This is a genomic window from Cupriavidus sp. CP313 (genome assembly GCF_054072015.1).
In genome coordinates, this window is sequence record NZ_JBSVZB010000051.1 from 1 (window position 1) to 41,998 (window position 41,998).

Here is a 41,998-nt window from a genome sequence, read left to right on the forward strand (position 1 = left end):
CGGATATAAGACCGCAGCCGATACCTAACACGCCAAAACGCTTAAACCAAACCTTGGCATCCGGGGCGGTGTTCATATAAGGGGAGCAAACAATCGGGCTTGGTAGAACAACCTTACTGCATCTTGTCCAGGTTCCCGATCCGCACCAGCATTTCGGTGAACATCTGCATGTCCAGGTTCAGGTCGGCAACTTCCTTGTACTCGCGCGCATTGTGCGGGGTGTACTTCTTGCCCGGCATCGCCGGCCCGAAGTTGATGGCATTGGGCATCAGCTTGGCGGTGGTGCTGCCGGCGGTGGAAACCGGCTTGGCTTCCAGCCCGGTGGTATCGCCAAAGATGTTCAGCAGCGTGGACAGCCACGCGCCCTTGGGATCGCGCGCCATCCAGTTGCCCTGGTCGTACTTGATCTCGACCGGGCCATGGGTGGCGGCCCAGCCGAAAATACGCTTGGTGATCTTGCCGCCCAGCTCGTCCGGGGTGCGGCCGCGCGGCATGCGCACGTTGGTGACCACGTCGACATATTCGCCGCGCTCGCGCACCAGCGTGGGCGACATGGTCAGCGGGCCCATGAACGGGTCGCGGTAGGCCACCTCCATCCTGGTGCCGAGGTAGTCCAGCCCGTACAGGTCGTTCAGGTAGCGGACCGCGTTCAGGTAGTGGTTCTCGGCAAATTGCACGCCGCTGGCCTGCAGGAACAGCGCCAGCCGCGGCAATGGGTTGACCCCTTCCTCCGGCCGCGATCCGTGCGCCGAGGCGCCGGTGACCTTGACTTCCACGTCGTTGCCGGCGCGCTTCACGTCGATGGAGAACTTGCCGCGCGGGGTGTGGCGCTGCAGGAATTCAGCGCGCGCCTGTTCCAGCGTGGCAGCCACGGCGGCAGCATCGCCGCCGGCAATCCGCGCGGTGGCGGTCTCGGGGATGGCGTTGGCCGAGGCCGCGCCGCGCATGGCAACGATGGCCGGTCCCTTGTAGTCGGGCTTGCCCTGCGCGCTCTTGCCGTCCGCCGCCTTGATGCCGAAGGAGACGGTCAGCGTGCCCGCGCCTTTTTCCGCCACCACCGCGGGGTATTTGCTGTCGAGCACGACGTTGTACTCGGGCAGGGTGGTGTGCTGGCGGTAGTACTTCATGCCGTCGCCGCCGGTTTCCTCGGTGGTCTCGATCATCAGGCGGATGGTGCGCTCCAGCGGCACGCCGCTTTCCTTGACGGTCTTCATGGCATACATGACCGCGGCGATCGAGCCCTTGTCGTCGATGGTGCCGCGCCCGTACAGCGTGTCGCCCACGCGCGTCATGCGGAACGGATCCAGTTTGGTGCCGTCCTCCAGCACCCATTCCTCGGCCACCGCAGGCACCACGTCGGCGTGGGTCAGGATGCCGAAGGTGTCCTTGCCGCCGGGCAGCGTGACCTCGAAGACCCGGTTGTCGACATTGCGGTAGGCCAGCCCGAAGTCACGCGCCATGGCCTCGATCATCTTGCCAAACTCGATGATGGCGGGGTTCTCGTGCTGCGGGATCTTCTCGTCGCGCACGGTACGCAGCGCCACCATCCTGCCGATGGCGTCGATCACCGCGGCCTCGTTGTGGACGCGGTTGTAGACGCCCAGCAGGCGGCCGATGTTGGCCAGGTTGTCGCCGGCCAGCGGCGACCTGGCTTGCCACGCCGCCACGGCCGGCGCCACGGAGGGCTCGGCCTTGGCCGCGGCGGCCATGAATGCCTGCAGGTCGGCCTGGGCTGCCGTTCGGGTGCCCGAGACCAGCGCATCCAGGGCCGGTTTCTTCAGGGTTTGCGCCTGCGCGGGGTGCGCCAGCATCAGCGACAGCGCGAGCATCGGGGCCCATCGGCAGAGGGACGGCAGGCGGCAAGGTCGGGTCATTGCGGACAAAACGGGAGTCAGAGTGGATGCCGCATGATAGGGCACTCGCCGGTATTTACCGAAAAAATATGCTCTTGCGTGCGCGCGGATGAGGTGCCATTGCCGGCGCAATAGGGAGCGGCTATGCCGGATCGATAGCGTAAGGCAATCGTCGTGGTTAAAACGATGAATTGTACAAATCACATCCCGGTCGACAGAATGGGGCCTTCGCTGCAACCCGCAGCCGAAACCAACCCGATCCAGACCAAGGAGTGAACTGATGCTGCAATCCCGTGAAGGCCAACGCGTTCCCAATGTCGCTTTCCGCATGCGTGAAGACAACGAGTGGAAGACCGTCACCACCGGCGAGCTGTTCAACGGCAAGACCGTGGTCGTGTTCTCGCTGCCGGGCGCCTTCACGCCGACCTGCTCGTCGACCCACCTGCCGCGCTACAACGAGCTGGCGCCGGTGTTCGCCAGGCACGGCGTCGACGACATCCTGTGCGTGTCGGTCAACGACACCTTCGTGATGAACGAATGGGCCAAGGACCAGGAGTCCGAGAACATCACCATGATCCCCGACGGCAACGGTGAATTCACCGAAGGCATGGGCATGCTGGTGGACAAGGCCGACCTGGGCTTCGGCAAGCGCAGCTGGCGCTATGCGATGCTGGTCAAGGACGGCGTGGTGCAGAAGATGTTCATCGAGCCGGAAGAGCCGGGCGACCCGTTCAAGGTGTCCGACGCCGACACCATGCTGGCACATATCGCCCCGAATGCGCGCAAGCCGGACCAGGTGGTGGTGTTCTCCAAGGTCGGCTGTTCGTTCTGCGCCAAGGCCAAGCAACTGCTGGACGACAACGGCTTCGACTACATCGACGTGCCGCTGGACAACAAGGTGCGCGGCAAGGTGCTGGGCGCCGTGTCGGGCGAGATGACCGCTCCGCAGGTCTTTATCAACGGCAAGCTCATCGGCGGCGCCGAGGCGCTGCAGCAGTACCTGGGCAAGTAAGCCGATTCCCCTTTCCTCCCCCATCCGGGGACCGGCAGTCGCCGGACCCGATGGGGTCGCCTTGCCCGGCGGCATGGCGGCCCCATCCAGCCCGCTGATTGACACCAGTTTGACGCCATCAAGACAAAGGAAACGACCGCCATGACCACCATCCAGACCGACGTCGCCGTTATCGGCGCAGGCACCGCCGGCCTTGCCGCCTACCGTGCCGCGATTGCCGCGGGCAAGCGCGCCGTGATCATCGAAGGCGGCCTTTACGGCACCACCTGCGCCCGTGTGGGCTGCATGCCCTCCAAGCTGTTGATCGCTGCCGCCGAGGCCGCGCACGAACTGCGCCACACCGCGCCGTTCGGCGTGCACGTGGATGGCCAGGTCCGCATCGACGGCCGCGAGGTGATGGCCCGCGTGCGCAGCGAACGCGATCGCTTTGTCGGCTTTGTGGTTCGCGGCGTGGAGAACATCCCCGAAGCCGACCGCATTCGCGGCTATGCCCGCTTTATCGACAACACCACGCTGGAAGTGGATGGGCACACCACCGTGCGTGCCAGCCGCGTAGTCATCGCCACCGGCTCCACGCCGATGCTGCCGGCGCCGTTCCACGTGTTCGGCGACCGCCTGATCGTCAATGACGATGTGTTCGCCTGGGACGACCTGCCCGCCAGCGTGGTGGTGTTCGGCCCCGGCGTGATCGGGCTGGAACTGGGCCAGGCCTTGTCGCGCCTCGGCGTGCGGGTGCGCGTGTTCGGCGTCAGCGGCTCGCTCGGCCCGCTGACTGATCCCGTGATCCGCGCCTACGCGGCGAAGACCTTCAACGGCGAGTTCTATCTCGATCCGGACGCCAAGGTGACCGACATGGCCCGCGACGGCGACCAGGTGGTGGTGACCTACCTGGACCGCGAAGGCCGCAGCGTGACTGAGCGCTTCGACTATGCGCTGGTCGCCACCGGCCGCGTGCCCAATGTGCGCGGCCTGGGCCTGGAGAATGCCGGCCTGGCGCTGGATGCGCGCGGCGTGCCGCTGTTCGATGCGCGCACGCTCCAGTGCGGCAATGCGCCCGTGTTCATTGCCGGCGACGCCAACAACATCCTGCCGCTGCTGCATGAGGCCGCGGACGAGGGCAAGGCCGCGGGCGAGAACGCCGCCAGCTACCCGGAGGTGAAGCCGCTGGCCCGCCGAGCGCCGATCGCGGTGGTGTTCACGGACCCGCAGATCGCGATGGTCGGCCAGCGTTACGCCGACTTGGCCGAAGGCACGTTCGTGACCGGCGAGGTCAGCTTCGAGGACCAGGGACGCAGCCGCGTGATGCTGAAGAACCGCGGCCTGATGCACGTCTATGCCGACAAGGCCACGGGCCGCTTCCTGGGCGCGGAATGGACCGGCCCGCGTGCCGAGAACATCGCCCACCTGCTGGCGTGGTCCTATCAGCAAGGCCTGACCATCGGGCAGATGCTGGGCATGCCGTTCTACCACCCGGTGGTGGAAGAGGGCCTACGTACGGCGCTGCGCGATGCGGCGGCAAAGCTCGAAGTCTGAGTAGGCCAGGTTTGCTAGACAGGTCTGTCTGTCATAGTATCGACCTATAGAGGCCGGGCGGCGCAGGGCGCTGTCCGGCCGCTCCCATTACCGACTCCGCCGCCACCATGGCCACGCCTTCCGCCCGCGACCGCATCCTCGACACCGCTGCCCGCCTGTTCTACCAGGAGGGCTACCGCGCCACCGGCATCGACAAGATCATTGCCGAATCCGGCGTCGCCAAGATGTCGCTCTACCGCCATTTCGCCTCCAAGAACGAGCTGATCTCGGCGTTCCTGGCGCGCCGGCATGACGAGTGGATGACGTGGTTCCGGCAGGACGTGGAAGCCCGGCTGGCCATGCGCCCGCACCTGGACGTGATTGCCGACGCGCTGGCGGACTGGTTCAGCCGCGACTTCCGTGGCTGTGCCTTTATCAACGTGGTGGCCGAGGCGGGCGGCGACGCGCGCGCGGCCGAACAGGCCGCGGCGCACAAGGCCGAGCTGGCCGCATTCGTTGCCGACATTGCCGCGCGCCTGGGCCTGGACCAGCCGCAAGCGGTGGCCGAGGAAGCCATGCTGTGCATCGAAGGGATGATCGTGCGCTACCAGATGCAGCCGGATGCGGCGGTGATCGAGGCTGGGCGGCGATTGCTGGGCCGGCTGCAGGCCGGCTGATTGGCTTGGGGGCTGGTCACTGAGGCTGAGGACTGCCCAACGCTTCCTTCGTCTGGCTTAGCGCCGAGGCAGCATCCGGTGCGATTTCGCGTAATCGCGCAATGCGTCGTTCATCAGCGTTTGCCAGCCGCTGCCGGTTGCCTTGTAGGCCTCCAGTACATCGGGATCGATCCGCAAGGTCTGGTTGACCTTGCGCTCGCCAGCCGGCTTGGCCGGCCTGCCACGGCGTTTCACCAGCGCATCGGCATTTTCTTTTCCCACGAGCTGCTCGAGTACGTCGCGCGCCGGGCGCATCCGTCTGATTTGCTCTGTCGGCAACGACACCGCATCGGGGTCTCCGGCAATGCCACGCGCAATTGCGGCGTCCTCCGCGGGCGTCGGCATGGTGAGGTCAGGTTTCCTGTTCATAGTCTCGCACCTCTCGGGAGTTGGCTTTACGCAGGCTGATTGCCCGTAGCGTGTCGCCGCGTATGGTGAATACCAGGCAATACAGGCGCCGGCCAATCGGCCCATATGCGATGTAGCGGGTTTCGCCATATGGCTTGCGGCCATCGATCTCCAGCAAGGCGCTACCAAAGTCCATCAACCCCGCGGCGGCCAGTGACAACCCGTGTTGACTTTGGTTGATAGCGTCCTTCGCCAAGTCAAACTCGATTTCCATTCGGATTTACTGTAGCAGCAAGAAATATGGTGGGGCAACATTTTTATGCTACAGCGTTAAAACTAAACCTGGCATCGTAGCAAAGCGGAAAACCGATCACTCTGCAGCAGACAGTCCAGACGCCCGCAAAAAATGTCTCGCTTCGCCGCTCGGTCTACCTGAACCAGCCCACGCTGAACTCGTTCGCGGTCGATACCCAGGCGCAGACCAACTTCCGCACCGGCCCGGTCCAGCACACGCTGCTGACCGGCGTCGACTACAGCACGCCGAGATCACCGGCCGCGCCGGAGTGGGGGGCACAGCCGCGCCGCTCAATGTGTTCAACCCGGTCTACGGCAATTTCACCCTGCCGGGTACGCGCGACCTGAACCCCGCCACGCAGGCGCAGACCGGCCTGTACGTGCAGGACCAGCTGTCGTGGAACAAGTGGCTGCTGATGCTGGGGCTGCGCTATGACTGGTCGCGCGCCGCGCAGGACAACACGCCTTCGGCCAGCCGCGACGACAGCGAGCTGACCAAGCGTGCCGGCCTGATGTACCGCTCGGACATTGGCCTCAACCCGTACGTCAGCTATTCCGAATCGTTCCAGGGGCTGGCCGGCTTCAACAAGGCCAACCAGGCCTTCAAGCCGCTGCGCGGTTCGCAGTGGGAGGCGGGGATCAAGTACCAGCCGCCAGGCAAGAACGCCACGCTGACCATCGCCGCATTCGATATGCGCGAGAAGAACCGCAAGACCGCCGGCGTGGTCAACGGCATTCCCGATTCGGTCCAGGTGGGCGAGGCGCGTACGCGCGGCATCGAGGTGGAGGCACTGGCCTCGCTGTCCAGGCGGCTGGACCTGATTGCAACCTATACCTACCTGGATGCGCGCGTGATCGACGGCACGCCGGCCGAGGTGGGCAGGAAGCTGGCGAGCACGCCGTCGAACATGGCGTCGCTATGGGCCAACTATCGCTTCAAGCTGTTTGGCGTGCCGGGTTTTGTCGCCGGCGGCGGGATGCGCTATGTCGGTCCCAGCTATGACGGTGCCGACCGGAACCGGGTGGGCGGCGTGACGCTCTACGACGCGATGATCGCCTATGACCACGGCCCGCTGCGCGTCTCGCTGAATGCCAACAACCTGTTCGACAAGCAATTCCTGACCACCTGCCTGGCGCGCGGTGACTGCTACTTCGGTGCGCGCCGCACGGTGGTGGGCAGCGTTACCTACCGCTTCTGAGCCGCCTTGCATGGAAGCGAGCCCGCGGCCAGGGTGGTCGGGGGCTCGGCAAATATGGCAGCGATAGCGGCGCGCTTACTCCGAGTCGGGGATTGGCGCTCCCTGCACTTTGGGCGCCGGTTCGGCCTGCATGGCGGCCGTGGGCAAGAGCGTCAGGAAGCTGCGCGCCACCTCGGGATCGCGGCAGGCGAGCCAGTCGTCCCACTGTTCACGCGGCACGATCACCACTGACCGCTTTTCATCGCCTGGCTTGTGGAAGCGCTGCATCACCGGGTGCTGAGCCGAGTTGATGGTCAGCATGGTGAAGGACAGCGACTGGTCCGGCCAGCTGCGCCACAGGCCCGCAATGCCGAAGGCCGGCTCGCCGGTCATCCAGACGCGCCAGCGTACCGGCTTGCCGGGCGGGCCGTCGGGTACTGCATCTTCGGGATACGCAAACTCATAGAACGCCGTGGCCGGCACCAGGCACAACTGGCCCTGGCGCCAGTAGCGCGCAAAGGCGGGGCGCTCGCCCACGGTTTCGCTGCGGGCATTGGTGGTGTCAAAGCGCCGTGCGCCGGGCGGGATGCGCGGGCGCGGCACCATGCCGAACGAGGCCAGTGCGCCACTGCGCGCGCCATCGTCCGCGGCGCGCACGATCGGTGCCGCGTAGTCCGGATAGGTTTCAGCCTTGTACAGTCCCGGCGGCGGTTCCACGCCGAAGATTTCGCGCAGGATGCGACGCTGGACCGGGGCGTAGTTGGTGCACATGCGCTGTCTCCTGGCGGTGATGCCCGTATCGTCGGCGCCGGGCGGTGCCGCGTCAAGGGTGCCTCAGGAGTGCCTCAGGGCTCACGGCAGGGATGGCAAAAACCGTCAGCCGCGCTGGCGGAATCGGTTATTGCCTGCTCCCCTGGGGCTCGCGCACACTCTGGCGGCAGCCGCTGCGCGCCGCCACGCCGCGCGCAGCGGCCACCTACCAAATGGCACAAGCCGGAATACAGGAGACACCATGCGCGAATACGCCCAAGCCTTCGACGGATTTTCTTATGACGACGCCGTGGCACGGCAGCTGCACGGCAGCCTCGACGCAATCAATGCCTGCGTCGAATGCTGCGACCGGCACGCGCTGCCGGGCCGTATCGCGCTGTTCTGGGAAGGGCGCGACGGCAATTCGCGCAGCTGGACCTTTACCGAGCTGCAGGCACTGTCCGCGCAGTTTGCCGGCTTCCTGAAGGCGCAGGGCGTGCAGCCGGGCGACCGCGTGGCGGGCCTGCTGCCGCGCAATGCGGAACTGCTGGTGACGATTCTTGGCACCTGGCGCGCCGGCGCGGTGTACCAGCCGCTGTTCACGGCCTTCGGCCCCAAGGCCATCGAGCACCGGCTCAATGCGTCCGGCGCCAAGGTGGTGGTCACCGATGGCGTCAACCGCCCCAAGCTGGATGACGTGGATGGCTGTCCCGCCATCGTCACCGTGGCCGGTGACAAAGGCCGCGGCCTCGTGCGCGGCGACTTCAGCTTCTGGGCCGAGCTGGAACGCCAGCCGGCGTCGTTCGAGCCGGTGCCGCGCCGGGGCGACGACCCCTTCCTGATGATGTTCACCTCCGGCACCACCGGCCCGGCCAAGCCGCTGCTGGTGCCGCTCAAGGCCATCGCCGCGTTTGCCGGCTATATGCGCGACGCGGTCGACCTGCGCCCGGAAGACGCTTTCTGGAACCTGGCCGATCCGGGCTGGGCCTACGGCCTGTACTACGCGGTCACGGGCCCGCTGGCGCTGGGCCATCCCACCACCTTCTACGATGGCCCGTTCACCGTGGAGAGCACATGCCGTGTGATCCGCAAGTACGGCATCACCAACCTGGCCGGCTCGCCCACGGCATACCGGCTGCTGATCGCCGCGGGCGAGGCCGTGTCAGGCCCGCTGCGCGGGCGGCTGCGCGCGGTCAGCAGCGCGGGCGAACCGCTCAACCCGGAAGTGATCCGCTGGTTCGCCAGCGAGCTGGGCGTGACCATCCACGATCACTACGGCCAGACCGAGCTGGGCATGGTGCTGTGCAACCACCATGCGCTGGCGCATCCGGTGCGCATGGGCGCGGCCGGCTTTGCCAGCCCGGGGCACCGCGTGGTGGTGGTGGACGATGAACAGCGCGAACTGCCGCCGGGCCAGCCGGGCACGCTGGCGCTGGACCTGAAGCGCTCACCGATGTGCTGGTTCGGCGGCTATCACGGCACGCCCACCAGCGGGTTTGCCGGCGGCTACTACCTGACCGGCGATTCCGCCGAGCTGAATGACGACGGCAGCATCAGCTTCATCGGCCGGGCCGACGACGTCATCACCACCTCGGGCTACCGCGTGGGCCCGTTCGACGTGGAAAGCGCGCTGATCGAACACCCGGCCGTGGTCGAGGCCGCGGTGATCGGCAAGCCCGATCCGGAGCGCACTGAGCTGATCAAGGCCTTTGTCGTGCTGGACCCGCAACATCGCGCCGCGCCGGAACTGGCCGAGGCGCTGCGCCAGCACGTGCGCAAGCGCCTGGCCGCCCATGCCTACCCGCGCGAGATCGAGTTCGTCGCCGAACTGCCCAAGACCCCCAGCGGCAAGGTCCAGCGCTTTATCCTGCGCAACCAGGAAGTGGCCCGCGCGCGCGAGGCAGCCGCTGCCTGAGACCTGAGCCGTTCCCGGACCGCTTCCTATAATGAGGGAGCGGTTGCCAGGGCCCCGGGGGTGAAGGAGCCTGCGGCGCCGCGCCAGGCGCGCCTGCAGGCAGGGGCGCGCGTCTTCCATCTCCAGACCAATCGGGCGAGGCGAACAAAATGCAGAGTAGCGAAGCGGTGCTGACGCAGGCGCGCGCAGCCTTGGCGCATGTGCCTTATCAGGGTCATGTCCTCCATCCCATCATCCAGTTGCGGCTTTCTGACGGCGCGCTGATCCTGGAAGGCGAGGTGGCCGATATCGTCGACAAGACCCGGGCCGCGGCGACGGTGCGGCGCGTGGACGGCGTAACCAGCGTGATTGATCACCTGCGCGTGGCCGACGGCGGCATGCAGGTAGGCGACGGCGAACTGCGCGACGCGGTGTGCGAGCGCCTGCTCAATGCCATCGATTTCCGCAATTGCAAGATCTGCGCGCGCGTCAAGGGCAAGCCCGAGGCCATGCGCGAAGCCGTGGGCGAACGCAGCGGCTGGATTGAAGTGGAAGTGCACGACGGCGTGGTCACGCTGTGGGGGCAGGTGATCAGCCTGTCGCACATGCGCCTGGCAGGTGTGCTGGCCTGGTGGTCGCGCGGTTGCCGCTGCGTGGTCAATGAACTGGTGGTAGCGCCCGCCGAAGCCGACCGCGACGATGAAATCACCGAGGCACTGATGCTGGTGCTGGAGACCGATCCCTTCGTCGATGCCGCCCAGGTCAGCGTGCATACCGAGAACCGCGTGGTGACGCTGGAAGGCTGCGTCACCAGCGAGGACACGCGGCGCCAGGCCGAGCGCGACGCGTGGTACGTGCAGGGCGTGGAGAACGTGGTCAACCACATCGCGTTGCGCACCTGAGCGCTGCCTTGGGCGCGGTCACTCCGCGGTGCCGCGCCGTACCGCCGCATCTTCCATGCGCCAGTAGCGCCGCCGCGCCCGCAGCGCAAAGCGGGCGCGATAGTCTGACATCGACATGCCCGTGGTGCGCTGGAACAGCCGCCGGAACGCGGCGGCGTCGCTGTAGCCGCAGGCTTCTGCAATGCCCTGCGTGCCGTGCAGCGTGACTTCCAGCAGCATGCGCGCGCGCTCCACGCGCAGGGTGTGCAGGTAGTCCAGCGGGCTCAGCCCGGTGACCTGGCGGAAATGGCGCAGCAGCGTGCGTTCGCTGACCGCCGCCGCCTGGGCCACCGCCGCCAGCTTGTAGGGCTCGGACACATGGTCCTGCAGCCATTGGATGGCGCGATACACCGGGCTGTCGGCGGTGCGGCTGAGCCAGCGTTGCGACACCAGCGCCGGCACGCTGCGCTGGCGCTCGGGCTGGAACAGCATCAGCCGCGACGCCGCCTGTGCCAGGTCCGGGTCGTGCAGGTGGCCCAGCACGCGCAGCATGAATTCCACCTGCAGCGCCGGCGCAACGCATGAGAACACACGCTGGTGCACGCTCATGGCCTGGTCGCTGCCCAGGTCGCAATGCGGATACTGGCGCATCATCCAGCTCTGGAACATCCACGGCGCGCCGGTCCTGGCGCCGTCGAGCAGCCCCAGCTGCAGCGGAAAGACCATCCCCGACGAACAGGCCGCGATCCACCCGCCGGCCTGCGCATGGCGCTCCACCAGGCGCAGCGCCGCGGCATCGCGCTGCACGATCTCCCCCAGCTGCAGCGCGTTGCTGGCCAGCAGGGCGGGGATCACCAGCAGCGTGCGGCTGTCCGCGGCGCGTGCGCGCCGGGTGGAGGACACCAGTCCCGGCAGGTCCGCCGCCAGCGTGCGCCCGTTGCTGCCGCACAGCTGCCAGCTCAGCGTGGGCGCGGCGTCGGGCCGCTGCAGGCTGGCTACGCCGGCCACGGTGCGGAGCACGTCGAGCGTGGTGAACAGGCTGCCCGGCATGGCTTCCGGCAGCCATAGCAGGCGGACATGCAGCGGGATGTTCTGTGACGGCGGCTCGATGGTGGCGGGCATGCCTGGGGGCTTGGTCGGGTGCATGGCGCGATGAGTGGGGCAGGATGCTGTGGCGGGATCGGCATCCGGATTGGCGATATTGATCCTCCCCTAAGGTTCTGGCAAGGGCTAGCATCGTGCAGTTGTGCCGCGGCGCCGCCCGTGCGCCGAGGCACGGCACCAACAAGACCAATCCGAGGAGATTCCATGCCGTTTTCCGTTCGCCACGTTGCCGTTGCCGCCGCCCTGACGCTTGCCGGGGCCGGCACCCTGGCCAGTGCCGCCCAGCCCGATGCCGCGCTGCTGTCCGCCGCGCAGGCGGCCCAGCCCGCGCTGGTGCAGTCGCTCAAGGAGATGGTGTCGATCGAATCCGGCAGCGCCAACGCGAAGGGGCTGGCGCAGATGGCCGGCTACACCGAGAAGCGCCTGCAGGCGCTGGGCGCGAAGGTTGAACGCATGCCCGTCACCAAGGGCCCGGGCATCATGGTCAAGGCCACCTTCACCGGTACCGGCAAGCGCCGCATCATGCTGATCGCCCACATGGACACGGTGTACCCGGACAACACCCTGGCCACGCAGCCCATCCGCGAGGAAGGCAACCGGCTCTACGGGCCGGGCATTGCCGACGACAAGGGCGGCATCGCCGTCATCCTGCATTCGCTGGAGATCCTGAAGCACCAGGGCTGGCGCGACTACGCGCAGATCACGGTGCTGTTCAATCCTGACGAAGAGGTCGGCTCGGTCGGCTCCGGCGAAGCCATTGCCGCGCTGGCCGCGCAGCACGACGTGGTGCTGTCGTGCGAGCCCACCGCGGCCAAGGATGTGGTCAAGGCCGAGTCGCTGCTGCTGGGCGCCTCTGGCACCGCCACTGCCACCATGCAGGTCAAGGGCCGCGCATCCCACGCCGGCGCCGCGCCGGAGCGCGGCCGCAATGCGCTGATCGAACTCGCCCACCAGCTGCAGCAGACGCGCGACACCGCCAGCCAGGTGCCGGGCTCGCAGCTGAACTGGACCCAGGCGCAGGCCGGCACGGTGCGCAACCAGATCCCGGAAAGCGCGGTCGCCTACGGCGATGTGCGCACCACGGCGGCCGGCGCCGCCGAGAAGCTGAGGGTGGCGCTGCAGGACAAGGCCAAGTCCAGCCAGCTGGTGCCGGAGACGCAGACCACGGTGACGATGGAAGAGGGCCGCCCGCCGTTCGTGGCCGACGCGCGTGGCCGCGCGCTGGCCAAGCGCGCGCAGGAGATCTACGCCGAGCTGGACGGCCGCACGCTGGCCCTGGCCGAAGGCACCGGCGGCGCCACTGACGCCAGCTATGCCGCGCGCTCGGGCAAGCCCGCGGTGGTGGAAAGCTTCGGGCTGGCCGGCTTCGGCTATCACGCCCGCGACGAGTACATCGAACTGGACTCGATCGTGCCGCGCCTGTACCTGATGACCCGCATCCTGCAGGATATCGGGCGCAACTGAGGCGGCGCCGCCTGCCCTGCGTTTGCCCCTCCCGGCAAGCCTGCTACAGTGTCATGGCTGCCCGCATGCGGCGGCCATGACAAAAGAGACATTGCAGGGGGAGACGGAGATGAACCGCAAAGGCTTGCTGGACGCGGCCACGGCACTGGAAGACCTGGCCGCCGGCCGCCCGCCCGCACCCGCGCAGGTGGCCGCCGGCGCCGCCGCGCTGGAAAAAATCCATGCCGATTACCCGGCCTGGCGCGACGTGGGCGATGCCTTGTTTGGCCTGAAAGCGCTGGCCGGCGGCAGCGGCATGGCGCTGGACACCAAGGGGCGCCAGCGCGCCGGCCGGCTGGCCGATGTCGTGCGCAGCCTGCTCGACCAGATCTGAAGAGGCTGCGCCTTAAAGCATCGACTCGATCGGCAGGATGGAGAGGAACCAGATGCCAAGCCGGCGCCACCAGCTGGTGTTCGGCTCGGTATCGTGGCGGATGACTTCGTCATCCCGCCGTTCCAGCCAGTACAGCTTGCCGGTTTCATCGAGCTTGACCTGGTAGGCCGCGCGCGGCACCACGCTGGCGAAGGTGGATTCGATCCGGCCAGCCAGCTCCGGGCTGTCGATGACGAAGCCCAGTTCGGTGTTGATCGTGGCCGAGCGCGGGTCGAAATTGAACGAGCCCACGAAGATGCGGGTGCCGTCGACGGCAAAGGTCTTGGCGTGCAGGCTGGAGCCCGAGCTGCCGAAGGGGCCGGCGCGCTCTTCCTTCTTGCCGGGCGCGGCCGAGCGCCGCAGCTCATACAGGTCCACGCCGGCTTCCAGCAGCGCCTTGCGCCGCTTGGCATAGCCCGAATGCACGGCGGCCACATCGGTGGCTTCCAGCGCATTGGTCAGCACGCGCACGGCCACGCCGCGCCTGGCCATGTCGGCGAAATAGGACGTGCCGCCCGTCGATGGCACGAAGTAGGGCGAGACCAGGTCAAGCTCGCGCTGCGGGTCGCCCAGGATTTCACGCAGCTGGTGCGCCACCAGGGTGTTGCGCGACGCCTCGCCGAGCGCCTTGGCGGGGTTGTCGCTGACCATGCGCGTTTTTGCCCACTGGAACTGCAGCGTGCCGGCCAGCATCCGCTGCACGTCAGGCAGGTCACGCACCGCGGCAAGGTAGGCGGCGGCAGCCGGGTTGTGCTCGACGGCGCGGGCATTGCTGGCCAGCGCCTGCAGCCGTTCGACGCTGACCGGCGGCACCAGCCGGTCCACCGGGTAGGCCGACGCACTGGACCAGTAGCGGTCGAAATCGTGCGCCACGTCGCCCGCGGCGGGCCCGACGGCGATCACATCGAGGTCGGCAAACAGCACGCCATCGGTGGCGCCGAAGTATTCGTCGCCAACATTGCGCCCGCCGATGATGGTGGCGACGCCGTCGGCGGTGAAGGACTTGTTGTGCATGCGCCGGTTCAGGCGCCGGAAATCCGTCAGGAAATTGAGCGTCTTGGGGTGGCGGATCACGAACGGGTTGAAGATCCGCACCTCGACCTGCGGATGCGCGTCCATGGCCGCCAGCAATTCGTCCATGCCGGCGATGCCGTTATCGTCCAGCAGCAGGCGCACGCGCACGCCGCGGTCGGCGGCTTCATGCAAGGCTTCCAGCAACAGGGTGCCGGTCAGGTCGTCGCGCCAGATGTAGTACTGCACGTCGAGCGTGCGCTGCGCGGTGCGCGCCAGCTGCACGCGCGCGGCAAAGGCGGCGTAGGCATTCTCGAGCGGATGGATGCCGCTCAGGCCCGGATGACGCACCACTTCGCCGGCCACTGCCTGGCCCAGCGGCGTGGCCTGGGATTCGGCGGGCGTCAGCGCAGAGGATTCGGTGCGGTGATCCAGCGGCGGCAAGGCGCAGCCGCCGAGCAGGGCGGCGCAGCACAGCAGCAGCGAATTGGCGCGCAGGCGGCGGTGGGGGACGAACGCAGCGTCTGTCGGCGATGGCATGGCGGTCTTGGCGAACCCCTCGCGGGGCCCGGTCGTTACGGCAATGCCGTCATGTTGCCATGCCGCGGAGGCAGCGAGTGATTGTCGCTGCCGAGGGAGAACACCGGCGGGTTTGTCGAAGTCCGCCGGTCGTTTGTGACGCGATCACGAAGCCGCCACCACCCCGCAAGCAATCCGCCCGCCCGCATTCCCGGTCGGCTGCGTCTTGTAGTCGTCCGGGTCCTTGTGCACCACCACCGCGCGCCCGATCACACTGTTGGCTCCGGTGCCAACGGTCAGGTCCGGCAGCAGCATGCTGACGCGCACGTTGCCGCTGGCGTCCGCGGTGACGTTGTTCATGTCGCCGGCGTGGTGGTCGGGCATGGTCATCTGGCCGTGGGGCTTGCCGGTCGGGTTGAAGTGGCCGCCCGCGCTCATCGCGTCAGGCGCGGAGCAGTCGCCCTTCTCATGGACGTGGAAGCCGTGCACCGAGCTGGGCGGCAGGCCGGTGATCGCCGCGGTCATCATCACGCCGCCCGGCTGCTGCTGGAAGGTCACGGTGCCACCGGTATTGGTGCCGCTCTTGGGCTGGAGCGTGGCCGTCGCCCTGGCGCTGCCGCTGCCGCTGGCGCTGGTGCCGGACGCGCTGGCTGCAGACGAGGAGGTCTTGCCGGAGCCGGCGCAGCCCGCCAGTGCAATGGTCGCGGCGATGCAGGCTGCCAGGGGGGTAAGCACTTGTTTCATCGGACTCCTCTTCTTGTCGTGATTTCGGAAGAAACAGTATAGGCTGGCCGGCGCCAGGCCGATTTCCGGTTTTGTCCTACATGCCGCACTAGACTGCGGCCACTAGCCTATCACGGCATCAGGCCGCGACCGGCAGCCGCTGCTGTGCCGCACCAAAGTGCGGGTGGCGCGAGAACAGGTCCGCCGCCCAGTTGACGAACACCCGCACCTTGGCCGACAGGTGCCGGTTCTGCGGATACATCGCCGAGATCGGCAGTTCTTCAGTCTGCCAGTCGGTCATGATCTCCACCAGCCGGCCACTGGCCACATAGGGCTCGGCCATGGCGCGCGAGACCCGTGCCACGCCGTGGCCTTCCAGCGCGCAGCCCATGTAGACATCGGCATCGTTGGTGGAAATGGCCGATGGCAGCAGCACCTCGCTGCGCTCCATGCCGCACGCCATGGGCCACGGCATCTCACGGCCGGTGCGGTTGGACAGGAAATTGACCGCCTTGTGCTGGGCCAGCTCGGCCAGGTCGTGCGGGGTGCCAAAGCGGTTCAGGTAGATCGGCGAGGCGTAGAACGCCAGTTGCACATGGCCGATGCGGCGGGCCACCATGGATTCTTCCACCGGCGTGCCCACGCGCAGCACCACGTCCACGCCTTCCTGCAGCAGGTCGATCGGCTTGCCGTTGATGGTCAGTTCCAGCTTCAGGTCCGGGTAGGCCTGGAAGAATTCGTGCAGGTGGGGCACCAGCACCAGCTGCGCCAGCCCCGCGGTGGTATCCACCGACAGCGTGCCGCGCGGCGAGTTGTTGTGGCGCGTCAGCGACTGCTCGGCCTCCTCGACATCGGCCAGGATGCGCACGCAACGTTCGTAATAGGCCGCGCCGTCGTTGGTCACGCTGATGCGGCGGGTGGTCCGGTGCAGCAGCTTGACGCCCAGGTGGGTTTCCAGGTTCTGGATCAGGCGGGTCAGCGTGGCCTTGGGCAAGTCCATCGATTCCGCGGCGCGCGCAAAGCTGCCGACGTCCACGACCCGGGTGAATGCCTGCATTGATACAAGACGGTCCATGATGAGGTTCCGACGATAGATCCGAACGGCGTGCCGCGCGCGCTTGTGACGCACGTGGCCATGCTGGTTGTTGTTGTGGGGAGTCTGCCGGCTGGCTGGCACTGGGACTGCGCGCTGGCTGGGCGCGGGTTCCGGCATGGATTCTGATCGGGCGCGCACCGGCCTGGCAGACCGCCGCGCGTGCCGAGAGCCGGAGTGAATCACAAAATCCAAGACCTTGTCATGCGTGGGGATATGCAGTTTCAGTGGCATGACGAGGCGGTTTGCGATTATTCCAATCCCGGAACAGTGCATTGGCGATCTCTCGCTTTATCCCATCCTCGTCAATCACCATAATCCGTTGCATCGCAACACTCAAGCGCATTGTTTCTTTCGTGCGCCAATGCCATGTCCCAGAAGCCAGGCCAACGCCCTGATGCAGCCAGCGCCGCCACTGCCCCTACGGCAGCCGGGCAGGGGCAGGCGCGCGTGGCTGAGCATACGGTGACCAGCGACGGGCGCGAGATCCTGGTGCGGGTGTGCTACCCGGCGGGCTATCCGGCGCCGGGCGCCGAGGGCGCGGCCCTGCTGCCCTGGCTGGTGTACCTGCATGCCGGCGGCTTCGTCGAAGGCGGCCTGGAACACGCATGCAAGCTGGTGCAGGACCTGGCCACCACGGTGCCGGCGGTGGTGGTAACGCCGGCGTATTCGCTGGCGCCGGACCATCCGTTCCCGGCGGCGCCGGAGGACGCGCACAGCACGGTGCAGTGGGTGCTGCGCAATGCCCGGCGCCTGAAGCTGGACAAGACCCGCTTTGCGCTGGTGGGCGAGGAAGCCGGGGGCAACCTGGCGATCGCGCTGGCGCAGATGCTGCGCGACCGCGGCACCGCGCAACCGCGCGGGCAATGGCTGATCCGCCCGGTGACGGACCCGTGCCTGCAGCACGCCTCTTGCGCGGGGTTCGACGGCGGGCAGGTGCCGATGGACACCCTGCGGCGCCTGGCCGACAACTATCGCGACTACCTGCCGACGCCGGCGGATACGGTGCATCCGTATGCCGCCCCGGCGCTGGCCTCGCGCCTGGCCGGGCTGCCGCCCACGCTGGTCCAGGTGGCTGAATACGACGCGCTGCGTGCCGAAGGCGAAGCCTTCGCCGGGCGCCTGGCCAAGGCCGGTGTGCCGGCCCAGGCCATGATCATGCCCGGCGCCTGCGGCGACGGCGTGGAAGAGGCCCATGACAGCTGTCAGGCATGGGTCGACGAAGGTGCGCGGTTTCTGCGGCGATGTCTGGCCGCGGCCGACGATACCTCATCCCTGACTGAACGCCGCGCTGACGCCAACGCCAGCCGGCCTGGAGCCAAGCCCGCCGGCTGAGCCGCTCCAGACAACCGCCAGCCGGCTCTGTTTCGGCCAGAGCCAGGACCGCCGCAACACGCAAGCGGTCCTAAGTCCGACCATCAGTTTGGCCATGGTTCCGGTCCGCCCACGCGGACCGGCAGGCGGCGTTCGGCCATTTGCTTTTCCGGTTGAAGAAAACCCGATCCAGGAGTTTGAGAAATGCAGCAGCAGAAACGACGTACCCTGATTGCCCTCGCCATCGTCGTGGTGCTGGGCGCCGGCGTGGCCGGTTCGATCTTGCGCCCGTGGCATAGCAGTGAAGCCCATGCCAACACCCCGCCGCCCGCGCCGGCGATTGAAGTGGCCGCTGTGGTCGGCCAGACCATCACCGAGTGGGACGAGTTCTCCGGACGGGTCGAGGCCGTGGAGCGCGTCGAGATCCGCCCGCGCGTCGGCGGCACCATTGACGCCGTGCACTTCCGCGAAGGCGCGCTGGTGAAGAAGGGCGATCCGCTCTTCACCATCGACCCGCGTCCTTATGCCGCGGAAGTCGCCCGTGCCGATGCCGCGCTGGCCGCGGCGCAGGTGCGCGCCGCCCACGCCCAGAGCGAACAGGCGCGCGCCCAGCGGCTGCTGGACGACAACGCGATCTCGCGCCGCGAATTCGACGAGCGCATCAACGCCGCCCGCGAAACCGGCGCCAACGTCCGCGGCGCGCAGGCACAGCTGGAAACCGCACGCCTGAACCTGGCCTACACCCGCATCACCGCGCCGGTGGCCGGGCGCGTATCGCGCGCCGAGATCACCGTCGGCAACCTGGTGGCGGCGGGCACGGCCTCGCCGGCACTGACCACGGTGGTGTCGGTGTCGCCGGTCTATGCCAGCTTCGAGATCGACGAGCAGAGCTACCTGCGCTACACCGCGCCGGGTGCCGGCGGTGGCCAGCCCAACCTGCCGGTCTACCTGGGCCTGGCCAACGAGGACGGCAATCCGCATGAGGGCAAGATCCAGTCGGTCGACAATCGCCTGGACCCGCGCAGCGGCACCATCCGCGTACGTGCGGTGTTCCAGAACGAAGATGGGCGCCTGCTGCCGGGCCTGTACGCCAAGGTCAAGCTGGGCGGCGGCGCGCCGCATGCGGCGGTGCTGGTCAATGACCGCGCCATCGGCACCGACCAGGGCAAGAAGTTCGTGCTGGTGCTCGATAAGACCAACAAGCTGGTCTACCGCGAAGTGGAACTGGGGCCCAACCATGACGGCCTGCGCGTGGTCCGCAAGGGCCTGAAGCCGGGCGAGACCATCGTCGTCAATGGCCTGCAGCGCGTGCGCCCGGGCGACACGGTCCAGCCCAAGCCGGTGGAGATGGCCTTCCGCAGCGAACTGGAGCGGCGCGGCACCACGCCCGACCGCAAGCAGGCCGCCAGCGAGAAAGGCGAAGCTGACGTGAAGCCGGTGAGCTGAGTCATGCGAGCCGATGGTTTGCTCCCCTCTCCCGCTGAGGGGAGAGGGAGCCGGCCTGAGCGATGTTTGATTTCGTCGCTGATGGCAATCACGTGAGCCCGCACACCCAGCGCCCCTAGTTTTTATCGCTCCCAAAGCAGTTGATGGTGCCCGCCATGGCGGGCCGCCAGGGGAGCGTTTTTGCAGAGACCAAGATGAATCTCTCTAAATTCTTTATCGACCGCCCCATCTTCGCGGGGGTGCTGTCGGTGCTGATCTTCCTGATTGGCGCCATATCGATGTTCAAGTTACCGATCTCGGAGTACCCGGAAGTGGTGCCGCCGTCGGTGGTGGTGCGCGCGCAGTTTCCGGGCGCCAACCCCAAGGTGATTGCCGAGACGGTGGCTTCGCCGCTGGAAGAGCAGATCAACGGCGTCGAGGACATGCTGTACATGTCGTCGCAGTCCAACAGCGACGGCCTGCTCACGCTGACCGTGACCTTCAAGCTGGGCACCGACCCGGACAAGGCCCAGCAGCTGGTGCAGAACCGCGTCTCGCAGGCCGAGCCGCGCCTGCCGGAAGACGTGCGCCGACTGGGCATCACCACGGTCAAGAGCTCGCCGGACCTGACCATGGTGGTCCACCTGGTCTCGCCCAACGACCGCTATGACATGACCTACCTGCGCAACTACGCGGTGATCAACGTCAAGGACCGGCTGGCGCGCCTGCAGGGCGTGGGCCAGGTGCAGCTGTTCGGCTCGGGCGACTACGCCATGCGCGTCTGGCTGAACCCCGAGAAGATGGCCGAGCGCCAGCTTGCCACCAGCGACGTGGTCAAGGCCATCCGCGAGCAGAACGTGCAGGTGGCGGCCGGCGTGATCGGCCAGTCGCCGGCGCTGCCGGGCGCGGACCTGCAGCTGTCGGTCAATGCGCAGGGCCGCCTGAGCACGGTGGAGGAGTTCGGCGATATCGTCGTGCGCACTTCCGCCGACGGTGCCGTCACCTACCTGAAGGACGTTGCCCGCATCGAACTGGGTGCGTCGGAATACGCGCTGCGCTCGCTGCTGGACAACAAGCCGGCGGTGGCCATCCCCATCTTCCAGGCGCCGGGCTCCAACGCCATCCAGATCTCGGATGACGTGCGCAAGACCATGGAAGAGCTGAAGCAGAACTTCCCGGATGGGATCGACTACAGCATCGTCTATGACCCCACGCAGTTCGTGCGCCACTCGATCGAGGCAGTGACGCATACGCTGTTCGAGGCCATCGCGCTGGTGGTGCTGGTGGTGATCCTGTTCCTGCAGACCTGGCGCGCATCGATCATCCCGCTGCTGGCGGTGCCGGTGTCGATCGTCGGTACCTTCGGGCTGATGCATGCGTTCGGCTTCTCGATCAACGCGCTGTCGCTGTTCGGGCTGGTGCTGGCGATCGGCATCGTGGTCGATGATGCGATCGTGGTGGTGGAAAACGTCGAGCGCAATATCGAAGAGGGGCTGACGCCGAAGGAGGCCACCTACAAGGCCATGCGCGAAGTCAGCGGCCCCATCATCGCCATCGCGCTGACGCTGATCGCCGTGTTCGTGCCGCTGGCCTTCATGACGGGCCTGACCGGCCAGTTCTACAAGCAGTTCGCGCTGACGATCTCGATCTCGACCATCATCTCGGCGTTCAACTCGCTGACGCTGTCGCCGGCGCTGTCGGCACTGCTGCTCAAGAGCCATGACGCGCCCAAGGACTGGCTGTCGCGCTGGATGGACCGCGTATTCGGCGGCTTCTTCAAGCGCTTCAACCGCTTCTTCGGCCGCAGCGCTGAAAGCTATGGCCGTGGCGTGAAGGGCGTGATCCGCCGCAAGGGCTCGGTATTCGGGGTCTACGCGGTGATGCTGGTGCTGACCTGGGGCGTGTTCCAGCTGGTGCCCAAGGGCTTTGTGCCGGCGCAGGACAAGCAGTACCTGGTGGGCTTTGCCAAGCTGCCGGAGGGCGCCACGCTGGACCGCACCGAGGACGTGATCCGCAAGATGAGCGACATCGCGCTCAAGCATCCGGGCGTGGAATCGGCGGTGGCCTTCCCGGGCCTGTCGATCAACGGCTTCACCAACAGCCCGAGCGCCGGCATCGTGTTCGCCACGCTCAAGCCGTTCGAGGAGCGCAAGACCAAGGAACTGTCCGGCGCGGCGATTGCGGCCGACCTGAACCAGAAGTATGCGGCCGTCCAGGATGCCTTTATCGCGGTGTTCCCGCCGCCGCCCGTGCAGGGCCTGGGCACCATCGGCGGCTTCAAGCTGATGATCGAGGACCGCGCCGCGCTGGGCTATGACGCGCTGTTCGAGGCCACCAACGCGTTTGCCAACAAGGCGCGCGCCACGCCCGAGCTGACTGGCATCTTCAGCAACTACCAGGTCAACGTGCCGCAACTCGACGTCAAGCTGGACCGCGTCAAGGCCAAGCAGCTGGGCGTGCCGGTGACCGAGGTGTTCGATACGCTGCAGACCTACCTGGGCTCGGCCTATGTCAACGACTTCAACAAGTTCGGCCGGACCTACCAGGTCAAGGTGCAGGCAGACGCGCCGTTCCGCGCCCATGCCGAGGACATCCTGCAACTGAAGACGCGCAACGCCGCCGGCGACATGGTGCCGCTGTCGTCGCTGGTGCAGGTCAAGCAAGGCTTTGGTCCAGACAGCGTGGTGCGCTACAACGGCTTTACCGCCGCCGACATGAACGGCGGGCCCGCGCCCGGGTTCTCGTCGGGCCAGGCCCAGGCCGCGGCTGAGCGCATTGCCGCCGAGACGCTGCCCAAGGGCATGAAGTTCGAATGGACCGAGCTGACTTACCAGGACATCCTGGCCGGCAATGCGGGTGTGTGGATCTTCCCGCTGTGCGTGCTGCTGGTGTTCCTGGTGCTGGCTGCCCAGTATGAAAGCCTGACGCTGCCGCTGGCGGTGATCCTGATCGTGCCGATGAGCCTGCTGGCGGCGATGACCGGGGTGTGGCTGACGCAGGGCGACAACAACATCTTCACGCAGATCGGCTTCATTGTGCTGGTGGGGTTGTCAGCGAAGAACGCGATCCTGATCGTGGAGTTTGCACGCGAGCTGGAGCATCACGGCCGCACCGTGGTACAGGCCGCGATCGAAGCCAGCCGCCTGCGCCTGCGCCCGATCCTGATGACCTCGTTCGCTTTCATCATGGGCGTGGTGCCGCTGGTGATCTCCACCGGCGCCGGCTCCGAGATGCGCCATGCCATGGGCGTGGCAGTGTTCGCGGGCATGCTCGGCGTGACCTTCTTCGGGCTGTTCCTGACGCCGGTGTTCTATGTGGCGCTGCGCCTGCTGGCCACGCGCGGCCAGCGCCGCGCGGCCAGGCAAGAGCAGGGCGCGCAACTGACTGCATCGGCTGAATAATGGTGATCAACATGAATGCCCCTGCATTTTCGACAACAAATTGGCTGCATAAGCTGCCTAAGCTGGCGACGCTGGCCGCAGCGCTAGTCCTTGCGGGTTGCTCGCTGGCCCCGACTTACAAGGTGCCCGAAACCGCCACCGTGCCGGCCTTCAAGGAGGCCGAGGCCGCCCAGGCCGAAGGCGCGCAATGGAAGACCGCGACGCCGGCCGAAGGCCAGCATCGCGGTGACTGGTGGAAGATCTTCGGCGATGCCGAACTGGATCGCCTGATCGGCGCGGCTGGCAGCTCCAACCAGGATCTGGCGATTGCCGCTGCCCGCCTGAAGCAGGCACGGGCCTTCACGGGTGCCACTGAGGCGGATCTCTACCCGCAACTGAGCGTTGGGCTGGACCCGACGCGCAGCCAGCCGTCGGCGGCCTCGCAGGGTCTGCCCGACGGCACGCGGGTCTCGCCGCAGACGGTGCTGAAGGCGCGCGCCTTCGCTAGCTATGAGCTCGACCTGTTCGGCCGCGTCGCGTCCAGCGTCAACGCCGCCCGGGCTGAAGGCGAGGCCGCGGAGGACCTGTATCGCTCGGTGCAGCTGGCGCTGCAGGCCGACGTGGCGCAGGCGTACTTTGCACTGCGCACGCTGGACAGCGAGCGCGACCTGCTCAATGCCACCATCAAGCTGCGCGAGGATGCGCTGTCGCTGCTGAAGAAGCGCTATGACGCCGGTGAAACCACCGACCTCGATCCCGCCCGTGCCGAAGCTGAACTCGGCACCGCGCGCGCGGACCTGGCCGGCATCGAGCGCCGCCGCGCCAACCAGGAGCATGCGCTGGCGGTGCTGACCGGCGTGCCGCCGGCGGCATTCTCGCTGCCGGCGCGTCCGTTCGACGCCGCGCCGATCGCGGTTCCCGCCGGGCTGCCGTCCGAACTGCTGGAGCGCCGCCCCGACATCGCCGCGGCGGAACGCCAGATGGCCGCGGCCAACGCGCGCATCGGCGTAGCCAAGGCGGCGTTCTTCCCGCGCATTACGCTGACCGGGCTGTTCGGCTTTGAATCGGCGGACCTGTCGAACCTGTTCAAGTGGTCGTCGCGCACCTGGGCGCTGGGGCCGCTGATTGGCTCCACCATCGCACAGACCGTGTTCGATGGCGGGCGCAACAGCGCCAACCTCGCCGGTGCCCGTGCCGCGCACGAGGAAAGCGTGGCCGGCTACCGGCAGACCGTGCTGGTGGCGTTCCGCGAGGTGGAAGACAGCCTGGCGGACGTGCGCTGGCTCAGCCAGCAGGCCGGCGCGCTGGACGGCGCACTCGGCGGCGCCCGGCGCGCGGCGCGGATCTCGCGCAGCCGCTATGACGCCGGCGCGGTCGACTACCTGACGGTGATCGATGCCGACCGCACCGTGCTGCAGTCGCAGCGCGAGGCCAACCAGGTGGCCGGCCTGCGGGCTGCCGCAACGGTGTCGCTGATCCGCCGGCTGGGCGGCGGCTGGGGCCCGCTGCCGGAAACGGTGGCGGCTGTGCCGGCGCCGGCGGCCGAGGGTACGCCGGCCTCCCAGGCCCGCTAAGCCCGGGCGGGACTGGCGCGATGCTTCCCAGTCACTACACTGGAAGCATCGCGCCATGCGTACGGGATGCACGGGTGCACCCCGGATGCGTCCTGTCCCGCCGCCATGCTTGTTCGACACAGGAAACCGTTCTGGGGATTGATCTTCGCCGCGATCACCGTGGGCACGCTGTTGGCGCCGCTGCCCTGGTCCGACCGCACCGCCATCCATGACGAGGTGGTGATCGCCCGCCCGCCAGCCCAGGTCTTCGACTACGTGTCCACGCCGCTGCACTGGCCCGAATGGCATCCGGCCTCGCTCGGCGTGGCGGGTGCGACCGACCATCCGCTGGGGCAGGGCGAGCGCGTGACCGAGACCTTCATGGTCGCCCAGCGCGGTGGCGCGGTAGTCTGGACCGTCATCGAAAGCCAGCGGCCGCGCACATGGTCGATCGAAGGCGTGGCCGAAGGGCGCAGGGTCGGCACCATCACCTACCGGCTTACGCCTGCCATGACGCCGTCGCTGACCCCGGCGGCCGAACGCACGCGCATTGAGCGGGAATTCCGCTACCGGTCGCCTACGCTGCTCTTTGCGCTGATCAACCGCCTGATGCTGCGCGAGCGCGTCCAGGCCGAGTCCACCGAAGCCGTGCGCCGGCTCAAGGCGCTGCTGGAGACGCCCGCTGCCGCCATCGCCTTGCGCGGGGCAGCGATCCGGCCTAAGTTGGAGCCATCCCTCAGTGCGTCCAGCGAGGCCCATATGCCGTTCCAGCTGCAATCGACCGCATTCACCCCGGGTGGCGAGATCCCCGCAGAGCACACCTGCGAAGGCGCCGATATTTCCCCGCCGCTTGCCTGGACCGGCCTGCCGCCCGGCACGGCCAGCCTGGCGCTGATCGTCGACGATCCCGATGCACCCGACCCCGCCGCGCCGAAAATGACCTGGGTCCACTGGCTGGTCTACAACCTGCCGGCCCATGCCGAGGCGCTGCCGGCGGACATCGGCAAGGCCGGACTGCCCGCCGGCACGCGCGACGGGCTGAACGACTGGCACCGCGCCGGCTATGGCGGGCCATGCCCCCCGATCGGCCGGCACCGCTACTTCTTCAAGCTCTATGCGCTGAATGCGGCGTTGCCGGACCTGGGGATGCCTGACAAGGCAGCGCTGGAGCGGGCAATGCGGGGCCATATCCTGGCCACCGCAGAGTTGATCGGCACTTACCAGAAGCTGCAGCGCTAGGCGCGGTGCGGCCGGAGGCTACATCATGTCGCACCGAATGCTTCGCCGTGATGTCCGAGGGCCGTGGTGGTGGCTGGCGGCGGCCGGGGCGCTGGCACTGCTGGCCGTGGCCGGCCCGCTGCGCGCCCAGCCGCATGAATCCGGCCCTATCACCATCGGCGGTTCGGCGCAGGTGCAGGGGCCGCTGACCGTGCACGGCAAGCTGGTTGTCGCCGGACACGTCTATGCCAGCGGCCCGCTCACCGCGGCGTACTTCACCGGACCAGCCAGCGCGCGGGGGCTGCCGTACGGCGGCGGCTATCTCAAGGTCTTCAACGGCCCGGTGACAGTGCATGGCGACATGGTGGTCAGGGGCGACCTGAGCGTGGCCGGCCCGCTGACCGTGGACGGCCCCATTGCCGCCAGCGGCGGCATCGATGCCGACGGGCCGATGCGCGAGCGCGAATACGGGCGTTGAAAGCGCGCACCGGCGCTACGCAAGCTGCGGCATTGCCTGCGGGTGTTGCACAATACCGGCTTTGCAATTCTTGCATCGACCGGGGACACCGCATGGCAAAGCAGGGCGCACTGGGCCTGAGGGGCATCGCATTGTTTGAAGCCGCCAAGGGCTTGCTGGTGATCGTGGCCGGCCTGGGCCTGGCCGCACTGCTGCACCGCGACGCCCAGGCGCTGGCGGAAGCCATCATCCAGCGCATTCACGTCAACCCGGCCAGCCGCTATCCCACCATCTTCCTGTCCTTGCTTGCGCATCCCGACAACGCGCGCCTGTGGGCCATCGGCGGCTCTGCCGCGGTCTATGCGCTGATGCGCTTTGCCGAAGCGTACGGGCTCTGGCGCGGTCTTGCATGGGGCAACTGGATCGGGGTGTGGTCCGGCGGCATCTACATTCCGCTGGAACTGTACGAGGCCCTGGTCCACCCCAGCTGGCTGCATGGCACGCTGGCGGCAGCCAACCTGCTGGTGGTGCTTTACCTGGCGCGGGGGCTGCTGGCGAAGTCGACCACCAAGGGGTCGTGATCTGACGAACGGTAGGGGTCGGGCGCATAGTGGCCCGGCACCGCAGGCGCACCCGGCGCCGGGGCGTAGGAGAAGGCGGGGGGCTCGTCGGCATTGATATGCCAGGCATGCACGGCCATGACATGCCGGGCCGCGATGGCATCGGCAAGCACATGATCGAGATAGCCGGCCTGGCCATTGTAGACGTAGCTGTAGGCCGGCTTGCGGGCGAATTCCGCGACCATGTCGGCGTAGCCGTGGCGCGCCAGCACGCGCATGGGGTCTTCCATCGCATAGCTGTTCAGGTCGCCGATCACCAGCACGCCCGCGCCGGACGCGCCCGTCGGCGTTGCGCCCAGCCATTCGGCCAGTGCCTCGGCGGCCTGCACGCGCGCGGGATTCCAGCAACCCTGGCCATCGCCCTGGTCGGCCTGCGCGCCGGTGGCTTCAGTGCACGTCTTGGATTTGAAATGATTGACCACGACCGTGACCGGCGCGCCGCCAGCCGTCGCGCGGAAGGTGCCGGCCAGCGGCTGGCGGCTGCGCTCGCCCAGCCAGGTGGTGGCCGCGCGCCCGGCAGGCACGGCGGTGCGGGCGTTGTACAGCAGCCCGACCGCAATGGCATCGCTGCCAAGCGCCGGCGTGCCGGGGTCGAGCACGCGCCAGTCCGGCCCGAGCCGCGCGGCCAGCTGGCGGATCGCGCTGTACTGGCCGTAGCCGTCGTTTTCTGCCTCCATCACGCCGATCACGTCCGCATCCAGCCCCCGCAGCGCGGCGAGCAGCTTGGCTTGCTGGCGCGCCAGCGCCTCGGCGCCCTGCGCGCCGCGGTTGCCGGGGGCATCGAAGCCGCCGCCCTGGCCGTCACCGTTGAAGTAGTTCTGCAGATTGAAGGCGGCCACGCGCAGCGTGGTGGCCGGATGCCGTGGCGGCGCGCCGCGGCGCGGGTTGGTGGCCTGGAACACCGGCGCGCTGGCACCAGGCACCGGCTGCAGGCGCCACTGCCCGTGGCGTTTTTCCAGCACTCCCTGGACGCCGCTGACCGTGTCCCCGGCACGCACCGGATGGTCCGCGGCCAGGCGCGGTGGCGGGTAGGGCACCGCGGCGGGATACTGGCGCGTCGAGCCATCGTCAAGCAACAGCCGGTTGCGGGCGTTGGCGGCGGCGGCTTGCCGCGCGGCCGTGCCCGGCAGTGCCTGTTGCGTCGGTGCGATGGGCCGGCCGTCGCTCAGCGCCAAGGTGCCATAGCGACCAAGTTCATGGGTGTCGGCAACCGTTAGCGTCTGCGGCAGGCGCACCAGCATGCCTTCACGCGCGGCAAGACCGGATTCGCCGGCGACCGGCAAGGTCAGCGTGTGCGGCGTCACCGCCATGCCGCGCGCGCACACCGCCAGCGGGCCGGACAGCACCAGCTGCGTCTGCCCGAATTTCTCTTCGACCCTTCCGGACACGCGCACCATGTCGCCGGCGCGTGCCGGGGTGCGTGGTGCATAGACGAACAGGCCTTCCGACACGCCGGGCCGGTGCAGGCGTTGCGCGTCCGCGGTCTGCAGGAAGAAGCCGCGCAGGCCGCCATCGCCGCTGAAGTCCGCGGTGACGATGGCCTCTACCTCCACCACGCTGCCCGCGAGCGGTGACGTCGCGGCGGCACCCTGGATCTCGGCAATCGGCGTCGCGGGCGTGCCGCATGGCTGCGATGCAGCATGCGCGCCTGCCAGGCAGGTCAAGGCGAGGGCGGGCAATGCGGCCCGGGCGAGGTGGCGCTTGCGCAGGGACAATCGCATGGCGTTATCGGCAGGTAGTGGCAGGGTGGACGATGCTAACCGCCGCGTGTAACGGAATGCTTGCAGCAGGCATACGGCCCCGCGATCGTGCTAAGGTAGCAGACACCCGCCGGTGCCCCGGCATCCACTCCATTGGTAAAACCGCCATGATCAAGGAAATCGCACAAATCACCATCAAGCCCGGCATGGACAAGCAGCTGGAGCAGGGCGTGAGCCAGGCCACGCCGCTGTTCCTGCGCTCGCGCGGCTGCCACGGCGTGCAGCTGTTCCGCTCGATCGAGCAACCGGAACACTACACGCTGGTGGTGGAATGGGAGACGGTGGAAGACCACATGGTCCATTTCCGCGAGTCGCCCGAGTTCCAGCAATGGCGCGCCCTGGTGGGCGAAACCTTTGCCGCGCCGCCTAACGTGCACCACGTGGCCAAGGTCCTGTAAGCGCGCACCATGAGCACCCGGCCGGAACGTCCCCGCCATTTCTCGATGCTGCGCGAGCTGCAGCTGGCCGATGTCTTTACGCTGGGCAACGCGGCCTGCGGCATGGGGTCGGTGTTCTTCGCCATGTTCTACGTGGCCGACCAGCAGCTGTCGCATTTCTTCACGGCGGCGGCGCTGGCGCCGCTGGCCTTTATCTTCGATGTGCTGGACGGCCGCATCGCGCGCTGGCGCCATGCGCATTCGGCGCTGGGGCGCGAGCTGGATTCGCTGGCCGACGTGATCTCGTTCGGCGTCGGGCCGGCCACGCTGGCCTTTGCCGCCGGCATGCGCGGCGGCTGGGACCTGGCCGTGCTGATCTACTTTGTCTGCTGCGGCGTGAGCCGGCTGGCGCGCTTCAACGTCACCGCCGAATCGCTGGCCGAGGGTAGCGACAGTGGCAAGGTGGCCTACTTCGAAGGCACGCCGATCCCGACCAGCGTGCTGCTGACCGCGGTGCTGGCATGGTGCGCCTGGCAAGGCCAGCTTGGCGGCGAGCTGCCGGGCGGCGCGTGGGTGCTGGGCCCGGCGGTGCTGCATCCGCTGGTGCTGCTGTTCGCGCTGTCGGGCACGCTGATGGTCAGCAAGACGCTGCGCATTCCCAAGTTCTGACCGGCCGGCGCCGAGTGCGCCGGCTCGGTGCCGCGACATCAGGAGGGCGTAGCGCCGGATCCCGGCGACAGCGGCTGCCAGGGCTGCATTGCCAGGCCGTCCTCGCGGAACTCCGCGAGTTGCGGCGCCGCCGCGACGAACGCCGGCCATGACTGTGCCGGTCCTGGCTTGCCATCGCGGACGAAACCGACAATGGCGTTCCGGAACGCGGCGCCAACGCGTTCGAATACCGGCTCCGGTACTTCCATGACCATCGGCGCGTCGGCCCACGCCGACCGGTTGCCGAACAGGAATGGCAACTCCATGCAATGCGGGCTCATCAGGCCGGGAACCTGGCTCTGCACGGCAAAGCGATATGGAAACACCGGTATGCCGCAGGCGCTGAAGGCGCCGGCGATCTGCTCCGTGCCGGCCACGAAGACTTTGTAGCTGCTGCCGTCGACCAGTTGCGTGTAGGGCGTGGGGGTGGCACGTGCCGCGGCGAGCCGGTCGTAAATGTGCCCGGCCTGTGCGCCGAAGGCACGGTCGAACCAGGCCCGGACCCTGGCTTCGCTGGCGCCGGCCACCATCGGCTGCGCGCACAGGAACGCCGTGTTTTCCTCAGCCGTGAAACCGAGCAGCGTCGCGTCGACATGCGCGGCCGCGGCCGCGCGCGGCATATCGAAGAGCCAGCCGGGCACCAGACCCTCTTCCTCCACCGGACGGAAGCCAACCGCAATCTCCCCGAAACCTGCGAGTGAGCGCATCAGTTCGCCCTGAGCCGCCAACACCGCGGCAACCGGCATCGAATCAAACCGGAGGCCGTTGGCGTGCGCGCGGAACGCCTCACTGGTGGCACGGGCCTCCTGGGGTGTCTGCGGTGGCAGGGCCGGCAGGCTGAAGAGCAGGTTCCGGCGCAGCAGGCCGCGCGCGGCGGGGCTGATGCCCAGCAGCCAGGCATACCAGGCGCCGGCGGACTGGCCGCCCACCGTCACCGCGGCAGGATCGCCGCCAAGCTCGTGGATATGCCGCTGCACCCACGCCAGGGCGTGGAGCAGGTCGCGTACCGGCCGGTTGCCGCTGGCCGTGTCGCCGCCCTCCACGTAGTGCCCCAGCGCGCCAAGACGATAGTTGACGCTGACCACCACCATGCGGCCTTCACGCGCCAGCCGTTCGCCGTCATACCAGGCTGCCGAGCCGCCGCCAGACATGAAGCCGCCGCCGTGGATGAAGACGAACACCGGCGCTGACTCCGCCTCGGCACTTGCCCAGACATTGAGGACGAAGGCATCCTCGGATTGCGCATTGGCGTCGATGCCGTCGCCCATTACCGCGGCCAGCCGCGACCTGGCCTGCGGGAACACCGCAGCCGGCCCAGTCGCGTCCCGTTCATCCTGCCAGGGTGCGGGTGCCCTGAGTTCTGACAGGCGGCTCGAAGGGGCGATGCGCTCGCCATAGGGTAGCCCCCGGAACACGGCCACGCCATTGCGGACCTCGCCGCGTGCCAGACCACTACTGAGCGAGACAACTGCTGTCTTTTCGTTCCAATTCATCAATTCAGACTCCTGAGGCCCGCATGGCGCGGGACAAGAACAGCGCGATCAGCGCACAGGCCAACACCGTCACGGCCATGCCGGCAATCAACTGGTGCAGCGCCAGGCCATGCTGCACCAGCCAGCCAACCGATCCCGCGCCGGCAAGCGAGCCCAGCCGGCCGGCGCTACTGGCCCAACCCACGCCGATGGAGCGCACCGGCGTGGGATAGGCCATCGCCATGACGGCGTTGACCACGACAATCGGGCCGCTGACCAGGAAGCCGGCGCAGAACACCAGGACGGCATAAGTGGGCGTGGCGGCGGGCGCTGCGATCCACAGCGGCAGTGCTGCACCCAGCAGCCAGGCCGCACCCACGAAGCGCAGCGGCGGCACCCGGCGGATCGTCAGCGCGGCGACCATGGCGCCGGCGAGTCCGCCGGACTGGAACAGCGCGGCCGTGCGCGAGGCCGCCGCCACGCTGGCCCCGCCATCGCGGATCAGCGTTGGCAGCCAGCTGGCGATCACGTAGAAACTGCCCAGGATCAGGAACATCAGCGCCCATAGCAGCACCGTGGTGCGGACCAGCGCAGGCGAGAATAGGCTGTGCACGCTGCCGTTTGGCTGGCCCGCCTGTGTGCGCGGCGCCAGGAACTGCGTCGCCGCGTCGACCGCGATGCCGAGCCTGGCCAGCGCCTGGCGCACGCGGGCGGACTCGGCGCCGCGGTGGGCGAGGTACATCGGCGATTCCGGTACACGGGCCAGCACGGCGGGCAGGCACAGCAACGGCGCGACCCCGCCCAGCACGAACAGGCCCTCCCAGCCGATGCGCTCAATCAGCAGGCCGGTCAGCAGCCCCGCCAGCGCCGAGCCGAGCAGGAAGCCGCAGAACACCGCGGTCAGCGTCGACGCGCGCCGCCCGGAGGGCAGCACTTCGGCAAGCAGCGCACCGATTGCCGGCATTGCGACGCCGATCCCGATGCCGGTTGCCAGCCGCCATCCGATCAGCTGTGGCAGCGCGGCGCTGAAAGCGCAAGCGATGGATGCCAGGCCAAACAGCGCCGTGCCGGCCGCCAGCACCGGGCGGCGCCCGCGCCTATCGGACCACATGCCGCCGGCCAGGTAGCCGATCAGCAGCCCCAGCATGCCGGCCCCGATCGCCGCCGAGGTCTGCGCGGGGGTGCTGTGGAAGCGCGCAGCGACCTGGGGCGCGACGAAGCCGACTATGGCTGCGTCGAAGCCCTCGAATGCGACGATGGCAAAGCAGATCAGAATGACCAGGCTGCGCCGCCGGTTGGCGGGCGCGCCGTCGAGCACGGCGGCGACGTCGGTCAGGGTGGATGCAGGTGGGGGCGTTGTCATGGGTTGTCCTCCGTCAGAACGCATGTTCAACGAATAGCCCGGCAACGGTCTGCTGCTTGCCATCGGCAGGCCCGGCCACGCCGTTGATCCACGCTCTGGCATCGGCGGTGCCGCCAGCGCGCTGGTATGCCGCTTGCACATAGACGCGGGTGCGCTGTGACAGCGAGGTCTCGGCGCGAGCCAGGAATTGGTGTGCATAGCGGTCCTGCAGCACGCCATTGCCCTTCATGTACTGATAGTGGAAGGTCAGCGCGTAACGTATAAGTGATGCCGCCGGCTGCCAGGCCGCTGATGGTCAGGCTATCGGCTTGCGCCGCAGCGGTCACGGCAAACAGCCCGAGGGCAGTAATTGCCCGGGCACCGCGACGGCCCGCCGGACAGCCGGTTGCCGCACGGGTGCAAGCGCCCCTTCCCGCAAACTGCAAAATCATGCGTCTCCTCCGTTCTGCATCTATCGTATCGGCGCCTTGCTCTGCGGCATGGCGGCCTTGCGCAGCCAGCCGTTGCGCCAGGTTGCGCGACGGCTGTACGGTGAACCGATAGTAGTGTCAGGAGGCGGGCTTAAGGCATGACAGTTCCGAGAATTGCCATGCCATGTACGCATGACCCGCCGACAGGGCGCGGCGCGTCCTGCGGCCGCTGATGACGCGGATCGGGAACGCCGGAGATCAGCCGCCGTGCGCCGCGTCGACAGCGTGCCGAAGCGCGACGATAAAGGCGCGGGCGGCGCGCGTGCTGCTGCGGTCGCGGCGCCAGATCGCCGCCATGGGGCCGGGATTCAGGGCGAAGCGCGCGGGTAATACCACGACTTCGCCAAGCGATGCCAGGTGGCGTGCGGTGCTGCTCGCGAGGTGCCAGAGGAATTCGCCGGACAAGACCAGCTCACGGCCAAGCTCAAGCGACAGGGCGCCCAGGATCTCGGGTGGCTCCAGCCCGGCCTCGCGAATCTCGGTATTGATCAGTTCGCGCATAAGGCTGCCAGGCGGCGCGGAAACCCATGGGTAGCGCACGCAATCCGCCATGGTCACTGCCGGCAGCCGCGTCAGCGGATGGCCCGGTGCACAGGCCAGCGCAACGCCATCCTCGCCCAGTTCCACGGTGCGATAGGTCTGACCGTTCAGTGAGCGTGGACTGCGGCTGACCAGCAGGTCGATGGCGCCGGTGTCGAGCCGCTCGATCAGGGTCTCGTGCCTGCCGACCTCTACCGTGATCTGCACGCCGGGGCTGGATTTGCGAAAGGCCAGGATCGCTTCGGCCACCGGCCAGCGGGTGAACATCGAGAAACACCCGATCACCAGCGTGCCGGCACCGCCGCCGGCGACTGCGGCCAGGTCTGCTTCGGCCTTGTGCATGTCGCTGAGCAGGAGCGCTGCGTAGCGGCACATCACGGCACCAAGCGCAGTACTGACCATGCCTTTGGCGGAGCGTTCGAACAGCTTGCCGCCGACGATGTCTTCCACCTCTGCCACGGCGCGCGACAGTCCGGATTGCGTCATGTGCAGCTGCTCGGCTGCCTTGGACAGGTTGCCAAGGTCCGCCACGGACAGGATGACCTCCAGGTGTCTCGGGCGCAATTTGCCTTTGAATGGCGTCATGGCGGAATCGGGTGGTGGCAGGGGGGGCGGGTGGCCGGACAACAGCCGTGGCGCGCCAGCATGGTAACCCAACCGCTCACGCCGGTTCGGCCAGGTTCGCGGCTGATCCCGCCAGGTGACCGCGGCGCTATGCTGGCCGCGTGATGACCTGCCCGTTGCGCGCCCCGCTGTGCGCGCCGTGCTGCCAGGTAATGGCGCCGTTGACGATCACGGTGTCGATGCCTTCGGCTGGCCGGGTGGGGGTCTCGTAACTGGCGGCATCGCGCACGTTGGCCGCATCGAAAACGACGATGTCGGCGTGGTGGCCCACGGCGAGCGTGCCGCGCCGGTGCAGGCCGAAGTTGCGTGCCGTCAGCCCGGTCATTTTCCAGACCGCCGTCTCCAGCGGGAACAGGCCGACCTCGCGGCAGTAGTGCCCCAGTACGCGCGGGAAGGTGCCCCACAGGCGCGGATGCGGGCTGGCGCCGACGGGGATGCCGTCGGAGCCGATCATGGTTTCGTCGAAGGCAAGGATGCGCTGGACGTCGTCCTCGTCCATCTGGAAGTAGATCGCGGTGCCCGGCTGCAGGCGGCGCGCGGCTTCGTCCTTGGGCACGCCCCATTCCCTGGCGATGTCATCGAGATCGCGGCCCGCGCATTCGGGGTGCGGTTCGCTGGCGGCGATCAGCACCCGGCCGTCGAGCATGCCGCGGTCGGTGCGGATCATGGTGGAGCCGGCCGTGTACGGGTAGCAGTCGAGCGACACGCACTGGTGCTTCATGGCTTCGCGGATAAAGGGCAGGGTTACCTGGCTCTTGCCAAAGTTGGCCTGCCTCTGCACCTTGTGGTGCGACACCACCACCGGCACGTCGAGCTCGCGGCCGATGCGGAAGGTCTCGTCGAGCGAGGCCATGACGTGGTCGGACTCGTCGCGCATATGCGTGACGTAGAGAGCCTTGCGGGCACTGAGCGGCCGGCAGACTTCGATGATCTCCTCGGTCGTCGCCATGGCGGCGGGCGGGTAGAAGGTGCCGGTCGACAGGCCGATCGCGCCGGCTTGCATGGCTTCTTCGACCAGTGCCTGCATGGCGGCGATCTCTGCGGCATCGGCTGGCCGGTCCAGCGCCGCCATGGTGACCGCGCGCAAGGTGGAATGCCCGACCATGGCGGCTACATTGACCGAGCTCGGCATGGTACGCAGCGCGTCGAGGTAGGCGGCGAAGGTGGTGAAGCGGCCTTGCGCCGGTGTGTCGATCAGGCTCAGCGGCATCGGCAAATCCATGTCGGCACGCAGCGGCGCGGCGCTGATGCCGCAGTTGCCGGCGATCACAGTGGTGACGCCCTGCGAGACCTTGAACGGCATGGTGGGTTGCGACAGCACCGCCTGGTCATCATGCGTGTGCGCGTCGATGAAGCCAGGGGCGACAATCAGGCCGGTTGCATCCAGCACCCGGTCGGCCGTGTGCCCGGCGAGGTCGCCGATCGCGGCGATGCAGCCGTCGCGCACGCCGATATCGGCGCTGAAGCGGGGTGCCTTGCTGCCGTCGATCACGGTGCCGCCGGCGATCAGCAGGTCATAGTGCGTGGCGTGCGCAGAGGTGGGGTCGGACATGGGATTCCTTTCCTGGACTGGAGTGTAGCGGTCAGCGGAAATGGCAGGCCACCAGGTGGATGCCGGTGGCGGAGGGACGTTCGGTCAGCAAGGGGGCCTGCTCCTTGCAGCGGGCTTGCGCATGCGGGCAGCGCGTGTGGAAGCGGCAGCCCGCTGGCGGATTGGCCGGGCTGGGCGGATCGCCTTGCAGCAGCAGGCGCCGGGCGGGCCTGCGCGGGTCGGGCACCGGCACGGCGGACAGCAGGATCTCCGTATAGGGGTGGCGCGGCGCCGAGAACAAGGTGTCGCGGTCGGCCAGTTCGACGATCTGGCCGAGGTACATCACGGCGACCCGGTGGCTGATATGGCGCACCACGGCCAGGTCGTGCGCGACGAACAGGTAGGCGATGCCGAACTCGGCCTGCAGGTCCATCAGCAGGTTGACCACCTGCGCCTGGACGGAGACATCGAGCGCCGATACCGGCTCGTCGCAGACGATCAGCTTCGGGTTGAGTGCCAACGCCCGCGCGATGCCCAGCCGCTGGCGCTGGCCGCCGGAGAACTCGTGCGGGAACTTGCGCACGGCTTCGGGCCGCAGGCCGACCTTGCTGAACAGCCATTGCACGCGCTCGTTGCGCTCGGCACGGGACTGCAGGCCGAAGTTGCGCAGCGGCTCGCCGACGATCTCGCCCGCCGTCAGCCGCGGGCTGAGCGAGGCATAGGGGTCCTGGAAGATGATCTGCAGGTCGCGCCGGCGCTGCCGCATGGCACTTGCCGGCAGGTCCAGCAGTTCCTCGCCGTCGAGCTGCACCGAGCCTGAAGTCGGCTCGATCAGGCGCAGCACCGACTTGGCAGTGGTGGTCTTGCCGCAGCCGGATTCGCCGACCAGCGAGAGCGTCTCGCCGCGCTCCACGGTGAAGGACACGCCGTCCATAGCCTGGATCGGCGGCCTGCCCGGTGCCAGCCAGCGCCGCGGTGCGAGGTAGTGTTTCCTCAGGCAGTCGACCTTGAGCAGGGGCGTTGGCGTGGCGGAGGTCGTGCTCATGCGATGGCTTCCTGGGCTTGTGGGTTGCATTCGATGCGGCCTTCCTCGACGGCGAAGCAGGCCACCGCATGGTCGCCGCCGTGGCGCGTGAGCTGCGGCAGCTCGCGCGCGCAGCGCGCGTTGGCATGCGCGCAGCGTGCCGCGAAGGCACAACCGCGGCGCGCTTCCTGTGGCGATGGCACCAGGCCGGGGAATTCGGCCAGGCGCCGGCTGCTGGTGTTCATCGACGGCATCGATGCCATCAGCGCGCGGGTGTAGGGGTGCAGCGGGCGGTCGAACAGCTCAGTGACACTGGCTTCCTCGACCTTGAGCCCGGCGTACATCACGATCACGCGGTCGCAGCATTCGGCCACCACGCCCAGGTCGTGCGTGATCATCACCACGCCCATGCCCAGTTCCTGCTGCAGGCGGCGAATCAGGTCCAGGATCTGCGCCTGGATGGTCACGTCGAGCGCCGTGGTGGGTTCGTCGGCGATCAGCACCTCGGGATTGCAGGCCAGCGCCAGCGCGATCATCACGCGCTGGCGCATGCCGCCCGAAAGCTGGTGCGGGTATTCGTTGACGCGGAGTTCGGGCTCTGGGATCTGCACCAGCCGCAGCATTTCCACCGCGCGCCTGAGCGCGTCGGCGCGGCTCGCGCCCTGGTGCAGCTGCACGGTTTCGGCAATCTGGCGGCCAATCGTCAGCACCGGGTTCAGCGAGGTCATCGGCTCCTGGAAGATCATCGAGACGCGATTGCCGCGGATGCGGCGCATCTCGCGTTCGCTGAGCTGCAACAGGTCCGTGCCGCGCAGCCGCACCGCGCCGCGGATGCGTGCCGGTGGCGTGGGCAGCAGCCGCATGACGGACAGCGCCGTCACGCTCTTGCCGCAGCCTGACTCGCCCACCACGCCCAGGGTCTGGCCGGCGCGCACGGTGTACGAGACGCCGTTGACCGAGCGGGCCGGCCCGGTGAGCGTGTCGAAATGCGTATGGAGGTCCTCCACTTCGAGCAGTGGCTCGCCCGTGGCCGGCCTGACATGGGACATCGCGCGCGACATCGTGATGGTCATGGTTGCGCTCCCGGATTCAGAGTTGCCGCGCCAGGCGCGGATCGAGCGCGTCGCGCAGCCCGTCGCCGAGCAGGTTGATGGCCAGCACCGTCGCGGCCAGCAGGATGCCCGGGTACAGGATGATGTGGAAGGCCACGGCCACGAAATTGCGCCCCTCGGCCATCATGTTGCCCCAGCTCGGCATCTGGGGGGGCACGCCGACGCCGAGAAAAGACAGCGCGGCTTCCGTGAGCACCGCGGTGGCGGCCACGAAAGTGGCCTGCACGATCAGCGGCGCCACCATATTTGGCACCACGTGGCGCACCAGGATCACCGGCAGGCGGGTGCCGACCGCATGCGCCGCCTCGACGTAGAGCTGCTCGCGCAGGGTCAGCGCCAGCGAGCGCACCAGCCGCACCACGCGCGGGACCTCGGGTATGGCGATGGCGATGATCACCGCGCCCAGGCTGGCCTGCGTAACGGCCATCAGCGCGATCGCCAGCAGGATGCCCGGGATTGCCATCAGGCCGTCCATCACGCGCATCACCAGGGAGTCCGCCCGGCGCACGAAGCCCGCGACCAAGCCCAGCAGCACGCCGGACACGGTTGCCAGCAGCCCGACCGACAGGCCCACGATCATGGACACGCGGCCGCCCCAGACCGCGCGGCTGAACACGTCGCGGCCCAGCGCGTCGGTGCCGAACCAGTGCTCGGCCGATGGCGGCTGCATGCGCGCCAGCGGGTCGATGTCCTGCGGGTCGACGGTGGCAATCCAGGGCGCGCCGAGGGAGAGCACGGCGATCACCGCCAGCAGCAGCGCGCCCAGGATCAGCGTGGGGTGCTTGCGCGCCCAGTGCCAGCGCGGCAGCACGAAAGGCGCATCGTCGGGTGCCGGTACGGCAGGTTCGGTCGCGGGCAGGGAAGTGGTCATGTCAGCAGGTCTCGCGGCGAAAGCCATCAGTACTTGATGCGCGGATCGAACAGCCGGTAGCTGAGGTCGATCATCAGGTTGATCAGCACGTAGACCCCGGCGGAGACCAGCAGCACGCTCTGGATCACCGGGTAGTCGTGGCGCTGCACCGAGTCGACCACCAGGCGGCCGACACCCGGGATCGCAAACACGGTCTCGGTCACGACCACGCCGCCGATCAGCAGCGCGATGCCCATGCCGACCGTGGTGGCGATCGGGATCGCCGCGTTGCGCAGCGCGTGGCCCAGCACCGGCAGCACGCCCAGGCCCTTGGCGCGCGCCGTGCGGATGTAGTCCTCGTGCAGGACTTCCAGCACGGTCGCGCGCGTCATGCGCGTCACCAGCGCGATATAGACCAGCGCCAGGTTGACGCAGGGCAGCACCAGGCTGCGCAGCCATGCGCCAGCGCCGTCGGCGAGGCGCGCATAGCCCTGTACCGGGAACCACGGCAACTGGATGGCAAAGGCGTAGACCAGCAGGTAGCCCACCAGGAACACCGGCAGCGAGAATGCCAGCACCGCGAACAGCATCACCAGCCGGTCGACCCAGCTGCCGGCGCGGTACGCGGCCAGCGTTCCCAGTGGCACCGCGACCAGCAAGGTCATCAGCATCGTCAGCGCGGCGACGGAGACGGTCGGCTCCAGCCGCTGCGCCAGCAACCGGGCCACCGGCACCTGGGTGAAGATGGAGGTGCCGAGGTCGCCGGTGGCGAGCCGGCCGAGCCACAGCAGGAACTGCCGCCACAACGGCTGGTCCAGCCCCAGTACGCCGCGCAGCCTGGCGATGTCGTCAACGGTCGCGAGGTCGCCTGCGATCAGCGCCGCCGGATCGCCCGGCGACAAGTGGATCAGCAGGAAGACCACCACGGCCACCACCGCCATCACGGGCAGCGTCGCGGCCAGGCGTCGGAGCAGGTAGCCCATTGTCGTGTTTCCCCCGGGTGGTTCGGTTATTTGTCGAGCATCCAGACCGTGGGCATGCCGGCCCACATCCTGTCGATGCCCTTGAGGCTGGCACGCGCCGCGAAGGCCGCCGAGTACTGGCCGGCGTTCACATAGGGCACCGCCTCATAGGCGCGCTTCTGGAAGGCATCGAGCAGTTCCTTGCGTTTGGCGGGCACGGTCTCGCGGATCCAGGCCGTGCGCAGTGCGTCGAGCGGCTTGTCGCAGGGCCAGCCGGGCAGGCTGGTGCCGCAGGCGGCGCCGAGGTAGGCATTGGTGATCGGGGAATCGGCATCGAACTCGCCCGCGACGGTCACGTACATATTCCAGCCCCCGGCCTCGGGCGCATCCCGCTTGGCGCGGCGCGCGCCGATGGAGGCCCAGTCCATGTTCTGCATGTCAACGTTCATGCCCATGCTGCGCATGGTCTGTGCCGCCATCAGGGCTTCAGCGTTGAGCTGGGGAATGTCGGTCGGCACCAGCAGCACCACCTTTTCGCCCTTGTAGCCGGCCGCGCCCAGCAACTGCTTGGCACGGGCCGGATCGGCCTTGCGGTACGGTTCGGCGCCGGCAGCGGTATCGTTGGGGCCGCCGCAGATGAAGAAGGTGGCGCAGTAGTTGATGCGCATGTCGAGCGGATAGCCCATGGCCGCGGTGAAGCGTTCCTGGCTGACCGCCTGCAGGAAGGCCTGGCGCACTTTCGGGTTGTTGAATGGCGGATGCAGCTGGTTCATCACCAGCACGCCCTGGTAGGCGCCGCCCGCGCCGATCTTGATGCTGGCGTCGCCGCGCAGCGGGGTGATGTAGTCCGGCGGTACCTGTTCGATCAGGTCGACCTCGCCGCGCTTGAGCGCCGCGATGGCGCTGTTGGCGTCCGGCAGGTAGAGCCATTCGACGCGGTCCACGCGGGGCTGCTTGCTGCCGGCGAGACCGCTCGCGGGCTCGCTGCGTGCCACGTAGTGCGGGTTGCGCACGAACACCGCCTTGTTGCCCGGCACCCATTCGTCGCGCTTGAAGATGAAGGGGCCGGAGCCCAGCACCTCGGGCAGCGGCGCGGTGGCGGGCATCCTGGCCAGGCGCTCCGGCAGGATCACCGGCGGAAAGCCAGAGGGCTTGGCCAGTGCATCGAGCACCATGCCAAAGGGCTCCTTGAGCGTCAGCGTGAACGTGCGCGCGTCGACCGCCTTCCACTCGGCGCCGGCTTCGCCCATGGCACGGCCCAGGCTGTCGCGCGCGCCCCAGCGCTGCAGCGAGGCGATCGCGTCCGCCGAGGTAACCGCGCTGCCATCCGAGAACTTCAGGCCGGGACGCAGCGTGAAGCTCCACTGCCCGCCATCCTTCGAGCTGCTGTACTTCTCGACCATCTGCGGTTGCGGCTTGCCCCTGGCGTCCTGCGCGAACAGCGTGTCGTAGACCATGTAGCCGAAGTTGCGCGTGATGTAGGCCGTGGTGAAGGTCGGATCGAGGATCTTCAGGTCGGCATGCGCCACGACCTTGAGCGTCTTGGTCTGCGCCAGCACGGGAAGGCTGGCGCCTGCCAGGACCAGGACGCCCGCCGCGAGCGCGGCGGACAGGGATCGGTTTGGTGTCATCAGACTTGCTCCGAGAAACCTCGCCCTTCAGGGCGGGGAGTGAAAGGAGTGCTGCCGGCAGCAAGCAATCCCAAATTAGAATGACCGGCATGCTTATCGTCTATCGCTACCGGGTGAAGTCGCTGAACGGCCTGCTCAATCAGCAGAGCCGCGCGGTGAACTACGTCTGGAACTTCTGCAACGACACGCAGAAGCACGCACTCAAGTGGGGCAAGAAATGGCCCACGGCTTTCGATCTGAACGTGTTGACGACCGGCAGCAGCAAGGAACTGCGCATCCATTCCGGCACCGTCAACGCGGTTTGCGAGCAGTACGCCAAGTCGCGTAGCCAGCACCGCCGGCCGTACCTGCGCTATCGCGGCCGCAAGTCGCTCGGCTGGGTGCCGCTCAAGGGCCGGGATCTGAAGCGCGCGGGCGACGCCTTCCGCTTTGCCGGCAATACGTTTCGCGTGTTCAGCTCCCGTCCCCTTCCCGAAGGCAAGATCAAGGACGGCACGAATTTCTCGCGCGATGCCCGAGGCAACTGGTTCCTGAACATCGTGATTGAAGTTGCCGACATCCACGCCCGATCCCCGGAGCGCGGCGTCGGCATCGATCTTGGCTTGAAGGACCTTGCCACACTCTCCACGGGCGAGAAGATCGCGAATCCGCGTCACCTTGGCCGACTCGAGCAAGCCCTTGCCAAAGCGCAGCGAGCGCGCAAGAAACGACAGGCAACGAACCTCCACGCGCGCATCAAAAATACACGGCGCGACTTCCTGCACAAGCTCTCGCATCGCATCGTGCGGGACTTTGACTACATTGCGGTGGGTAATGTGAATGCCGCCGGCCTCGCCAGGACCA

General features: G+C 67.9%; 35 protein-coding genes and 3 pseudogenes. 19 read left to right on the forward strand and 19 right to left on the reverse strand.

Annotated elements, in window-relative coordinates:
* Positions 1 to 113 precede the first annotated feature (113 nt).
* Complete coding sequence (locus tag ACW4E8_RS38275; RefSeq protein ID WP_456809229.1) at positions 114 to 1,829, reverse strand: dipeptidase; 1,716 nt, start codon at positions 1,827 to 1,829, stop codon at positions 114 to 116.
* A gap of 304 nt (positions 1,830 to 2,133) precedes the next feature.
* Here ACW4E8_RS38275 and ACW4E8_RS38280 point away from each other — a divergent pair, with 304 nt between their 5' ends.
* The 3 genes from ACW4E8_RS38280 to ACW4E8_RS38290 all read left to right on the forward strand — a co-directional run bounded on the left by ACW4E8_RS38280 (position 2,134) and on the right by ACW4E8_RS38290 (position 5,054).
* Positions 2,134 to 2,865: a glutathione peroxidase gene (locus ACW4E8_RS38280; RefSeq protein ID WP_456805652.1), complete on the forward strand. Its 732-nt coding sequence runs from the start codon at positions 2,134 to 2,136 to the stop codon at positions 2,863 to 2,865.
* Positions 2,866 to 3,006: 141 nt separating this feature from the next.
* Positions 3,007 to 4,398 (forward strand): dihydrolipoyl dehydrogenase, encoded by a 1,392-nt coding sequence (locus ACW4E8_RS38285; protein ID WP_456809230.1) that lies wholly within the window; start codon positions 3,007 to 3,009, stop codon positions 4,396 to 4,398.
* A gap of 107 nt (positions 4,399 to 4,505) precedes the next feature.
* Positions 4,506 to 5,054: a TetR/AcrR family transcriptional regulator gene (locus ACW4E8_RS38290; RefSeq protein WP_456809231.1), complete on the forward strand. Its 549-nt coding sequence runs from the start codon at positions 4,506 to 4,508 to the stop codon at positions 5,052 to 5,054.
* A gap of 57 nt (positions 5,055 to 5,111) precedes the next feature.
* On the opposite strand, the gene ACW4E8_RS38295 is transcribed toward ACW4E8_RS38290, so the two are convergent.
* A complete protein-coding gene (locus ACW4E8_RS38295) occupies positions 5,112 to 5,438 on the reverse strand; it encodes a BrnA antitoxin family protein (RefSeq protein ID WP_456809232.1) in 327 nt (108 codons plus the stop codon).
* A 7-nt stretch (positions 5,439 to 5,445) separates the two neighbouring features.
* Complete coding sequence (locus ACW4E8_RS38300; protein ID WP_456809233.1) at positions 5,446 to 5,715, reverse strand: BrnT family toxin; 270 nt, start codon at positions 5,713 to 5,715, stop codon at positions 5,446 to 5,448.
* A gap of 143 nt (positions 5,716 to 5,858) precedes the next feature.
* Between ACW4E8_RS38300 and ACW4E8_RS38305 the strand changes: the two are divergent.
* Positions 5,859 to 6,934 (forward strand): annotated as a pseudogene (locus ACW4E8_RS38305) (TonB-dependent siderophore receptor); the annotation flags it as partial.
* Between the two features lie 75 nt (positions 6,935 to 7,009).
* Here ACW4E8_RS38305 and ACW4E8_RS38310 read toward each other — a convergent pair.
* Complete coding sequence (locus ACW4E8_RS38310; RefSeq protein WP_456809234.1) at positions 7,010 to 7,684, reverse strand: SOS response-associated peptidase; 675 nt, start codon at positions 7,682 to 7,684, stop codon at positions 7,010 to 7,012.
* 241 nt (positions 7,685 to 7,925) lie between these two features.
* On the opposite strand from ACW4E8_RS38310, the gene ACW4E8_RS38315 reads away from it, so the two are divergent.
* Positions 7,926 to 9,578 (forward strand): acyl-CoA synthetase, encoded by a 1,653-nt coding sequence (locus ACW4E8_RS38315; RefSeq protein WP_456809235.1) that lies wholly within the window; start codon positions 7,926 to 7,928, stop codon positions 9,576 to 9,578.
* A gap of 149 nt (positions 9,579 to 9,727) precedes the next feature.
* Entirely contained in the window at positions 9,728 to 10,459 is a 732-nt protein-coding gene (locus ACW4E8_RS38320; RefSeq protein WP_456809236.1) for a BON domain-containing protein, read from the forward strand.
* Between the two features lie 18 nt (positions 10,460 to 10,477).
* Here ACW4E8_RS38320 and ACW4E8_RS38325 read toward each other — a convergent pair whose 3' ends face one another.
* On the reverse strand, positions 10,478 to 11,560 hold the full coding sequence (locus tag ACW4E8_RS38325) for a GlxA family transcriptional regulator (RefSeq protein WP_456809258.1): 1,083 nt from the start codon (positions 11,558 to 11,560) through the stop codon (positions 10,478 to 10,480).
* Positions 11,561 to 11,746: 186 nt separating this feature from the next.
* Between ACW4E8_RS38325 and ACW4E8_RS38330 the strand changes: the two genes are divergently transcribed.
* Positions 11,747 to 13,006 carry a M20/M25/M40 family metallo-hydrolase gene (locus tag ACW4E8_RS38330; protein ID WP_456809237.1) on the forward strand — a complete coding sequence of 420 codons (1,260 nt, stop codon included), beginning with the start codon at positions 11,747 to 11,749 and terminating at the stop codon, positions 13,004 to 13,006.
* 109 nt (positions 13,007 to 13,115) lie between these two features.
* Positions 13,116 to 13,379: a hypothetical protein gene (locus ACW4E8_RS38335; protein WP_456809238.1), complete on the forward strand. Its 264-nt coding sequence runs from the start codon at positions 13,116 to 13,118 to the stop codon at positions 13,377 to 13,379.
* 12 nt (positions 13,380 to 13,391) lie between these two features.
* On the opposite strand, the gene ACW4E8_RS38340 is transcribed toward ACW4E8_RS38335, so the two are convergent.
* The 3 genes from ACW4E8_RS38340 to ACW4E8_RS38350 all read right to left on the reverse strand — a co-directional run bounded on the left by ACW4E8_RS38340 (position 13,392) and on the right by ACW4E8_RS38350 (position 16,746).
* On the reverse strand, positions 13,392 to 14,969 hold the full coding sequence (locus ACW4E8_RS38340; protein WP_456809239.1) for a phospholipase D family protein: 1,578 nt from the start codon (positions 14,967 to 14,969) through the stop codon (positions 13,392 to 13,394).
* Between the two features lie 144 nt (positions 14,970 to 15,113).
* Entirely contained in the window at positions 15,114 to 15,692 is a 579-nt protein-coding gene (locus ACW4E8_RS38345; protein WP_456809240.1) for a superoxide dismutase family protein, read from the reverse strand.
* A 118-nt stretch (positions 15,693 to 15,810) separates the two neighbouring features.
* The gene (locus ACW4E8_RS38350; RefSeq protein WP_456809241.1) at positions 15,811 to 16,746 is read right to left on the reverse strand and encodes a LysR family transcriptional regulator; all 936 of its coding nucleotides are present in this window, start codon (positions 16,744 to 16,746) and stop codon (positions 15,811 to 15,813) included.
* Positions 16,747 to 17,133: 387 nt separating this feature from the next.
* On the opposite strand from ACW4E8_RS38350, the gene ACW4E8_RS38355 reads away from it, so the two are divergent.
* From ACW4E8_RS38355 to ACW4E8_RS38390, 8 genes and pseudogenes are all read left to right on the forward strand, one after another.
* Complete coding sequence (locus tag ACW4E8_RS38355; RefSeq protein ID WP_035822211.1) at positions 17,134 to 18,099, forward strand: alpha/beta hydrolase; 966 nt, start codon at positions 17,134 to 17,136, stop codon at positions 18,097 to 18,099.
* A 183-nt stretch (positions 18,100 to 18,282) separates the two neighbouring features.
* Entirely contained in the window at positions 18,283 to 19,524 is a 1,242-nt protein-coding gene (locus tag ACW4E8_RS38360; protein ID WP_456809242.1) for an efflux RND transporter periplasmic adaptor subunit, read from the forward strand.
* Between the two features lie 194 nt (positions 19,525 to 19,718).
* Positions 19,719 to 22,904: an efflux RND transporter permease subunit gene (locus ACW4E8_RS38365; RefSeq protein ID WP_456809243.1), complete on the forward strand. Its 3,186-nt coding sequence runs from the start codon at positions 19,719 to 19,721 to the stop codon at positions 22,902 to 22,904.
* Positions 22,905 to 22,915: 11 nt separating this feature from the next.
* On the forward strand, positions 22,916 to 24,457 hold the full coding sequence (locus ACW4E8_RS38370) for an efflux transporter outer membrane subunit (RefSeq protein WP_456809244.1): 1,542 nt from the start codon (positions 22,916 to 22,918) through the stop codon (positions 24,455 to 24,457).
* Positions 24,458 to 24,562: 105 nt separating this feature from the next.
* A pseudogene (locus tag ACW4E8_RS38375) lies at positions 24,563 to 25,099 on the forward strand (SRPBCC family protein); the annotation flags it as partial.
* A gap of 96 nt (positions 25,100 to 25,195) precedes the next feature.
* Positions 25,196 to 25,675: pseudogene (locus ACW4E8_RS38380) on the forward strand (YbhB/YbcL family Raf kinase inhibitor-like protein); the annotation flags it as partial.
* A 25-nt stretch (positions 25,676 to 25,700) separates the two neighbouring features.
* A complete protein-coding gene (locus ACW4E8_RS38385) occupies positions 25,701 to 26,132 on the forward strand; it encodes a hypothetical protein (protein WP_456809245.1) in 432 nt (143 codons plus the stop codon).
* Between the two features lie 92 nt (positions 26,133 to 26,224).
* On the forward strand, positions 26,225 to 26,692 hold the full coding sequence (locus tag ACW4E8_RS38390; protein ID WP_153953931.1) for a DUF2127 domain-containing protein: 468 nt from the start codon (positions 26,225 to 26,227) through the stop codon (positions 26,690 to 26,692).
* Here the strand turns inward: ACW4E8_RS38390 and ACW4E8_RS38395 are convergent.
* Positions 26,644 to 28,452, reverse strand: a complete 1,809-nt coding sequence (locus tag ACW4E8_RS38395; protein ID WP_456809246.1) for an ExeM/NucH family extracellular endonuclease — start codon at positions 28,450 to 28,452, stop codon at positions 26,644 to 26,646. The genes ACW4E8_RS38390 and ACW4E8_RS38395 overlap by 49 nt on opposite strands.
* Positions 28,453 to 28,598: 146 nt before the next feature.
* Here ACW4E8_RS38395 and ACW4E8_RS38400 point away from each other — a divergent pair, with 146 nt between their 5' ends.
* Together ACW4E8_RS38400 and ACW4E8_RS38405 are read left to right on the forward strand one after the other, a co-directional pair.
* Positions 28,599 to 28,889, forward strand: a complete 291-nt coding sequence (locus ACW4E8_RS38400) for an antibiotic biosynthesis monooxygenase family protein (protein ID WP_456809247.1) — start codon at positions 28,599 to 28,601, stop codon at positions 28,887 to 28,889.
* A 9-nt stretch (positions 28,890 to 28,898) separates the two neighbouring features.
* A complete protein-coding gene (locus ACW4E8_RS38405) occupies positions 28,899 to 29,537 on the forward strand; it encodes a CDP-alcohol phosphatidyltransferase family protein (protein WP_316153996.1) in 639 nt (212 codons plus the stop codon).
* Positions 29,538 to 29,575: 38 nt separating this feature from the next.
* Here the strand turns inward: ACW4E8_RS38405 and ACW4E8_RS38410 are convergent, their stop codons facing one another.
* The 10 genes from ACW4E8_RS38410 to ACW4E8_RS38455 all read right to left on the reverse strand — a co-directional run bounded on the left by ACW4E8_RS38410 (position 29,576) and on the right by ACW4E8_RS38455 (position 41,155).
* On the reverse strand, positions 29,576 to 31,069 hold the full coding sequence (locus ACW4E8_RS38410) for a carboxylesterase family protein (RefSeq protein WP_456809248.1): 1,494 nt from the start codon (positions 31,067 to 31,069) through the stop codon (positions 29,576 to 29,578).
* 4 nt (positions 31,070 to 31,073) lie between these two features.
* Positions 31,074 to 32,411, reverse strand: a complete 1,338-nt coding sequence (locus tag ACW4E8_RS38415; protein WP_456809249.1) for an MFS transporter — start codon at positions 32,409 to 32,411, stop codon at positions 31,074 to 31,076.
* A gap of 13 nt (positions 32,412 to 32,424) precedes the next feature.
* Positions 32,425 to 32,640 carry a hypothetical protein gene (locus ACW4E8_RS38420; RefSeq protein WP_456809250.1) on the reverse strand — a complete coding sequence of 72 codons (216 nt, stop codon included), beginning with the start codon at positions 32,638 to 32,640 and terminating at the stop codon, positions 32,425 to 32,427.
* Positions 32,641 to 33,079: 439 nt separating this feature from the next.
* On the reverse strand, positions 33,080 to 34,006 hold the full coding sequence (locus tag ACW4E8_RS38425) for a LysR family transcriptional regulator (protein WP_456809251.1): 927 nt from the start codon (positions 34,004 to 34,006) through the stop codon (positions 33,080 to 33,082).
* Positions 34,007 to 34,133: 127 nt separating this feature from the next.
* Positions 34,134 to 35,597: an N-acyl-D-amino-acid deacylase family protein gene (locus ACW4E8_RS38430; protein ID WP_456809252.1), complete on the reverse strand. Its 1,464-nt coding sequence runs from the start codon at positions 35,595 to 35,597 to the stop codon at positions 34,134 to 34,136.
* A gap of 31 nt (positions 35,598 to 35,628) precedes the next feature.
* Positions 35,629 to 36,621 carry an ABC transporter ATP-binding protein gene (locus ACW4E8_RS38435; protein ID WP_456809253.1) on the reverse strand — a complete coding sequence of 331 codons (993 nt, stop codon included), beginning with the start codon at positions 36,619 to 36,621 and terminating at the stop codon, positions 35,629 to 35,631.
* Positions 36,618 to 37,673: an ABC transporter ATP-binding protein gene (locus ACW4E8_RS38440; RefSeq protein WP_456809254.1), complete on the reverse strand. Its 1,056-nt coding sequence runs from the start codon at positions 37,671 to 37,673 to the stop codon at positions 36,618 to 36,620. The genes ACW4E8_RS38435 and ACW4E8_RS38440 overlap by 4 nt, the downstream gene beginning before the upstream one ends.
* A 16-nt stretch (positions 37,674 to 37,689) precedes the next feature.
* The gene (locus ACW4E8_RS38445; protein WP_456809255.1) at positions 37,690 to 38,583 is read right to left on the reverse strand and encodes an ABC transporter permease; all 894 of its coding nucleotides are present in this window, start codon (positions 38,581 to 38,583) and stop codon (positions 37,690 to 37,692) included.
* 26 nt (positions 38,584 to 38,609) lie between these two features.
* Complete coding sequence (locus ACW4E8_RS38450; RefSeq protein WP_456809256.1) at positions 38,610 to 39,545, reverse strand: ABC transporter permease; 936 nt, start codon at positions 39,543 to 39,545, stop codon at positions 38,610 to 38,612.
* Between the two features lie 26 nt (positions 39,546 to 39,571).
* Positions 39,572 to 41,155 (reverse strand): ABC transporter substrate-binding protein, encoded by a 1,584-nt coding sequence (locus tag ACW4E8_RS38455; RefSeq protein ID WP_456809257.1) that lies wholly within the window; start codon positions 41,153 to 41,155, stop codon positions 39,572 to 39,574.
* 89 nt (positions 41,156 to 41,244) lie between these two features.
* Here ACW4E8_RS38455 and ACW4E8_RS38460 point away from each other — a divergent pair.
* Positions 41,245 to 41,998 (forward strand): RNA-guided endonuclease InsQ/TnpB family protein (locus tag ACW4E8_RS38460; RefSeq protein WP_456809259.1); only part of this gene is annotated, 754 nt, incomplete at its 3' end.

What these genes read in the sequence shown, in the direction of transcription:
- ACW4E8_RS38275 (WP_456809229.1), bottom strand. Translation starts at nt 1,829, where the DNA reads ATGCTCGCGCTGTCGCTGATGCTGGCGCACCCCGCGCAGGCGCAAACC.
- ACW4E8_RS38280 (WP_456805652.1), top strand. Translation starts at nt 2,134, where the DNA reads ATGCTGCAATCCCGTGAAGGCCAACGCGTTCCCAATGTCGCTTTCCGC.
- ACW4E8_RS38285 (WP_456809230.1), top strand. Translation starts at nt 3,007, where the DNA reads ATGACCACCATCCAGACCGACGTCGCCGTTATCGGCGCAGGCACCGCC.
- ACW4E8_RS38290 (WP_456809231.1), top strand. Translation starts at nt 4,506, where the DNA reads ATGGCCACGCCTTCCGCCCGCGACCGCATCCTCGACACCGCTGCCCGC.
- ACW4E8_RS38295 (WP_456809232.1), bottom strand. Translation starts at nt 5,438, where the DNA reads ATGCCGACGCCCGCGGAGGACGCCGCAATTGCGCGTGGCATTGCCGGA.
- ACW4E8_RS38300 (WP_456809233.1), bottom strand. Translation starts at nt 5,715, where the DNA reads ATGGAAATCGAGTTTGACTTGGCGAAGGACGCTATCAACCAAAGTCAA.
- ACW4E8_RS38310 (WP_456809234.1), bottom strand. Translation starts at nt 7,684, where the DNA reads ATGTGCACCAACTACGCCCCGGTCCAGCGTCGCATCCTGCGCGAAATC.
- ACW4E8_RS38315 (WP_456809235.1), top strand. Translation starts at nt 7,926, where the DNA reads ATGCGCGAATACGCCCAAGCCTTCGACGGATTTTCTTATGACGACGCC.
- ACW4E8_RS38320 (WP_456809236.1), top strand. Translation starts at nt 9,728, where the DNA reads ATGCAGAGTAGCGAAGCGGTGCTGACGCAGGCGCGCGCAGCCTTGGCG.
- ACW4E8_RS38325 (WP_456809258.1), bottom strand. Translation starts at nt 11,560, where the DNA reads ATGCCCGCCACCATCGAGCCGCCGTCACAGAACATCCCGCTGCATGTC.
- ACW4E8_RS38330 (WP_456809237.1), top strand. Translation starts at nt 11,747, where the DNA reads ATGCCGTTTTCCGTTCGCCACGTTGCCGTTGCCGCCGCCCTGACGCTT.
- ACW4E8_RS38335 (WP_456809238.1), top strand. Translation starts at nt 13,116, where the DNA reads ATGAACCGCAAAGGCTTGCTGGACGCGGCCACGGCACTGGAAGACCTG.
- ACW4E8_RS38340 (WP_456809239.1), bottom strand. Translation starts at nt 14,969, where the DNA reads ATGCCATCGCCGACAGACGCTGCGTTCGTCCCCCACCGCCGCCTGCGC.
- ACW4E8_RS38345 (WP_456809240.1), bottom strand. Translation starts at nt 15,692, where the DNA reads ATGAAACAAGTGCTTACCCCCCTGGCAGCCTGCATCGCCGCGACCATT.
- ACW4E8_RS38350 (WP_456809241.1), bottom strand. Translation starts at nt 16,746, where the DNA reads ATGGACCGTCTTGTATCAATGCAGGCATTCACCCGGGTCGTGGACGTC.
- ACW4E8_RS38355 (WP_035822211.1), top strand. Translation starts at nt 17,134, where the DNA reads ATGTCCCAGAAGCCAGGCCAACGCCCTGATGCAGCCAGCGCCGCCACT.
- ACW4E8_RS38360 (WP_456809242.1), top strand. Translation starts at nt 18,283, where the DNA reads ATGCAGCAGCAGAAACGACGTACCCTGATTGCCCTCGCCATCGTCGTG.
- ACW4E8_RS38365 (WP_456809243.1), top strand. Translation starts at nt 19,719, where the DNA reads ATGAATCTCTCTAAATTCTTTATCGACCGCCCCATCTTCGCGGGGGTG.
- ACW4E8_RS38370 (WP_456809244.1), top strand. Translation starts at nt 22,916, where the DNA reads ATGAATGCCCCTGCATTTTCGACAACAAATTGGCTGCATAAGCTGCCT.
- ACW4E8_RS38385 (WP_456809245.1), top strand. Translation starts at nt 25,701, where the DNA reads ATGTCGCACCGAATGCTTCGCCGTGATGTCCGAGGGCCGTGGTGGTGG.
- ACW4E8_RS38390 (WP_153953931.1), top strand. Translation starts at nt 26,225, where the DNA reads ATGGCAAAGCAGGGCGCACTGGGCCTGAGGGGCATCGCATTGTTTGAA.
- ACW4E8_RS38395 (WP_456809246.1), bottom strand. Translation starts at nt 28,452, where the DNA reads ATGCGATTGTCCCTGCGCAAGCGCCACCTCGCCCGGGCCGCATTGCCC.
- ACW4E8_RS38400 (WP_456809247.1), top strand. Translation starts at nt 28,599, where the DNA reads ATGATCAAGGAAATCGCACAAATCACCATCAAGCCCGGCATGGACAAG.
- ACW4E8_RS38405 (WP_316153996.1), top strand. Translation starts at nt 28,899, where the DNA reads ATGAGCACCCGGCCGGAACGTCCCCGCCATTTCTCGATGCTGCGCGAG.
- ACW4E8_RS38410 (WP_456809248.1), bottom strand. Translation starts at nt 31,069, where the DNA reads ATGAATTGGAACGAAAAGACAGCAGTTGTCTCGCTCAGTAGTGGTCTG.
- ACW4E8_RS38415 (WP_456809249.1), bottom strand. Translation starts at nt 32,411, where the DNA reads ATGACAACGCCCCCACCTGCATCCACCCTGACCGACGTCGCCGCCGTG.
- ACW4E8_RS38420 (WP_456809250.1), bottom strand. Translation starts at nt 32,640, where the DNA reads ATGAAGGGCAATGGCGTGCTGCAGGACCGCTATGCACACCAATTCCTG.
- ACW4E8_RS38425 (WP_456809251.1), bottom strand. Translation starts at nt 34,006, where the DNA reads ATGACGCCATTCAAAGGCAAATTGCGCCCGAGACACCTGGAGGTCATC.
- ACW4E8_RS38430 (WP_456809252.1), bottom strand. Translation starts at nt 35,597, where the DNA reads ATGTCCGACCCCACCTCTGCGCACGCCACGCACTATGACCTGCTGATC.
- ACW4E8_RS38435 (WP_456809253.1), bottom strand. Translation starts at nt 36,621, where the DNA reads ATGAGCACGACCTCCGCCACGCCAACGCCCCTGCTCAAGGTCGACTGC.
- ACW4E8_RS38440 (WP_456809254.1), bottom strand. Translation starts at nt 37,673, where the DNA reads ATGACCATCACGATGTCGCGCGCGATGTCCCATGTCAGGCCGGCCACG.
- ACW4E8_RS38445 (WP_456809255.1), bottom strand. Translation starts at nt 38,583, where the DNA reads ATGACCACTTCCCTGCCCGCGACCGAACCTGCCGTACCGGCACCCGAC.
- ACW4E8_RS38450 (WP_456809256.1), bottom strand. Translation starts at nt 39,545, where the DNA reads ATGGGCTACCTGCTCCGACGCCTGGCCGCGACGCTGCCCGTGATGGCG.
- ACW4E8_RS38455 (WP_456809257.1), bottom strand. Translation starts at nt 41,155, where the DNA reads ATGACACCAAACCGATCCCTGTCCGCCGCGCTCGCGGCGGGCGTCCTG.